49 protein-coding genes, 1 tRNA gene and 1 rRNA gene (1 of these 51 running past the window's edge) are annotated in these 57,671 nt (G+C 49.8%); 40 read left to right on the plus strand and 11 right to left on the minus strand.

Annotated features, from left to right (window positions below; translation table 11 throughout):
- The first annotated feature begins 55 nt into the window (after nucleotides 1-55).
- Nucleotides 56-171, plus strand: a 5S ribosomal RNA gene (gene rrf / locus BZG76_RS03965).
- 202 nt (nucleotides 172-373) lie between these two features.
- Nucleotides 374-450 (plus strand) — tRNA-Asp (locus BZG76_RS03970).
- A gap of 228 nt (nucleotides 451-678) precedes the next feature.
- Here the strand turns inward: BZG76_RS03970 and BZG76_RS03975 are convergent.
- From BZG76_RS03975 to rdgC, 3 genes are all read right to left on the minus strand, one after another.
- On the minus strand, nucleotides 679-933 hold the full coding sequence (locus tag BZG76_RS03975) for a YfhL family 4Fe-4S dicluster ferredoxin (RefSeq protein ID WP_021022889.1): 255 nt from the start codon (nucleotides 931-933) through the stop codon (nucleotides 679-681).
- A 1-nt stretch (nucleotide 934) separates the two neighbouring features.
- Complete coding sequence (gene trhP / locus BZG76_RS03980) at nucleotides 935-2,281, minus strand: prephenate-dependent tRNA uridine(34) hydroxylase TrhP (protein ID WP_021022890.1); 1,347 nt, start codon at nucleotides 2,279-2,281, stop codon at nucleotides 935-937.
- A 135-nt stretch (nucleotides 2,282-2,416) separates the two neighbouring features.
- On the minus strand, nucleotides 2,417-3,325 hold the full coding sequence (gene rdgC / locus BZG76_RS03985; RefSeq protein WP_025744607.1) for a recombination-associated protein RdgC: 909 nt from the start codon (nucleotides 3,323-3,325) through the stop codon (nucleotides 2,417-2,419).
- 40 nt (nucleotides 3,326-3,365) lie between these two features.
- On the opposite strand from rdgC, the gene BZG76_RS03990 reads away from it, so the two are divergent.
- From BZG76_RS03990 to BZG76_RS04010, 5 genes are all read left to right on the plus strand, one after another.
- Nucleotides 3,366-4,721, plus strand: coding sequence for an exonuclease SbcCD subunit D C-terminal domain-containing protein (locus BZG76_RS03990; RefSeq protein WP_241824045.1), 1,356 nt, complete (start codon nucleotides 3,366-3,368; stop codon nucleotides 4,719-4,721).
- 3 nt (nucleotides 4,722-4,724) lie between these two features.
- The gene (locus tag BZG76_RS03995; protein ID WP_077460250.1) at nucleotides 4,725-8,492 is read left to right on the plus strand and encodes an AAA family ATPase; all 3,768 of its coding nucleotides are present in this window, start codon (nucleotides 4,725-4,727) and stop codon (nucleotides 8,490-8,492) included.
- 107 nt (nucleotides 8,493-8,599) lie between these two features.
- The gene (gene phoB, locus BZG76_RS04000) at nucleotides 8,600-9,289 is read left to right on the plus strand and encodes a phosphate regulon transcriptional regulator PhoB (protein WP_021022894.1); all 690 of its coding nucleotides are present in this window, start codon (nucleotides 8,600-8,602) and stop codon (nucleotides 9,287-9,289) included.
- Nucleotides 9,290-9,327: 38 nt separating this feature from the next.
- Nucleotides 9,328-10,623 carry a phosphate regulon sensor histidine kinase PhoR gene (gene phoR / locus BZG76_RS04005; protein WP_021022895.1) on the plus strand — a complete coding sequence of 432 codons (1,296 nt, stop codon included), beginning with the start codon at nucleotides 9,328-9,330 and terminating at the stop codon, nucleotides 10,621-10,623.
- The gene (locus tag BZG76_RS04010; protein ID WP_077460251.1) at nucleotides 10,617-11,570 is read left to right on the plus strand and encodes a PstS family phosphate ABC transporter substrate-binding protein; all 954 of its coding nucleotides are present in this window, start codon (nucleotides 10,617-10,619) and stop codon (nucleotides 11,568-11,570) included. The genes phoR and BZG76_RS04010 overlap by 7 nt, the downstream gene beginning before the upstream one ends.
- On the opposite strand, the gene ppx is transcribed toward BZG76_RS04010, so the two are convergent.
- Both ppx and ppk1 read right to left on the minus strand, forming a co-directional pair.
- Nucleotides 11,567-13,078 carry an exopolyphosphatase gene (ppx, locus tag BZG76_RS04015; RefSeq protein ID WP_077460252.1) on the minus strand — a complete coding sequence of 504 codons (1,512 nt, stop codon included), beginning with the start codon at nucleotides 13,076-13,078 and terminating at the stop codon, nucleotides 11,567-11,569. The genes BZG76_RS04010 and ppx overlap by 4 nt on opposite strands.
- Nucleotides 13,053-15,167, minus strand: coding sequence for a polyphosphate kinase 1 (gene ppk1, locus BZG76_RS04020; protein WP_077460253.1), 2,115 nt, complete (start codon nucleotides 15,165-15,167; stop codon nucleotides 13,053-13,055). The genes ppx and ppk1 overlap by 26 nt, the downstream gene beginning before the upstream one ends.
- A 469-nt stretch (nucleotides 15,168-15,636) precedes the next feature.
- Between ppk1 and BZG76_RS04025 the strand changes: the two genes are divergently transcribed.
- Genes BZG76_RS04025 through phoU form a run of 4 tightly spaced genes read left to right on the plus strand, consistent with a single transcriptional unit; the run spans nucleotide 15,637 to nucleotide 21,132 of the window.
- A complete protein-coding gene (locus BZG76_RS04025) occupies nucleotides 15,637-17,913 on the plus strand; it encodes an ABC transporter permease subunit (RefSeq protein WP_077460254.1) in 2,277 nt (758 codons plus the stop codon).
- A gap of 17 nt (nucleotides 17,914-17,930) precedes the next feature.
- Nucleotides 17,931-19,577, plus strand: coding sequence for a phosphate ABC transporter permease PstA (gene pstA / locus BZG76_RS04030; protein WP_077460255.1), 1,647 nt, complete (start codon nucleotides 17,931-17,933; stop codon nucleotides 19,575-19,577).
- Between the two features lie 18 nt (nucleotides 19,578-19,595).
- Nucleotides 19,596-20,414, plus strand: coding sequence for a phosphate ABC transporter ATP-binding protein PstB (gene pstB / locus BZG76_RS04035; RefSeq protein ID WP_021022901.1), 819 nt, complete (start codon nucleotides 19,596-19,598; stop codon nucleotides 20,412-20,414).
- Nucleotides 20,415-20,424: 10 nt separating this feature from the next.
- On the plus strand, nucleotides 20,425-21,132 hold the full coding sequence (gene phoU, locus BZG76_RS04040) for a phosphate signaling complex protein PhoU (protein ID WP_021022902.1): 708 nt from the start codon (nucleotides 20,425-20,427) through the stop codon (nucleotides 21,130-21,132).
- A gap of 4 nt (nucleotides 21,133-21,136) precedes the next feature.
- Here the strand turns inward: phoU and ppk2 are convergent, their stop codons facing one another.
- The 3 genes from ppk2 to BZG76_RS04055 form a co-directional block, all read right to left on the minus strand.
- Complete coding sequence (gene ppk2 / locus BZG76_RS04045; RefSeq protein WP_077460256.1) at nucleotides 21,137-21,949, minus strand: polyphosphate kinase 2; 813 nt, start codon at nucleotides 21,947-21,949, stop codon at nucleotides 21,137-21,139.
- 143 nt (nucleotides 21,950-22,092) lie between these two features.
- Nucleotides 22,093-22,836, minus strand: coding sequence for a copper homeostasis protein CutC (locus tag BZG76_RS04050; RefSeq protein WP_077460257.1), 744 nt, complete (start codon nucleotides 22,834-22,836; stop codon nucleotides 22,093-22,095).
- 187 nt (nucleotides 22,837-23,023) lie between these two features.
- Nucleotides 23,024-23,626 carry a peroxiredoxin C gene (locus tag BZG76_RS04055; RefSeq protein WP_021022905.1) on the minus strand — a complete coding sequence of 201 codons (603 nt, stop codon included), beginning with the start codon at nucleotides 23,624-23,626 and terminating at the stop codon, nucleotides 23,024-23,026.
- 142 nt (nucleotides 23,627-23,768) lie between these two features.
- Between BZG76_RS04055 and BZG76_RS04060 the strand changes: the two genes are divergently transcribed.
- From BZG76_RS04060 to aceA, 3 genes are all read left to right on the plus strand, one after another.
- A complete protein-coding gene (locus BZG76_RS04060) occupies nucleotides 23,769-24,701 on the plus strand; it encodes a hydrogen peroxide-inducible genes activator (protein ID WP_077460258.1) in 933 nt (310 codons plus the stop codon).
- Nucleotides 24,702-25,197: 496 nt separating this feature from the next.
- The gene (aceB, locus tag BZG76_RS04065) at nucleotides 25,198-26,805 is read left to right on the plus strand and encodes a malate synthase A (RefSeq protein ID WP_077460259.1); all 1,608 of its coding nucleotides are present in this window, start codon (nucleotides 25,198-25,200) and stop codon (nucleotides 26,803-26,805) included.
- Nucleotides 26,806-26,882: 77 nt separating this feature from the next.
- Entirely contained in the window at nucleotides 26,883-28,187 is a 1,305-nt protein-coding gene (gene aceA, locus BZG76_RS04070; protein WP_021022908.1) for an isocitrate lyase, read from the plus strand.
- Between the two features lie 57 nt (nucleotides 28,188-28,244).
- Here aceA and BZG76_RS04075 read toward each other — a convergent pair whose 3' ends face one another.
- Nucleotides 28,245-28,685 (minus strand): CBS domain-containing protein, encoded by a 441-nt coding sequence (locus BZG76_RS04075; RefSeq protein WP_077460260.1) that lies wholly within the window; start codon nucleotides 28,683-28,685, stop codon nucleotides 28,245-28,247.
- A gap of 314 nt (nucleotides 28,686-28,999) precedes the next feature.
- Between BZG76_RS04075 and queA the strand changes: the two genes are divergently transcribed.
- The 5 genes from queA to secF all read left to right on the plus strand — a co-directional run bounded on the left by queA (nucleotide 29,000) and on the right by secF (nucleotide 34,494).
- The gene (gene queA, locus BZG76_RS04080) at nucleotides 29,000-30,058 is read left to right on the plus strand and encodes a tRNA preQ1(34) S-adenosylmethionine ribosyltransferase-isomerase QueA (RefSeq protein WP_021022910.1); all 1,059 of its coding nucleotides are present in this window, start codon (nucleotides 29,000-29,002) and stop codon (nucleotides 30,056-30,058) included.
- Between the two features lie 107 nt (nucleotides 30,059-30,165).
- Entirely contained in the window at nucleotides 30,166-31,287 is a 1,122-nt protein-coding gene (gene tgt / locus BZG76_RS04085) for a tRNA guanosine(34) transglycosylase Tgt (RefSeq protein ID WP_077460261.1), read from the plus strand.
- Nucleotides 31,288-31,323: 36 nt separating this feature from the next.
- Nucleotides 31,324-31,653, plus strand: coding sequence for a preprotein translocase subunit YajC (gene yajC, locus BZG76_RS04090; RefSeq protein ID WP_021022912.1), 330 nt, complete (start codon nucleotides 31,324-31,326; stop codon nucleotides 31,651-31,653).
- 27 nt (nucleotides 31,654-31,680) lie between these two features.
- On the plus strand, nucleotides 31,681-33,534 hold the full coding sequence (gene secD, locus BZG76_RS04095) for a protein translocase subunit SecD (RefSeq protein WP_077460262.1): 1,854 nt from the start codon (nucleotides 31,681-31,683) through the stop codon (nucleotides 33,532-33,534).
- A 12-nt stretch (nucleotides 33,535-33,546) separates the two neighbouring features.
- A complete protein-coding gene (gene secF / locus BZG76_RS04100) occupies nucleotides 33,547-34,494 on the plus strand; it encodes a protein translocase subunit SecF (protein WP_021022914.1) in 948 nt (315 codons plus the stop codon).
- Nucleotides 34,495-34,629: 135 nt separating this feature from the next.
- Here secF and suhB read toward each other — a convergent pair whose 3' ends face one another.
- Nucleotides 34,630-35,433 (minus strand): inositol-1-monophosphatase, encoded by an 804-nt coding sequence (gene suhB, locus BZG76_RS04105; RefSeq protein WP_077460263.1) that lies wholly within the window; start codon nucleotides 35,431-35,433, stop codon nucleotides 34,630-34,632.
- Between the two features lie 237 nt (nucleotides 35,434-35,670).
- Here suhB and trmJ point away from each other — a divergent pair, with 237 nt between their 5' ends.
- The 19 genes from trmJ to der all read left to right on the plus strand — a co-directional run bounded on the left by trmJ (nucleotide 35,671) and on the right by der (nucleotide 53,155).
- Nucleotides 35,671-36,435 carry a tRNA (cytosine(32)/uridine(32)-2'-O)-methyltransferase TrmJ gene (gene trmJ / locus BZG76_RS04110; RefSeq protein WP_021022916.1) on the plus strand — a complete coding sequence of 255 codons (765 nt, stop codon included), beginning with the start codon at nucleotides 35,671-35,673 and terminating at the stop codon, nucleotides 36,433-36,435.
- Nucleotides 36,436-36,557: 122 nt separating this feature from the next.
- Entirely contained in the window at nucleotides 36,558-37,079 is a 522-nt protein-coding gene (iscR, locus tag BZG76_RS04115; protein ID WP_021022917.1) for a Fe-S cluster assembly transcriptional regulator IscR, read from the plus strand.
- Between the two features lie 30 nt (nucleotides 37,080-37,109).
- Nucleotides 37,110-38,324 carry an IscS subfamily cysteine desulfurase gene (locus tag BZG76_RS04120; RefSeq protein ID WP_077460264.1) on the plus strand — a complete coding sequence of 405 codons (1,215 nt, stop codon included), beginning with the start codon at nucleotides 37,110-37,112 and terminating at the stop codon, nucleotides 38,322-38,324.
- A gap of 53 nt (nucleotides 38,325-38,377) precedes the next feature.
- Nucleotides 38,378-38,761, plus strand: coding sequence for a Fe-S cluster assembly scaffold IscU (iscU, locus tag BZG76_RS04125; RefSeq protein WP_025744586.1), 384 nt, complete (start codon nucleotides 38,378-38,380; stop codon nucleotides 38,759-38,761).
- 21 nt (nucleotides 38,762-38,782) lie between these two features.
- Nucleotides 38,783-39,106, plus strand: coding sequence for an iron-sulfur cluster assembly protein IscA (gene iscA / locus BZG76_RS04130; protein ID WP_021022920.1), 324 nt, complete (start codon nucleotides 38,783-38,785; stop codon nucleotides 39,104-39,106).
- Nucleotides 39,107-39,119: 13 nt separating this feature from the next.
- On the plus strand, nucleotides 39,120-39,632 hold the full coding sequence (gene hscB / locus BZG76_RS04135) for a co-chaperone HscB (RefSeq protein WP_077460265.1): 513 nt from the start codon (nucleotides 39,120-39,122) through the stop codon (nucleotides 39,630-39,632).
- 45 nt (nucleotides 39,633-39,677) lie between these two features.
- Complete coding sequence (hscA, locus tag BZG76_RS04140) at nucleotides 39,678-41,528, plus strand: Fe-S protein assembly chaperone HscA (protein ID WP_077460266.1); 1,851 nt, start codon at nucleotides 39,678-39,680, stop codon at nucleotides 41,526-41,528.
- Between the two features lie 2 nt (nucleotides 41,529-41,530).
- Nucleotides 41,531-41,869, plus strand: a complete 339-nt coding sequence (fdx, locus tag BZG76_RS04145) for an ISC system 2Fe-2S type ferredoxin (protein ID WP_077460267.1) — start codon at nucleotides 41,531-41,533, stop codon at nucleotides 41,867-41,869.
- Nucleotides 41,870-41,898: 29 nt separating this feature from the next.
- Nucleotides 41,899-42,099 carry a Fe-S cluster assembly protein IscX gene (iscX, locus tag BZG76_RS04150; protein ID WP_077460268.1) on the plus strand — a complete coding sequence of 67 codons (201 nt, stop codon included), beginning with the start codon at nucleotides 41,899-41,901 and terminating at the stop codon, nucleotides 42,097-42,099.
- 204 nt (nucleotides 42,100-42,303) lie between these two features.
- Complete coding sequence (gene pepB / locus BZG76_RS04155; protein WP_077460269.1) at nucleotides 42,304-43,605, plus strand: aminopeptidase PepB; 1,302 nt, start codon at nucleotides 42,304-42,306, stop codon at nucleotides 43,603-43,605.
- 150 nt (nucleotides 43,606-43,755) lie between these two features.
- Nucleotides 43,756-44,184 carry a nucleoside-diphosphate kinase gene (gene ndk, locus BZG76_RS04160; RefSeq protein WP_021022926.1) on the plus strand — a complete coding sequence of 143 codons (429 nt, stop codon included), beginning with the start codon at nucleotides 43,756-43,758 and terminating at the stop codon, nucleotides 44,182-44,184.
- 246 nt (nucleotides 44,185-44,430) lie between these two features.
- On the plus strand, nucleotides 44,431-45,552 hold the full coding sequence (locus BZG76_RS04165; RefSeq protein WP_021022927.1) for a bifunctional tRNA (adenosine(37)-C2)-methyltransferase TrmG/ribosomal RNA large subunit methyltransferase RlmN: 1,122 nt from the start codon (nucleotides 44,431-44,433) through the stop codon (nucleotides 45,550-45,552).
- A gap of 27 nt (nucleotides 45,553-45,579) precedes the next feature.
- Nucleotides 45,580-46,335 carry a type IV pilus biogenesis/stability protein PilW gene (gene pilW / locus BZG76_RS04170; RefSeq protein ID WP_021022928.1) on the plus strand — a complete coding sequence of 252 codons (756 nt, stop codon included), beginning with the start codon at nucleotides 45,580-45,582 and terminating at the stop codon, nucleotides 46,333-46,335.
- A complete protein-coding gene (gene rodZ, locus BZG76_RS04175; protein ID WP_077460270.1) occupies nucleotides 46,325-47,317 on the plus strand; it encodes a cytoskeleton protein RodZ in 993 nt (330 codons plus the stop codon). The genes pilW and rodZ overlap by 11 nt, the downstream gene beginning before the upstream one ends.
- A 15-nt stretch (nucleotides 47,318-47,332) precedes the next feature.
- The gene (ispG, locus tag BZG76_RS04180; RefSeq protein WP_077460271.1) at nucleotides 47,333-48,460 is read left to right on the plus strand and encodes a flavodoxin-dependent (E)-4-hydroxy-3-methylbut-2-enyl-diphosphate synthase; all 1,128 of its coding nucleotides are present in this window, start codon (nucleotides 47,333-47,335) and stop codon (nucleotides 48,458-48,460) included.
- A 54-nt stretch (nucleotides 48,461-48,514) separates the two neighbouring features.
- Nucleotides 48,515-49,783, plus strand: a complete 1,269-nt coding sequence (gene hisS / locus BZG76_RS04185; RefSeq protein ID WP_077460272.1) for a histidine--tRNA ligase — start codon at nucleotides 48,515-48,517, stop codon at nucleotides 49,781-49,783.
- Nucleotides 49,784-49,795: 12 nt separating this feature from the next.
- Nucleotides 49,796-50,389: a YfgM family protein gene (locus BZG76_RS04190; protein WP_077460273.1), complete on the plus strand. Its 594-nt coding sequence runs from the start codon at nucleotides 49,796-49,798 to the stop codon at nucleotides 50,387-50,389.
- A 9-nt stretch (nucleotides 50,390-50,398) separates the two neighbouring features.
- Nucleotides 50,399-51,556 (plus strand): outer membrane protein assembly factor BamB, encoded by a 1,158-nt coding sequence (gene bamB, locus BZG76_RS04195; RefSeq protein ID WP_077460274.1) that lies wholly within the window; start codon nucleotides 50,399-50,401, stop codon nucleotides 51,554-51,556.
- Between the two features lie 93 nt (nucleotides 51,557-51,649).
- The gene (der, locus tag BZG76_RS04200) at nucleotides 51,650-53,155 is read left to right on the plus strand and encodes a ribosome biogenesis GTPase Der (protein ID WP_077460275.1); all 1,506 of its coding nucleotides are present in this window, start codon (nucleotides 51,650-51,652) and stop codon (nucleotides 53,153-53,155) included.
- Nucleotides 53,156-53,555: 400 nt separating this feature from the next.
- Here the strand turns inward: der and xseA are convergent, their stop codons facing one another.
- Nucleotides 53,556-54,944, minus strand: a complete 1,389-nt coding sequence (gene xseA, locus BZG76_RS04205; RefSeq protein ID WP_108742917.1) for an exodeoxyribonuclease VII large subunit — start codon at nucleotides 54,942-54,944, stop codon at nucleotides 53,556-53,558.
- 214 nt (nucleotides 54,945-55,158) lie between these two features.
- On the opposite strand from xseA, the gene guaB reads away from it, so the two are divergent.
- Nucleotides 55,159-56,622 carry an IMP dehydrogenase gene (gene guaB, locus BZG76_RS04210; RefSeq protein ID WP_021022936.1) on the plus strand — a complete coding sequence of 488 codons (1,464 nt, stop codon included), beginning with the start codon at nucleotides 55,159-55,161 and terminating at the stop codon, nucleotides 56,620-56,622.
- A 75-nt stretch (nucleotides 56,623-56,697) separates the two neighbouring features.
- A protein-coding gene (gene guaA / locus BZG76_RS04215; RefSeq protein WP_077460276.1) for a glutamine-hydrolyzing GMP synthase crosses the window boundary here: on the plus strand, nucleotides 56,698-57,671 show its 5' portion. It continues 604 nt past the right edge of the window; the window shows 974 of its 1,578 coding nt (coding positions 1-974); the start codon lies at nucleotides 56,698-56,700; its stop codon lies off the right edge, out of view.

The raw sequence follows: 57,671 nt of genomic DNA on the forward strand, positions 1-57,671 counted from the left end.
AAACAGCTTTCTAGATTTGTGTTTTGACTGAAAAGTGAAGACACACCAAATTTTGCTTGGCGACCATAGCGCTTTGGACCCACCTGACTCCATGCCGAACTCAGTAGTGAAACGAAGCAGCGCCGATGGTAGTGTGGGGTCTCCCCATGTGAGAGTAGGACATCGCCAGGCTCTCATTGCTTATCTTGTTGATAGCTCGATGCTTTTGATATCTGMGATGCTCATGTATTGGCATACACTGCGCGTCTCGATTCAAAATCCTCATCGCATCAAACAAGATAATCTAATTAGAGCTTAATATTGGGCTTTAGTTAGCAAATATTTAAGCATCAAAGCAATTAAGTGTAAGACTTTGATGAAAAAGAATTGGTGCGGAGTGGTAGTTCAGTTGGTTAGAATACCGGCCTGTCACGCCGGGGGTCGCGGGTTCGAGTCCCGTCCACTCCGCCACTACTTAGAAGCCCTAGCTGAAAAGCTGGGGTTTTTTGCGTTTAAGCCCTGAGTAAATAGCTGCTTATGTTAACCCCTAGGGTACCAATTGCGACATGTGCGAGCCTGAGTGCCTGAACGCAACCCCTTCATATTAGACTGTCATCTATTACTGTTAAGCACTTAGCGTTAGCTAATCGTTGTAGATGATGCAGACATAAAAAAGCGCCTTGCGGCGCTTTTAATGGTTTATGCCATGCCTTGGATGACCACAAACTTTTCTAGGAGCTGATCCTCGGTCTCGACATTATCGGGATCGGTGATAATGCACTTGGAGATCGGGCAAACCGACTGGCACGTCGGTTTGTCGTAATGGCCTTTACACTCGGTGCATAAATCGGGCTCGATCTCAAAGATCTCGGAACCCATCGAGATGGCCCCGTTGGGACACTCGGGCTCACACATATCGCAGTTTATGCATTTATCGGTGATGAGTAGTGCCATATTACTTACCCGATGGGTTACGCGTATCTTGGCCTGATTGTAGGTTACGCATCAGTAGCGCGTACTCTAGATCCATATCAGCGGGCACGGGAATAAACACGAAATGGCCGCTGCCTTTGGCATCGTCGATCGCTTCTGATTTGCGGTTTTCCATCGCCTCTAAGGTGAAATGCACATTGCCGCGTGGCGTCATTAGCTCCATGCTGTCACCGAGCATAAATTTATTCTTCACTTCCACTTCGGCCAGATCGCCTCGACGCTTGCCAGTGAATTCGCCGACAAATTGCTGCTGCTCAGAAATCGAGTAACCATAGTCGTAGTTTTGATAGCTATCGTGGGTATGACGGCGCAAAAAGCCTTCGGTGTAGCCTCGGTGTGCAAGGTTCTCGAGGGTATTCATCAGGCTCTCATCGAATGGTTTACCGGCCACGGCATCATCAATGGCTTGGCGATACACCTGTGCTGTGCGTGCGCAGTAATAGAACGACTTAGTACGGCCTTCGATTTTGAGCGAATGAACGCCCATTTGCGTAAGCCGTTCAACGTGCTGAATGGCGCGCAAGTCTTTTGAGTTCATGATGTAGGTGCCGTGCTCATCTTCGTATGCCGCCATTAACTCACCGGGACGTCCACCTTCTTCGAGCAATACTACGTCATCAACCGGCTCGCCTTTACCAAGTGTGGGAGTCACTTCTTGAACTTGTACCACCTGGCCAGCATCGTCTTCTTTGCCTTGATGGACTTTGTAATCCCAGCGGCAAGCATTGGTGCAGGTACCTTGGTTTGGATCGCGCTTATTAATATAGCCTGATAGCAAACAACGACCAGAATACGCCATACAGAGCGCACCGTGAACAAACACCTCAAGCTCCATTTCAGGGCAGTGTTGGCGGATGTCTTCGATCTCTTCCAGTGATAATTCACGCGATAAGATCACACGCTCAATGCCTTGTTGTTGCCAAAACTTAACCGTGGCCCAGTTAATCGCATTAGCTTGCACGGAAAGATGAATCGGCATATCAGGAAAATGTTCGCGGACCATCATGATAAGGCCAGGATCCGACATGATCAGCGCATCAGGACCCATATCAATGATAGGTTTAAGATCACGAATAAAGGTTTTAAGCTTTGCGTTGTGCGGCTGAATGTTGCAAACCACGTAGAATCTTTTTCCCTGCGCATGGGCTTCGTCGATCCCAATTTTTAGGTTGTCGTGGTTAAATTCATTGTTGCGCACACGCAGGCTATAGCGTGGTTGACCGGCGTAAACAGCGTCAGCCCCGTAGGCAAACGCGTAGCGCATGTTCTTTAGGCTACCGGCGGGAGAGAGTAATTCTGGCGTCAACATAATTCCAAGCTTGAGTCTGAGTGTAAGTCAGGCACCTTCACGTTGAAGGTGAGTGTGGGCGCCATTTTACTGTGACATTGCCCACACTACCAGCCGAATTTACCTAATCTTTGTAAGGGTTAATGCGGTAAAGGATTAGTCGGTTTTCAGTCCGCCTAGCGCGGTAAATATGCCATCGAGCAAGGTGTCGAGCTCACCACACATGAGTGATAAATCTGCATCAAGGCGAGCAGCGACATCTTCGCGGTCAATATCGGCGTTTTGATCGCGGATTTCCTCTGAGAATTTGAGCCGCTTTAGGCTAAGATCGTCGCCAAGAACGAAGTGAACTTGCTCTTGCCAATCCATCGATAACTTAGTGACTTGTTTGTCTGCCTCAAGGTGCGCTTGGATCTCATCACTGGTGAGATCTTGCTGCTTACATTTGATCACCCCACCTTCTTCGAGTAGCGCTTTAAGCTCGGCCTCATCACCGAGGTGGAAGCCTTGTGGGGCTTGGCCTTGCTTGACCCATTCTGTCATCGCTTGCTCGGTTGGTGTTTCCGTTTCAACCGGCACCACGGGCAAACTGCCAATCGATTTACGTAATAGGGCGAGCAGCTCTTCCCCTTTTTTAATGCTTGCCGCATCAACGAGGATCAAGCCTTTATCGGCCATAATCAGCGCACACATCTGGCTTTGGCGAGTAAACGCGCGTGGTAATAGCTCCATGACCACATCGTCTTTTAAGCTGTCTTTCTCGCGCTTTTTCAAGCGTTGACCCTGCGCTTGCTCCATGGCGTCCACTTTTTCTTCCAAGGCATCTTTAATGACCGAGGCAGGTAAGAGCTTTTCTTCTTTGCGAGCGCGGATCAGAATATTGTTACCGCTGATATGGGTGAGCATATCGCCGTGTTTACCCAACGCATGATCCCAGCCAAATTTTTGCATGTCTTGGCTGCCACACGGGGTAAAATCGAATTCTTTCAGCTGGCTTTCCAACTGAGCGGGATCGAGAGGAATATCACGGGTGAGACGATAGACGAGTAAATTCTTAAACCAAATCATGGCGAGGCTTTATCCATCCTGTTGTGAGAAAGGCAACATGGTATTGCATTCACTCTCGAATGTCGCTGCAATTAGCGTAGAATTTAACCCTACTCGCGTGTTGTGCGAGATGCACTTGCCGAACGCTCAAATAAAATGGATTACCCCAGCTGTGTTAAAAATCATTCATACCTCCGACTGGCACCTTGGTCATCAGCTTCACGGTTACGATCGTCAATATGAACATCAAGTCTTTCTCGATTGGCTCAAGCAATGTCTCATTGATGAGCAAGCCGATGCATTGTTAGTGGCCGGTGATGTGTTTGATACGGCGAATCCACCGGCAAGCGCATGGCGGATGCTGTATCGCTTTTTAGCCGACATAGCAAAAGCATTGCCCCATTTAAATGTGGTGATCACCGGGGGAAATCATGATTCACCTAGCAAACTCGACGCCCCACATGAGCTTCTAAAAGCCTTTGATTTACACTTAATTGGTGCCATTGCCCGCGATAATGATGGGCGTTTAGACACCGAACGCATGATGGTACCGATCATTGATAACAGTGGCGAGACGGCAGCATGGATACTCGCGGTGCCTTTTTTACGCAGTGGTGATTTGCGTACTGAAGGGTTGGGAGAAGAGGATGATCGTCTCATCGAAGGGGTTCGACAGGTTTATCAGCAAACCGAACAAGCGGCGCGCGCTAAGTGCAAAGGGATGCAAGCATTGATCGCGATGGGGCATGTGTATATGGCCAGTGGTGAATTATCAGAGATGTCAGAGCGGCGTATTCTAGGTGGTAACCAGCATGCGCTGCCCGCTGATATTTTCAGTGACGATGTGGCCTATGTCGCGCTTGGGCATTTGCATTTAGCTCAGCAAGTCGCCAAACAAACACGGATTCGTTATTGCGGCTCACCGCTTCCCCTATCACTGTCAGAGCGCCATTATCGGCATCAAGTGTTGGCCGTTACATTAGAAGGTAACCAACTGCAGAGTGTGACGCCTCACATTGTCCCGCGTGCCGTGGATCTCTGGCGGGTGCCAGAAAAAGCTTCGCCACTTGACACTGTGTTAGCGAGCTTGGCAGCGTTGGCGCCGCAAGATTTGCCGCTCGCTCAGCAACCCTTACTCGATGTGCCTGTGCTGTTAGATAAACCACAGCCGATGTTACGCGAGAAGATTTTAGCCGTGCTTGAGGACAAACCTGTGCGTCTGGCAAAGATTACGCCGCATTATCGCGAGACATCCCAAGATACGGGCTTTCGCCAGCAACACCTTTCCGACGTAGAACCGTTTCAGGTATTACGTCATGGCTGGCAACAAAAATATCAAGGTGAGCCGGATGAGGCGTTATCGGCGACGTTTTCTCACTTATTGGAGCAATTGGAACAGGACGAGGACCAATAAATCATGAAAATTCTGGCATTGCGTGGCGAGAATTTAGCCAGTATCCAATACCCGTTTGCGTTGGACTTCTCCCAAGGCCCACTCGGTGATAGCGGTTTGTTTGCCATCACGGGGAAAACGGGCGCAGGAAAATCGACGCTTTTGGATGCGATTTGTTTGGCGCTATACGATAAGATCCCGCGTTTTCAATCCAATAAAAAACACGATGCCGATATTGGTTTGGGCGACCCGGCAACCCGAGTTAAAGCCAATGACGTTCGGAGTATTTTGTCTCGAGGCAAAGGCGAAGGTTATGCCGAAGTCGACTTTCTTGCTCATGATGGCAGCCGCTGGCGTGCACATTGGTCGGTGCGTCGTGCGCGAGGAAAAGCAGACGGTCGGATCCAAGCCAGTGAGCACTGGTTACAAAACCTGACCACAGACCAGCGTATTGCGGGCAAAAAACAAGAAGTGCTGAGCGAGATAGAGCGTCTAGTGGGGCTCAGTTATGAGCAATTCCGCCGTGCGGTAATGTTACCGCAGGGGGATTTTGCTGCGTTTCTAAAAGCCTCGGCAGATGACAGAGCGGCGTTGCTTGAACGTATGACAGGCACGGAAATCTACAGCCGTTTGTCGCAAATGGCGCATGAGCGTGCGCGTGAAGAAAAAAACGCGCTGGATCAGCTCACCCAACAGCTTGGGGATATTAACATACTCAGTGATGACGAAGAGCAACAACTGCACCAAGCGCAACAAACGTGTCAGCAGCAGATTCAAACGCAGCAACGGCAATTAAAAAAACTGAATGATTATCGCCAGCAGCACACGCATTTGGCGCAGGCGGAACAAGGGCTCGCCGCTGCCCAAAAAGCCTTGGATGAAGCCAGTGACGCGCGAAAAGGGGTGGCGGCGCGGCGGCAAAAACTGGATGACATTGCGCGCGTGCAAGTGGCCAGAGACGATTGGCAGGCTGTGCAAACGCGTCAATGGCAGCAGCAGGCATTAACGCAGGATCTTATTCACTTGGCGCGCGAAGAGCGAGCGATAGCCGACGATTATGAGGTGCAAGCCGCGCACTGGCAAGACGCTAACCGAGGGGTCACGGAAGCGGAGCAAGCTTGGGCTGATATCGAACCTAAAATACGTGAGGCGCAGCAGCTAGATACGCAGTTGGCAGGATTAGACAGCCAAATGCATGAGCAAAATATGGCGCTGAATGCACAACAGCAAAAGTACCGGCATGCCCAGCAAACACTCACGCAAACGCGTGAAAAATCTCAACAACAGGCGCAGCGAGCGCACGCATTAGAGCAGGAGATTGCGCGTTACGGGGACTTTTCACATATTGCTGAGCATTATCAGCCAGTATTCGACAATCTTCGCCAATACTTAGACTGCCAAGACACCCTGACCGCGTTACAAGAAGAATATCAAACGCGTTACCGCCAACGTCAGCAGTGGGCACCACAACGAGAGAAAATCGACCAAGATATTGCGCAGGTCGATGACAGCAGCGTGCAATTGAAAACCAAGCGTCAGGCGGCAAACCCTGAATCCTTGTTCGCGGCACAAGAAGCCGACCAAGCACGTTATGCCAAGCTTCAGCAGCAAAAACGGCAACAAGAGTCACTGCTCCATGAGGCGCAAAATTGGCAATATTGGCAAGAACGCTGCCAGCATAACCATGTAGAGTTTGAAAAGCATGAAGCGATTTATCGCGACAGCCAAACGCATTTAGACCGACTTAAAGAGACGCTGACCCGTGAACAGGCCCAGGTTGATGAAGCGCAACATAGCTTGCAACAAGCAATGGCTGTTGTCGAGTTAGACGATCTTCGTCAAGCGCTGAAAGAGGGCGATCCGTGTCCGTTATGTGGGGCAACTGAGCATCCTTACTTGCATCACGCACCGGCAATTGAAGGCATGATCGCGCAGCAACAGTCGCGTGTCGATGCGTTGCAAGCCTCTTATAATCAACACAACGCCGAATACTATTACTGGCAAAAACAGCATCAACACAGCCAGCATGTCTGTGCCGAACTACGGGAGCAGGGCTTAGAGTGGCAGGCTGAGCGTCAGCAGTATGAGAACGGGCTACGCGACGCAATGGTAGAGCTTGGGTGGCAGTTGGCGCCTGAACAACCCCTCGATGAGACGTTGAGCGAGATAGAAGCGCACGCAAAACAAACCGACAGCGACTATCACGCTTGTTATCAGGCGATCACTGCACGTCAACACCAGTTAGCGCAAATTCAGCAAATGGATGCCGCGTTGAGTGATTTACAACACGCACGAGAACAGCTTGTTGCGCGCCGACATCAACTGGATCAGTCATTGACCGAGTGTGAGACGCGGCTGAGCGCCATTGATGAGCAGTGGCAGCAACAACACGAACAGCTGACGCGCGTGAGCCAAGCGCTTGATCAGCAACTCGGTGCAGGACAGTGGCTCACAAGCCTGCAACAGGTGGGCGCCGCACGTTATATTCGCCAGATGGAGCAAAAAATTCAGGGCTATCGTGCGCTGCAGGACGAAAAAACATCGCTTGCCACGCAAAAACAACAGATAGAGACCGAGCTAGCGTCATTAACCCAGCAGTGTCAGAGCCTGTCAGAGGACACGCAGGCACGGCAAGCGCAATTAGTGAATCTGGCGCAAGCGCATCAACAGCGCAGCGCGGCGCGTCAGGCGTTGATCCCCGATTCAGACTTGGCGGCGCTTGAACAGGCGTATAAATCAGCAATCGAGGCGCAAAAGACTAAGCGTGCGCAGGCTGAGCAAGCCTATAGCCAAGCCAGTGAAAAGCGGGCAGGGGTACAGGCACGTCAGCAAACCTTGCGCCAACAACAGCAAGAGGCTGCGCAACAGTATCGCGCCAGTGTTCGACGTTGGGTCCAATGGCAGCCGACACTAGCCATGCATCAATACGACATCCTCCAAGCTTTATCTTACTCTGAAACCTGGCGAGCCAGTGAGCGGGAAGCGATCAGTGAAGTAGAAGCGGCTTACCAAGAAGCTAACACGCGCTTAGACGAACGTCAGCAACAATTAAGCCATTGCCAGCAGGCGATGGCCGCGGCGCAAGTGTGGTTTGATGAGCAGCAGCTACCGGATGATGATGCCGCGTTGACCGCCCAGCACGATGCCTGGCAACACGCGTTAGAAGACGCCGAGCAGCAGCTGTTTACCTTGCGTCACCAATTAACCGAATCAGAGAAGGCCAAACAGCAGGCCGGATCGCTGACCGAGAAAATTGACGCGCAGCGTAGCCAAACGGAACAGTGGTTAAAACTGGCCGATTTAATTGGCTCGGCCAGCGGAGCTAAATTCCGTAATCTCGCACAATCGCTGACGCTGGCGCAGCTGGTCGAGATTGCCAATGAGCATTTGGCCTCATTATCACCTCGTTATGCGTTACAAACCGTGCCCGATAGCTTACTGGCGTTGCAAGTCGTTGATCATGATATGGGCGATGAAGTACGCAGTGTTGAGTCCTTATCTGGCGGTGAAAGCTTTCTGGTCTCTTTGTCACTGGCGCTTGCGCTGGCATCATTAGCGGCGGATACACGGCAACTTGGCTCCTTATTCATAGACGAGGGCTTTGGCACACTGGATCCGGAAAGCCTGGAAATGGCGTTGGCCTGTTTAGACACCTTGCAAGCCGACGGGCGGCAAATTGGGGTCATTTCCCATGTAGGCACACTGGTTGAGCGCATTGGTGCGCAAGTGCGCGTCGATAGTCAAGGTGGGGGCGCTAGCCGCGTCCTGGTCACACAGCAAGGTGTTGGCTAGGTCACAGCCTGTTCACACAACGCGAAATTTGCTCGCGCCGGGTCACAAAAATGTCATAATAAATGCACATAATGGCGCCAGTTAAATGATAACACTAGGTAATTATCATGGTTAGACGGATTCTCGTTGTTGAAGACGAAGCCCCCATTCGCGAGATGCTTTGTTTTGTCTTAGAGCAAAAAGGCTATCAAACGGTTGAGGCAGAAGACTACGACTCAGCGCTGGCGCAAATATGCGAGCCTTACCCAGAAATGATCCTCATGGATTGGATGTTACCTGGTGGATCTGGACTCAACTTGATTAAACATTTGAAGCGTGAAGAGCTTACGCGTCAAATCCCAGTGGTGATGCTGACCGCTCGGGGCGAAGAAGAAGATAAAGTTCGAGGCCTTGAAGTGGGTGCCGATGATTACATCACCAAGCCTTTCTCACCGAAAGAGTTAATCGCACGACTGAAAGCGGTCATGCGGCGTGTCTCACCGACCACGTTGGAAGATGTGATTGAAGTGCAAGGTTTAAAACTCGACCCGGTTTCACACCGTGTTACAGCGAATGATGATCCCCTTGATATGGGGCCAACCGAGTTCAAACTTCTACATTTTTTTATGACTCACCAAGAGCGTGTCTATAGCCGTGAACAGCTGCTTAACAATGTTTGGGGCACCAATGTTTACGTTGAAGATAGAACGGTTGATGTGCATATTCGTCGCCTGAGAAAGGTGTTAGAGGCGGGTGGACATGCTAAGTTAGTACAAACCGTACGTGGGGCGGGGTATCGCTTCTCAACACGTAGCTAGAACATCCCTTTAAAGGGGTGAGGCGATATGGAGATATAATGGTCGAACGACTGTCTTGGAAGAAGCTAGCCTGGGAGCTGGCTTTTTTTTATTTACCTTGGCTCGTAGTAGGTGGATTGTTTGGCGGCCTACCTTGGTTATTACTCGGCGCCACCGTAGCGATGCTATTGTGGCACTTGCACCAGCAAATAAAGCTGTCTGACTGGTTATGGAAAGACAAAAGCTTAACGCCCCCATCCGGTACGGGATCGTGGGAGCCTTTATTTAATGGTATTTATCGCTTACAAAAGCGTAACCGTCGGCGTCGTAAAGAGCTTGCTAACTTAATTCGCCGTTTTCGTAACGGCGCGGAGTCTTTGCCCGATGCGGTGGTGGTATTTGAGCGCGATGGCGCCATTGTTTGGTGTAACAAACTCGCTCAGGAGCTACTTGGCTTGCGCATGCCGGATGATAACGGCCAGCATATTAGTAACTTGATCCGCGCACCGGAATTTGTCAGTTATATCGCCAATGCCAATTACGATACGGCGCTGGAAATGCGTTCTCATCTGAATAGCGCTCGCACACTCGAATTTCGGACCATGCCCTACGCGGAAGGCGAATATTTGATGGTGGTGCGTGACATCACACAGTTAAAGCAACTGGAAGGTATGCGACGTAATTTTTTCGCCAACGTTTCGCACGAGCTGCGCACACCAATGACGGTATTGCGTGGGTACTTAGAAATGACTGAAGATCCGGATATGGTTGTTGGACCCATGTGGCCAAAAGCACATGGTGTGATGACAGAGCAATTATCTCGGATGGAATCCTTGGTTGAGCAACTGCTTACGCTGTCTAAAATTGAAGCTGCAGCCAAGCCCGATCTCGATCATCATGTTGATGTTCCCGCGATGCTCGATGTGCTGCAAAAAGAGGCTCAGGCATTAAGTGGTAACAGTGAGCATGTACTTACCTTTGACGTCGACACGGCGTTGAAAGTCCGCGGCAATGATGATCAGCTGCGCAGTGCGATCTCAAACCTTGTTTATAATGCGGTGAAACACACCCCCGCCCAGGCAGAGATCCAGGTGCGTTGGTATCGTTCTAAAAAAGGCCCGCGCTTAGAGGTTATCGACAGTGGTGAGGGCATTCCGCCACAACATTTAGACCGATTGACTGAGCGATTTTATCGTGTCGACAAAGCGCGATCGCGAGAAACCGGTGGCAGTGGGCTAGGGCTTGCGATAGTTAAACACGCGCTAAGCCACCATGATGCTGAACTGGATATTAAAAGCGAAGTCGGGATAGGTAGCACGTTTGCATTCACGTTGCCGGAGCGGCTCGCATGTTAAAACGCGTTATCTTGTTTGTTTGTCTCGTATGGAGTCTGGATGCGTTAAGCCAAACCCATCCTTTACCGGATTACCAACGTACCAGCGGCATATCCGGCAACTTAAGCTCTGTGGGCTCTGATACACTCGGTAATCTTATGGCGGCGTGGACAGGCGGATTTAAGCGCTTGCATCCGGGCGTCAWTGTGCAGTTGCAGACCCCTGGCTCGGCATCGGCGGCGCCCGCGCTGGTGGAGGGCACTGCGCAACTTGGGCCAATGAGCCGCGCGATGCGTGTCAGTGAGGAAAACGCCTTTCAAGCGCGGTTCGGTTACCCCCCAACCGCAGTCCCAGTTGCGATTGACGCGATGGCCGTCTATGTCCATCAAGACAATCCACTTCGTACTATCAGTTTTCAACAGCTTGACGCGCTCTTTTCCAGAACGCTGTGGTGCGGTGCGAGTGACCCTATTACAACCTGGGGGCAGCTGGGCTTAACCGGCCGCTGGCAGCATCGTGATTTACAGTTGTTTGGCCGAAATTCGGTCTCTGGCACCTATGGTTATTTTAAGCAATCAGCCCTGTGTCGCGGCGATTTTCGAGCCGATGTGAATGAGCAGCCCGGTTCGGCGTCGGTGGTACAGTCGGTGGCTTCCTCACTCCATGCTATCGGTTATGCAGGGATCGGTCATCAAGCCTCGGGCGCCCGTATGCTTGCGATTTCTCGTCATGGCGACAAAGCCGTTATCCCTAGTGACAGGGCGATTCGAGAAGGTAAGTACCCACTTACTCGACATCTCTATTTATATATCAACAAAGCGCCGCATCAACCGCTTGCGCCTTTAGATGCCGCATTTATGCGATATATTCTCTCTAAGCAAGGACAAAAAGCCGTCAGCCAGCAAGGATATATTCCATTGCCGGCAGAAACGGTACACGCACAGCGACAGGCGCTGGGATTGGATTAGTCGTTACAGGTCAACGCCCAGTTTACGGATTGCCAGTATTGTTTTTCGGCTTCAAGATCGGCGGCTAATAAGCGGTTATCTTGGAGCCACCTTGCAGGGAAACCGAGCTGCCATGTTCCTTTTTTATCCACATTCAGTGCGATATCAGGTAGTGGCTGGTCGTTACGTTGGGAGTGCAACACACAGGCTAACCGTAATGCGCAAATGAGGGTTTCAATCAGTTTCGGCTTAAACAAAGTAAACTTGGGCATCTCATTGAGCTTTAGCGCCTTTCGATGAAAGCGTGCCAATGTCGCGAGCACCGTCTGCTGCTCTTGATTAAAACCCGGCAAATTGGTGTGGTGTAAAATATAGGCTGAATGTTTGTGATACCCCGGATAGCCAATGCTCAGGCCAACTTCATGGAGCAGTGCTGCCCAGTTGAGCAATCCGGCGAGCTCGGACTTTTTACTGCCTTTATCCGGTTCTGCTTGCGCATAAAAGTGTGCCGCCGTTTGCTGTACACGTCGAGCATGACTCAGATCGATATTGTAGCGAGCCGCCATGTCATCTGTGGTGCGGCCGCGGATATCCGTACGCTGAAAACGATCTTCCATCTCATAGAGTAAACCTTCACGCAGTGCCCCGTCGGAAAAGCGCAGTGACTCGATGGCTAACGCATCAAATATCCCCGACAAGATAGCCACACCCGCAGCAAACACAGGTTGCCTATCGGCTGATAAGCCTGGCAAATTGATGCTCTCACTGGTTTTAAATGTCAGTAGCGTTTCAATCAAACTATCCAGGCGTTTGCGGGTGATTATGCCATCGTCGTCACCCAAGCCGATGATGACCTCACGAATCGCTTTCACCGTTCCTGAAGCCCCTAAAGCCACTTGCCAGCCTGCTTGGCGGTATTGGCTTGCGAGACTCTCTAGTTTTTGCCGAGTGGCGAGCTGAGCGGCCGCAAATTGCTTTGAGCTAATGGCCCCTTTGGGGAAAAACCGTTCATTATAGCTCACACAGCCCATGCGTTTGCTATTAACCAGCAGGGGGTCAAAGTTATCACCAATGACTAATTCTGTGCTGCCGCCACCAATATCGATGACGAGTTTGCGGCCGATATTTTGTTGGGTGTGTGACACGCCCATGTAAATCAAACGCGCTTCTTCCTCACCCGAAATAACTTCTATTGGGTAAGGGAAAACTTGATTCGCTCGCTGGATAAACGTCTCGATATTACGAGATTGGCGTAACGTGTGGGTCGCGGCAATGCGGATGTTATCCACGTCAATACCGTTGAGGCGCTCAGCGAACATGGCTAAACATTCCACGCCTCGATCAATCGCTTCATCGCTAAGACAATGGTGGCTGTCTAGCCCCGCAGCGAGACGAACGCGCTGTTTATGGCGGCTGACGATTTGAAGCCCTTCACCGACGACGCGTGCGACGACCATGTGGAAACTGTTGGAGCCGAGATCAACCGCAGCAATCTCGCGCGGTTTATCCTTTGACTGGGGGTGTGTCATGTTGCAACTTTTCCGCGTGTTTGAGTGCTTGGCGTTCTATGTGTTTGAGGTAATCATAGATCTCGACTTGTGAGCGGATCTTTTTCTTGTTACCGCGTTTAACATAGGCGTTAGACATGGCTTTGTCGATGACTCGTGCTTTGGCGCGATCGGCAAATTGAATTTCCAAGATTGCCATGATGCGATCTTTGAGTCTTGGATCGCGAATGGGTGCCCCCACTTCAATACGATTATCAATATTTCGGGTCATCCAATCGGCAGATGAAATATAGATATCACGTTCACCGCCATTTTCAAAGGCAAACACACGTGGATGCTCGAGAAAGCGGTCCACAATACTGATCGCCTTGATGTTTTGACTCACTCCTTTTACACCCGGCACGAGCGAGCACATGCCGCGGACGATAATTCGAATTTTGACCCCTTCATTGCTGGCTTTGTATAAGAGATTAACTAAGCCTCTATCAACGAGGTTATTGACTTTAAGCGTAATGCCAGCTTTGCGTTTGGCGCGCGCATGTTCAATCTCGCGCTCGATCAATTTACACATTCGGCGGCGTGAGTTACGCGGCGACACAATCAGGTGGTTAAACTTTACTGGGCGATAAGGGTTCTCGATAAAGTCGAAAACTTTTCGGATCTCTGAGGTGAGTTGTTGATCGGCAGTAAAAAGCGCAAAGTCAGTATAGATTCGTGCCGTTTTTTCATGAAAATTGCCGGTACCAATATGGCCATAATCGCGAAGTTCGCCATCTTCGCGGCGAGATATCAAGCACAGCTTGGAGTGAATTTTTAGCCCTGGCGTGCCGAATACCACTTTGACTCCTGCGTCGGTCAGTACCCGTGACCACTCGATATTGGCCTCTTCATCAAATCGTGCCTGAAGTTCAACCACCACAGTGACGCGCTTACCGTTATTGGCAGCATCAATCATTGAATTGATAATCCGCGAGTTCTTTGCCACGCGATACACGTTGATCCGAATGCTACGCACTTTAGGGTCAAACGATGCTTGTCGCACCAGCTCGGTCATATGCCGAAAGGTATGATAGGGGTAGTACAACAGTATGTCGCGTTCACGTATGGCCCGAAACGCATTGTTTTGCAATTGAAAATCGGCACTCTCGAAAGGCGGCAGCGGTGCGTTTTCTAGATACTGGCGTCCCACATTGGGAAAGCCGATAAAATCACGAAAGTTATGATAGCGCGCCCCGGGTAGCACACTGTCATAATCAGAAATCTTTAAAACTTGGATGAGTTTGTTCACCATTTCAGGTGGCATATCACGCTGATACACAAACCGAACAGGCAGGGCGGTTAAGCGTTGGTCCAAGCTTTCTGACATATTTTCGAGCAGGCTATGTTCGACTTCGTTGGTCAAATCGTATTCGGCGTCACGCGTCATTTTCATCGCATAAGCGTCGACGGTATCGTAATCGAACAAACCACTGAAAATCTGATCAACACAGAGTCGAATAATATTGTCCAATAAGATAATGGTTTTGCGCTGCCGCTTTCCTTTAGGCTCAGGCACTTTGACGAACCGGTCCAGATCGTCGGTTGGGATCTCAATTAAGGCATATTTTGGCTCTTCACCGGCTTTTTTTAGCTCGACTGCTAAATAGGAATAAGCGTCTTTTAAAAAGCTTAAAACATCGACATCTTTATTGAGCATGATCGGTGTAATGTAAGGCAAGATATTGCTACGAAAATAGCGTTTGAGCCATTGGGCTTGATGCTCCGACAGTTGTCGTTCATTCACCAAAAAGATATTGCGGCGTGCCATTTCAAGCAAAATATCATTATATAGATGATCGAAATCTTGATTGAGCTTGACCACTTTCGCTTGAATTTTACTGAGTAACTCCTTGGCGTGACTATCCACTCCGCGCTCTTCATCAATAATGATACGGCGTTTCACATCGGCAAATCGTACTTGATAAAATTCATCAAGATTGGATGAAAAAATACCTAAAAAGCGAACCCGTTCGATAATCGGCACGCTTTTGTCCGCAGCTTCCTGCAGTACGCGCTCGTTAAAGGAGAGCCAGCTCAGTTCTTTGTCGACATGATGGGAGTCTAAAGTCATAGCGTGTGAGAAAATCCTGTTCTACTGAATAAGATGGCTGTCAGCAAGACCGCTAAAGCGTCAGACAGCCTTTCAAGGGCTTTGTACAATACGCTGATGTTGGCTGCACTTTGTAGGAACGTATCCAGTGTGTTGATACGTGAAAACAAAATGCATCATGCGTGATCCTTAAGACGATTGTTTAAACAATTATTGAGGTCGTTCAAGGTGTTGTCTATGCTTCACGGCAGTAAACTCACGAAAGTGTGCCCAATATCAACTTGGGCCAGCCTAAAGTCCGTTTGTTGCATATTTATTGCGTACCGCTCAGCAACGCACCGTCCCAGTGTCGAGGCGTTAGCCCGCAAGCGGCAGTATGATTAGCCATCATCCACTTTTTTTATATGGATAATCATAGCGGGCCGATTTGTCACAAAATTGTCATTGTAATGAAATACAATCAAGAGCTTGATTAAAATAAGAGGCGCAAATGACCCACTCCTCACCATCACTTTCTGACACCAAACGTGCGCGACGTTTAAAAGATAAACTGACGCGTCAAACAGTGCGCTTTGGTGGTGTGATGGTATTAGTGACCTTGTTGCTGCTGTTTTTTTATCTTTTAACTGTCGTGATTCCGCTGTTTCATCAAGCCAGTGTGACGTTAAGTGAACGCTTTTCTGTCTCTTCACCTGGAGCGCCACGGTTTGTTGGCGCTGATAATCGTAATCAACTCGTTTATAGCTTGGATGAGACAGGCGTCTTGACGGTAGCGCGTCGTCCTCGTCAGTCATCGATGCCTCAACAGCCTCAACAGCCTCAACAGCCTCAACAGCCTCAACAGCCTCAAGAGAAGACAACTTTCCCGCAGGCTGAAACTGTCTTACAACGCGCGCTATCGACCCTCAGTGATCCTGCGATGAGTTGGGCTCAAGCAACGGCGCCTTTTATCGCAGTGGAAAATGCTCCCGGTGAAGTGGGCGTTTGGCAATTACGCTTTGGCAACGATGACCAAGCCGGTGATGCGGTGATCCCGCAGTTATCGCGTATATCTGCGTTTGGTGGACCCGTAACGGTGGATGCGAATAGACAGCCGCTGGATAAGATTGCCCTGGCGATACCGGATAGCTTGCATGGCCAGCCGATAGCGCCTGTGTTGGCGGCTGTGACTGCCGATAATCAATTGATGATCTACCGCGGCCAGCATAAAACATCATTCCCTTTGAGCGCGCCAGTCAATCAGTTGGCATTGTCGGGCGATGGACAACGGTTATTTATCCGTCAGCATCATACTTTATCGGTTTGGCAGGTTAATAATGACATGCCCATTAAGCGCGAACGCCTAGATCTCACTCATGTGAACGATAGCTCGGTGGTTAATATGACGCTGCTAGCGGGGGGACGCTCGTTAATATTGCAGCATCAAAATGGTGACTTGACGCAATGGTTTGATGTCCTCAAGAGCGGTGAGCCGTCATTGACCAACGTGCGTACGTTTTCGCCCGGTGCTGGGGCAAAAATAATAGCGCCAGAGTTACATCGTAAAAGCGTGGCCACCGTGGATGATACTGGGCAGCTGAGCTTGGTACATGTGACCAGTGAAAAACAGCGGCATTTTGATAAACGGTTTACCTCGGTCCCGGAGGCGCTGGCATTTGCTCCTCGCGCCAACGCCTTGATGGCGGTGACACAAAATCAGTGGCAGTGGTTGGCGGTGGATAATCCTCATCCTGAAGTCAGTCTCCATTCTTTATGGCAAAAAGTGTGGTACGAGGGATACTCATCGCCGCAATATGTGTGGCAGTCGACATCGGCCGACGATAGCTTTGAAGCAAAGTTGAGTGTGGTGCCGGTGATCTTTGGCACACTAAAAGTGGCCGTGGTTGCCTTACTGTTCGCGGTGCCAATGGCCATTGGTGCGGCTATTTATACGGCTTACTTTATGTCATCAGGGTTGAGGCGATGGGTCAAACCGACGGTTGAGACGATTGAAGCATTACCTACGGTGATCATTGGCTTTTTAGCCGGCTTATGGCTTGCCCCTTGGGTTGAAGCACATATTGCTAGCGTCTTTATGTTGTTGATCCTGGTCCCGTTTGTGTTGCTGGGGTTGAGCGCCTGTTGGCGAATGATCCCCCGCTATGCTCGCCGTCGCTTGCCGGATAATGCCCAAATACTGGTGATTATCCCGGTGTTGCTGTTAGTGGGGACAATGGCCGTGTCTTTAGGGCCTTGGATTGAGCAGATTTGGCTGGGAGGCGATGCTCGTCAATTCATTACCCACGAGCTAGGCATTGGTTATGATCAACGTAATGCCTTAGTGGTTGGGATCGCGATGGGCTTTGCTGTGGTTCCCACCATATTTTCGATTGCTGAAGATGCGATTTTTTCGGTTCCGCCACATCTAAAGCAAGGTGCGTTAGCACTGGGGGCAACGCATTGGCAAACATTGATGCGGGTTGTGTTGCTCACCGCTAGCCCAGGGATATTCTCGGCGGTGATGATGGGATTAGGTCGCGCGGTGGGTGAAACCATGATTGTGTTGATGGCCACAGGGAATACACCGATTATGGATTGGAACCTGCTCGAAGGGCTTCGGACCTTGTCGGCCAATATTGCGATCGAAATGCCAGAGTCCGAAGTGGGGAGCTCGCATTATCGTGTGTTGTTTTTAACCGCGTTTATTTTGTTTGTTTTCACCTTTGTCTTTAATACGTTGGCTGAACTTGTTCGTCAGCGTTTACGCGACAAATACAGTCACCTTTAATTGAGATGAGAGTGCGCATGCGTCCATGGATAAAATCTGGCACGCCTTGGGTCTGGATGACGGCAGGGATGGTTAGCGTCAGTCTTATTGCCATTCTCGGTGTCTTACTCTTGCTCGGTGTTCGTGGCTTAGGCTATTTTTGGCCCACACCGGTGACCAGTTTTGAGTTACAGACGGAACAGGGCGTAGAAACTGTCGTTGGCCAGATTTATCGAACCGATGAGGTTGATGCGACTCAGCTTATCGACGCCGGTGTTCGCTTACCCGCATACCGGCAATCCGCGTATCAGCGCTTGGTGGTTAAAATTGGCAACCGTGAACGAGAAGGGCTCGACTTTCGTCAGTTACTTGCGTTTCAGATAAAAAGCCAACACACGCCGATTGAGATGGCGATGATTGAGCGCAGCGAGAACGGTGTCTTTTATGGCAAGCCAACAGCGTATATTGATCAAAGCGGTACACGTCATGGATTAGTGATTTCTGCGCTGCGTCAGCAACTGGCGGATTTGGCGGCACGTCGTGATGCAATCAATAAAATTGAACAAGTCCATCTGTCAGGGGTGAATTATCAGCTCGAACAGTTGCGATTAGAGGAAAAATCTCGCGAACTTGAGGGGACGTTGGACAAGCGCGCCCAATCGCAGATTGCATCCCGCCGCACGCAGTTGCTCACTCAGTATCAACAACTGGAGCAAAAGCTCGCACAGTTGCGGGATAAACAGAAAACAGGGCAACTGGTTGTCGAAGATAGCCATGGTGATGAGGTCGCATTGCCGCTCGAGAATGTGCTAAATATTTGGTACCCCAACGCGATGAGCGGCGTCGATAAGCTGACATTTTGGGGGCACCAAGTGGCGGCTTTTCTATCTGAATCACCGCGTGACAGTAATGCCGCAGGTGGGGTTTTTCCGGCGATTTTTGGCACCGTTTTTCTGGTCTTATTAATGGCAGTAATTGTTACCCCTTTGGGCGTGGTCGCGGCGATTTATCTGCATGAATATGCGCCTAAAACGGCGTTCACTCGGTTGATTCGGATTGCGGTAGTTAACCTCGCTGGGGTGCCATCCATTGTTTATGGTGTGTTTGGTTTAGGCTTTTTTGTCTACTTCATTGGTGGCACCATTGACGATATCTTTTATCAAGCGGCGCAACCCGCGCCGGTGTTTGGTACGCCAGGTATTCTGTGGTCAGCGTTAACGTTGGCGATCTTAACCTTACCGGTCGTGATAGTCTCAACAGAAGAAGGGCTAGCGCGTATTCCTACAAGCGTCCGTCATGGTGCCTTTGCCTTGGGCGCGACCCAATCTGAAATGCTATGGCGAGTCGTCTTACCGATGGCAAGCCCGGCGATGATGACGGGGTTAATTTTAGCGGTTGCCCGTGCCGCCGGTGAAGTGGCGCCTTTAATGTTGGTTGGGGTGGTGAAAGTGGCGCCTTCTCTGCCGGTTGATGGCAACTTTCCTTTCTTACACTTAGAACGGAAGTTTATGCATCTCGGCTACCATATTTATGATGTGGGCTTTCAAAGTGCGCATATCGAGACTGCGCGACCTTTGGTGTATGCGACGTCGTTTTTACTCGTGTCTGTGATCGTGGCACTGAACTTATCCGCGATCGGTATCCGTCATTATTTGCGTGAAAAATATCGCGCATTAGAACTGTAACGATAAGGATCCTGCTCGATGTTTTCGATAAACCCGCCTATAGGTGCCACGCCGAGCTTAGATTTGGGAAACTTACCGAACGAGCAAACGGCGTTAGCTATTCGGGATTTGAATCTTTATTACGGGGCGACTCAAGCACTGTTTGATATCAGTATGCGTATCCCGAAGGGCAAGGTCACAGCGTTTATTGGCCCTTCTGGGTGTGGGAAGTCGACCTTACTGCGTTGCATTAACCGCATGAATGATTTGGTGGATGGGTGTCGCGTGCGGGGCGAAGTCACCTTACATGGGCAAAACATCTATCACCGCGAAGTTGATGTGCCTGCGTTACGTCGTCAAGTCGGTATGGTATTTCAGCGTCCTAATCCGTTTCCGAAATCCGTTTATGAAAATGTCGTTTTTGGATTGCGGCTGCAAGGCATTCATGATCCCCGAACCTTAGATGATGCGGTGGAGCGTTCACTGCGAGGTGCGGCGCTGTGGGGAGAGGTAAAAGATCGTCTTAACGATAATGCGTTTGGTCTTTCAAGTGGACAGCAGCAGCGGTTGGTGATCGCCCGAGCAATCGCGATTGAGCCAGAAGTGTTATTGCTGGATGAGCCCTCTTCGGCGCTGGATCCTATCTCAACACTGACGATTGAAGAGTTGATCAACGATCTTAAAAAACAATACACAGTGGTGATTGTTACCCATAATATGCAGCAGGCGGCACGGGTGTCAGACCAAACTGCCTTTATTAATATGGGCCGCTTGGTAGAGTACGCGGATACTGACACCTTGTTTACCACACCAAAAAATAAACAGACGGAAGATTACATCACCGGTCGCTACGGATAAGGAGCAGGCCTTGGATAATTACAATATTAGCCGCCATATTTCTGGCCAATTTAATGCTGAGTTAGAAGCGATTCGCACTCACGTCCTAGCGATGGGGGGGCTGGTGGAGCGTCAGCTCACCGATGCTCTTCGTGCCATGCACAATCAAGATGAAGAGCTAGCGCGCCATGTGATTCGTGAAGATCACAAAGTCAATGGCATGGAAGTCGCCATTGACGAGGCCTGCACACGGATTATTGCTAAGCGCCAACCGACGGCAAGCGATCTGCGCCTGGTGATGGCAATCATTAAAACCATCACGGATCTAGAGCGTATTGGCGATGTGGCTGATAGCATCGCGAAAATGGCATTGGACAATGCCAGTCATTCTCAGCAACCTTTTTTGGTTTCTCTAGAGGCATTGGGTCAGCGTGCTGCCAAAATGCTGCATGACGTACTGGATGCGTTTGCGCGGATGGATATTGATGCGGCCATGAAAGTCTACCGTAAAGACGATTCTCTCGATCGTGAGTATGAGGGAATTTTGCGTCAGTTGATGACCTATATGATGGAAGATCCTCGTTCTATCCCTAATGTGCTAAAAGTGATGTGGTCAGCGCGTGCGATCGAGCGCGTGGGCGATCGCTGCCAGAATATTTGTGAGTACATCATCTACTTTGTAAAAGGGAAAGATGTTCGTCACATTCAAAAAGAGGAGCTCGAAAAGCTCCTCAAATAGGCGTTTAGTCGTTATCGATCCACTCACTGACCTTATCAGGGACAAAACTTTGGTCATGAAGCGGCATGCGCACATAGCCCTCTTTGCTGATCTCGGGAAGAATAACGTCTGGGTATTCAATCTCTTGATAGGGGATCTGGGAGAGAAGATGCGCGATACAATTAAGTCGCGCATGCTTTTTATTATCAGCTTCCACTACCCACCATGGACTTTCCTTGGTGTCGGTATAAGCAAACATGCGATCTTTCGCCTCACTGTATTGCACCCAGCGGCTGCGTGATTCCAAATCCATGGGACTAAATTTCCAGCGTTTTATTGGCGTGTTTATTCGCTCGGCAAAACGCTTTTCTTGTTCTTCGTCGGAGACGGAAAACCAGTATTTGAGCAAAATAATCCCCGAGCGGATCAGCATTCGCTCAAATTCAGGGCAAGTGCGGAAAAACTCTTCATATTCTTCCTCGGTACAAAACCCCATGACACGTTCTACACCGGCTCGGTTGTACCAACTGCGGTCGAATAAAACTATCTCTCCGCTCGCTGGAAGGTGTTCGATATAGCGTTGAAAATACCACTGTGTGCGCTCGCGTTCCGTCGGTTTATCTAGTGCAACCACACGGCACACGCGTGGGTTGAGTTTTTCGGTAATCCGTTTTATCACCCCACCTTTACCGGCAGCATCTCGCCCTTCAAAGATCACCACGACTTTCAGCTGTTTGTGTTTTACCCACTCTTGTAATTTGACTAGCTCGGCTTGCAACTCAAGCAATTTTTTTTCGTAGTGTTTTTTACTGATTTTAGGGGGCTTTTTATCCGACAAAGCAGCACTCCTTTTGTGAAAAACATCATTTCAAGTTAGGAAACTCAACGGTGAGATGCAATATCCTTATCTCTAGGACACAAGCTTCTCGACAAAAAGGTTTGGTCAATCACAGTATGATGAGAGCGGCTGGCGTATTGCATTTAACTGAATCGAGCGACTGCCTGCTTTACCGCCCTGACTTGCATGGGATCAGTGATGGGGTAACCGATCTTTTCACCTTCACCCATCGTCGCCATCGCATGAGTGTGGGCGGCGCTTGCTTGTGTGGTACGCGCGGACAGGTGGATATCTCGTGCGCCGGTATGAGCGATGATTTCTGCGGCATTATGCGCTGTGATCCCGGCACCTGGCATGATCCGAAGCGGCGTATGACGGACGTAATCGACCCAGGCTTTTAGTGTTTCTTTGCCTTGCTCGGCATGGTTGGCACCACCTGAGGTCAGAATACGTTCCACGGCAGGTCGCGCGATGAGGGCGTCTAACGCTGCCATTGGCTCGGTGCAATGATCAAACGCCCGATGGAACGTCACCCCCATACCTCGGGCTTCGGCCAGCATGGCATCGAGTAACGTTAAGTCTACTGTCCCATCTGGGCGTAAGGCGCCAATCACCACGCCATGACAGCCAGTTTTGCGGGCAGTGGCAATATCTTTAAGCATCACTTCAGCTTCATCATGGCTATAAACAAAGTCCCCTTCTCGTGGACGTATAATCGCGTAAATAGGCACGCGAGCTTGTTGCATCGCTTGATTCAGGGTGCCCATACTTGGCGTGAGGCCACCGAGCTTGAGTGAAGCACAAAGCTCGATACGGTCTGCGCCCGCTTGCTGAGCAATCGATAAAGATTGGATACTATCAATACATACTTCGACGGTGACGGTCATAGGTGCTCCTTGTTTGAACGGTCTAGCATAACCGTGACCAGAGCAAGCGTCATGAACAAATCAGACAAGGTGTGACATGTAGAGAAACGGGAGGGAAGGAAGGCGTTGAGAGACAATAAAAAAAGGGCCCGGTTTAACCGGGCCTCATTATACTGTTACATTGCTCAGTGCGGGGCACGTAACCTTATTACAGGTCGTCAGTGTGCTCAGACAGATACGCGGCAACACCTTCAGGTGACTCAGCCATACCTGCTTTACCTTCTTCCCACTGTGCAGGACAAACTTCGCCATTTTTCTGGTGGAAGTTCAATGCATCAACCATACGTAGCATCTCGTCAATGTTACGGCCTAGTGGCAGGTCGTTAACGACTTGATGGCGAACAACACCGTCTTCGTCGATCAAGAATGAACCACGGAATGCAACGCCCGCTTCTGGGTGTTCAACATCGTATGCTTTACAAATTTCGTGCTTCACATCAGCAACCAGTGGATATTTTACTGCGCCGATACCGCCATCATCGATAGCTGTCTTACGCCATGCGTTGTGTGAGAACTGAGAGTCGATAGACACACCGATTACCTCAACACCTTTAGCTTGGAAATCGCTCAGGCGCTTATCGAATGCGATCAGCTCTGATGGGCACACGAAAGTGAAGTCGAGTGGGTAGAAAAAGACAACTGCTTTTTTGCCTTTGGTGAACTCTTTCAGGTTGAAGTTATCAACGATTTCGCCATTACCTAGTACGGCAGCGGCAGTAAAATCTGGTGCTTGACGACCTACGAGTACCATATCTCAGCTCCTATTTAATTGTTGTCCTGATAATCAGGTTCCTATATAAGCGAGACAAACTATAGCTAACTTGTTAGATTGAAAAAAGTGGAATTAATAGATTGTTATAATCGGAAAATACGATTGTTTAAAATATGACGTTATGAACAAATATCCTTCATTAAAGCAGCTACACTATCTGGTTACCCTGTCAGAAACGCGTCACTTTGGTGAGGCGGCGAAATTATGCTTTGTCAGCCAGTCGACACTGAGCGCAGGGATTCAAAATCTAGAAGAGTTGATTGGAGCACAGCTGATTGAGCGTGACAATAAAACCTTAGTCCTCACCGGCATGGGTGAAGAGGTGGTACGCCGAAGCCGGGAGATTCTCGCCCGTAGCCAAGATCTTATGGAGCTAACGCAAGTTAAGTCTGATCCTATGCATGGTAAGGTGCGTTTAGGGTGTATTCCGACCATTGCACCTTTTTTACTCTGTGATGTGGTCAAGCAAGTCAATCAACACTATCCAAATTTAGATTTACTGCTGCGCGAGGATACTACCGCCAATTTACTCACGGCGCTTAAACATGGCGAAATGGACATATTGATCCTTGCACTCCCCATGGATATTGGCACCATGACGCGTCGAATTGTTGGCCGCGATCCCTTTAAAATGGTCATGAGCGGCAAACAAGCAGCACAGCTTACATTGCCCGTTGATTATGAATCCCTCCCCGATGAGTCTGTCTTTTTATTAGAGCGTGAACACTGTCTCACCGACCATGCTGTCTCTGCCTGTCAGATGACTGCCTCGCAGAAGATTAATCCTTTTATGGCGACCAGTTTACATACCTTGGTGCAAATGGTGGCCAACGGCAATGGTGTGACCTTTATACCGCAAATGGCGATTGATCATGGTTTAATTGCTAATTTAGATGTGCATCTAGAAACCCCACCAGGAAAAGCAGCCTATCGTGATATCGGCATGGTATGGCGGCCATCTTCCAGTCGATTAGAGACCTTTAATAATCTCGCTGATCTGGTGACAGGACTGCTTTCCCCAACAGGTAAAGACACATTGACCGAAAATCAGTGATAAATTCTACATTAAAGGTAAAAAATTAGTTTTATATTCTGTTTGAGTGTCATAAAAACCGCGATGCCGACGTTGGATTATTATCACGAAAAAAAGCAGCACGCCTGAGTGCTGCTTTTATTTTTACAGCTAATATTATGATTTTAAATAAAAAAACAACTTTTTTGTTCAGTTGCTAGTGGCTTGTCTTGTAACTTAATTACGTAAGTGGTTACACTTAAGTGACAAAAATATGATCTTGGTAGCAGTGTTACATCATTCTGCTAATCCATTCAAAAAAGCATATTCGAGCTTATACTCTAAACTATTTAAATGTCTGATTTTAAGTGTTTATTGCTGGTTTTTGATTGATAGGTGTGAGGTGTTAGGTTGATTTTTATCCGAGGTTGAGTCAACGTAAGATAACTAGCGTGGCGTTGAGTGAGTGAGATGCCACTTGATGTCCGTAAACAACTTTTGTTGTGATTGGATTACAAATGACAGCCAGGGAGGCGATATGACAGAAGCATGCTCAACCTTACGCGAATCACTGGTAATTAACGAGACCGTTACCCCAGCGCAGGCAGAAATCCTAACCGATGATGCCTTGTGTTTTTTAGCCAGTTTGGCTAATCGATTTGCGGATCGTATACCTGGGCTTCTGGCCACTCGCGAGCAGCGCCAACAGCGTATTGATGCGGGAGAGCTGCCCGATTTCCTTCCTGAGACGCGATCGATTCGCCACGATGATTGGACCATTCGAGGCATCCCCAAAGACTTACAAGATCGACGGCTAGAAATTACTGGCCCAGTGGATCGGAAAATGGTGATCAACGCCCTGAACGCCAATGTGAAAGTGTTTATGGCGGACTTTGAAGACTCGTTCGCACCAGCTTGGCCACAAGTGGTCGAGGGGCAGCGCAACTTGCGCGATGCTATTAACGGCACCATCAGTTACGAACAACCAGAGACAGGAAAGCGTTATCAACTTAACGATGATCCCGCGCGCCTGATCTGCCGGGTTAGGGGCCTTCATCTGACAGAAAAACATGTCATGTGGCAAGGTAAACCGCTGCCTGGGGCTTTATTTGATTTCGCGCTCTACTTTTTCCATAACTATCGTCGGTTGCTTGAGACAGGATCCGGTCCTTACTTCTACTTGCCCAAACTACAAGCCTATCAAGAAGCGGCGTGGTGGAGCGATGTGTTCTCATTTACAGAAGATGAATTTGGGCTAAGCCGAGGCACGATCAAAGCAACCGTATTGATCGAAACCCTACCGGCCGTGTTTGAAATGGATGAGATTTTATATCACTTACGCGATCACATCGTCGCGCTGAACTGCGGTCGCTGGGATTATATTTTCAGTTATATCAAAACACTTCGTAATCATCCTGATCGGGTGCTACCTGACCGTCAGGTGGTCACCATGGACAAACCTTTTCTCAATGCTTACTCGCGACTGTTGGTGAGAACCTGTCATAAGCGCGGTGCATTGGCCATGGGAGGGATGGCGGCATTTATCCCGAGCAAAGACCCAACCGAAAACCAACAAGTGCTCGAGAAAATCGAAAAAGATAAAACGCTAGAGGCAAATAATGGCCATGATGGAACCTGGATTGCCCACCCCGGATTAGCAGACACGGCGAAAGCCATTTTTGATAAAGCGCTCGGCGATAAGCCGAATCAGCTAACGGTTTCTCGTGAGCAAGATGCGCCAATTACCGCGGCGGATTTGCTTGCGCCTTGCGATGGAGAACGCACCGAAGCGGGCATGCGCCACAATATCCGGGTTGCGGTCCAATATATCGAGGCATGGATTTCGGGTAATGGCTGTGTGCCGATTTACGGCTTGATGGAAGATGCGGCGACCGCCGAAATTTCGCGTGCGTCGATCTGGCAATGGATCAAGCATCAAAAGCCGCTCAGCAATGGCAACGTGGTAACCAAAGAGCTATTTACGCAGTACCTCGAAGAAGAAATGGCTGTGCTTGAAAACGAACTGGGCACTGAACGTTTTGCTCAAGGGCGATACCGCCAAGCGGCAACGTTAATGGCCGAGCTGACAACCAGTGATGAGCTAGTTAACTTCTTAACCCTGCCAGGGTACGAGTATTTGCCTTAATGGGCATGGAAGCAAAACAACAACATGGAATGAAAGCGAAGGGCTGACAAGGCTCTGCTAACAAAGAGGAATGGAACATGACTTTGACTCGCCAACAACAAATCGCGCAACTGGAAAAGGATTGGGCTGAAAATCCACGCTGGAAAAACGTAAAGCGAACGTACACCGCTGAAGAAGTGGTCAGTATGCGCGGCTCTTTTGTCCCCGAGAATACCATTGCTAAACGCGGCGCAGCTAAGCTGTGGGACCTTGTTAACGGCAGTGCGAAAAAAGGCTATGTTAACTGCTTGGGCGCGTTAACGGGTGGCCAAGCTGTGCAGCAAGCAAAAGCCGGCATTGAAGCTATTTACTTGTCAGGCTGGCAAGTGGCAGCCGACAATAACACAGCGTCCAGTATGTATCCGGACCAGTCACTGTATCCAGTTGACTCAGTCCCCTCGGTTGTTAAACGTATCAACAATGCTTTTCGCCGCGCGGATCAAATACAGTGGTCAAAAGGTGGAACCCCAGAAGAGGGGACTGATTATTTTCTCCCTATTGTTGCCGATGCCGAAGCTGGCTTTGGTGGTGTACTCAACGCCTATGAGTTGATGCGCAATATGATTGAGGCAGGCGCAGCAGGCGTCCACTTTGAAGATCAATTGGCGTCAGTGAAAAAGTGTGGTCACATGGGTGGAAAGGTATTGGTGCCAACCCAAGAAGCCGTGCAAAAGCTGGTTGCAGCGCGTTTGGCGGCGGATGTTGCAGGGACTGACACGCTCGTGATTGCCCGTACCGATGCTAATGCGGCTGATCTGCTTACCTCAGACTGCGACCCTTATGATAAAGACTTTATTGCAGGTGAGCGCACCGCAGAAGGTTTTTATCGCGTGCGTCCAGGGATTGAACAAGCGATTTCCCGTGGTCTCGCTTATGCACCGTATGCTGATTTGATTTGGTGTGAAACCGCGACACCGGATCTGGAAGAAGCACGTCAATTTGCCGAGGCGATTCATGCGCAATATCCGGATCAATTATTGGCATATAACTGCTCGCCATCCTTTAACTGGGAAAAGAACTTGGATGCCGACACCATCGCTCGTTTCCAGCAAGCGCTGTCCGACATGGGTTACAAGTATCAGTTCATCACCTTAGCGGGCATTCACAACATGTGGTACAACATGTTCGATCTTGCCCACGCTTATGCGCAAGGTGAGGGAATGCGCCACTATGTAGAGAAGGTACAGCGACCTGAATTTTCTGCGGCGGAGCGTGGTTACACGTTTGTGGCTCACCAGCAGGAGGTCGGCACTGGCTATTTTGACCAGATGACTAATATTATCCAAGGCGGTCAATCTTCGGTAACCGCACTGACGGGCTCAACGGAAGAAGATCAGTTTTAATTAAAACCGTTATCATGGAAATGAAGCCAGAAAGGGAGTGGAAACACTCCCTTTTATTTATTCACCGTCTTCCATCGGCTCGCTTTCTTCTTGAATTTCGAGCAAGGTCGACGCAATGGCGACAAAGTCACTATCAGTAATGATCCCAACAAGGCGTTGATTTCTAATCACGGGTAAACACCCTATTTTACGCGCTAACATTGATAATGCTGCGGCACGTAACGACGCCTCTGGCGCGACGGTGACAAGTTGCTTATCGGTAAATTGTGCGAGTGGAGTATGGATTTGATGATCGCCATTGGTTGCTCTTCCTAAAGACGATGCCTGGGCTGAAAGCACATCGCGCTGGGTAACTAGCCCAAGCAAGCGTTCATTATCATCGACGATGGGTAAGTGACGGAAGCGTTCCGCGCGCATTAAGCGGTGGGCATCATCAAGCGTATGATCCGGACTCAGTGTATGTGGATGGCGAGTCATCATATCATCAACGGTAAACATGGCACCTCCTTGTTATCAGTGCACAGGATTAATTTAACTGTAGTGCACTTGGCACGGGGTGGACGTGATACACATCAATTATCTGCGCGAGGCTATTATCCGCAAAAGGCTATTATTCGCAAAAGGCAATGATCTGCAAAAGGACATCATCCACGAAAGTTAATCATCCGCCAAAGTTAATCATCCGGCAAAGGCTTCAAACGTAAATATCGCCATGCTATTAATGCGCACTGAAACGATTGCCTGCTTCGCTCGCTTGATATTCACGGTGGGCTACCTATACTAGCGGCCTGCTTTTTATCTAGGCAAACGTCATGCAATTATCCGATTTTCACTTTGAACTCCCTGATGAGTTGATTGCGCGCTATCCACAGCCGGATCGCAGTGCAAGTCGCTTATTGTCCCTTGATGGCACCAGCGGTGAGGTAGCGCATCGTCAGTTTAAAGATATCCTCGAACTGGTTGAACCTGGGGATTTGATGGTGTTCAACAACACACGTGTGATCCCTGCACGCGTGTATGGCCGCAAAGCCTCGGGTGGAAAAATAGAGGTGCTGGTGGAGCGTGTGCTCGACGAACGTCGTTTCCTTGCCCACGTGCGCGCGTCTAAAGCGCCAAAACCCGGTGCTGAATTATTCCTCGGTGATGACGGACAGATCCCGGCAGAAATGGTGGCACGCCATGACGCCCTGTTCGAAATCCAGCTAAACAGCGATAAAGGCGTAGTGGATACACTCAACGACATCGGCCATATGCCGTTGCCGCCGTATATCGACCGTCCTGATGAAGAAAGCGATAAAGAGCGTTATCAAACCGTGTATAACCAAAAACCTGGGGCGGTGGCTGCACCAACGGCGGGATTACACTTTGATGATGCCATTATGGCAACGCTCAAAGAAAAAGGCGTCAATATTGCCTTTGTTACTTTGCATGTGGGCGCCGGAACATTCCAACCGGTTCGGGTCGACAACATTGAAGAGCACATCATGCATGCCGAGTATGCTGAAGTGCCTCAAGAGGTGGTCGATGCGGTCAATCAAACGCGTGCACAAGGTAAACGCGTGATTGCGGTGGGGACCACGTCAGTACGGTCATTGGAAAGTGCAGCACAAGCGGCGAAGCAAAAAGGTGAACCACTGGCGCCATTTTTTAATGACACCCAGATTTTTATCTATCCCGGTTACCAGTGGCAGCTAGTGGATGTGCTTGTCACCAATTTCCACTTGCCGGAATCAACCTTGATCATGCTGGTGAGTTCTTTTGCCGGCTACGAACATACCATGGCCGCTTATCGCGCGGCAGTTGAAGAACGCTATCGCTTTTTCAGCTATGGCGATGCCATGTTTATAACCCGTCAGCAACAACCTGATTAATTAAGTTCACGCGAAGCCTGGCTTCGTGTGATCTAAGCTTGCGGCAGGGTAAACCTTGTTAGCATAAGACACACGCCAGACTGTTTCTCTGGCACTGAGGAGGATTCGTGGAATACGAACTAAAGAAAACCGATGGACGCGCCCGCCGTGGCCGTTTGATTTTTGAGCGCGGCACGGTCGAAACCCCGGCATTTATGCCCGTGGGGACCTATGGCACCGTAAAAGGCATGACCCCTGAAGAAGTGAAAGGCACCGGGGCTGAGATCTTACTCGGTAATACCTTTCACCTATGGTTACGTCCGGGGCAAGAAGTTATGCGACTGCATGGGGACTTGCATGACTTTATGCAGTGGCATGGCCCTATTTTAACCGACTCTGGTGGCTTCCAAGTTTTCAGCTTAGGAGATATCCGTAAAATCACTGAAGAAGGGGTGCATTTTCGTAACCCGGTTAACGGTGATCGGATTTTTATGGATGCGGAAAAATCCATGGAGATCCAATACGACCTTGGCTCAGACATCGTGATGATCTTTGATGAGTGCACCCCGTATCCTGCGACGCACGCTGAAGCGAAAAAGTCGATGGAGATGTCACTGCGCTGGGCCAAGCGTAGCCGCAATCATTTTGACAAACTTGGTAACAAAAATGCGCTGTTCGGCATTGTGCAAGGTGGTGTATACGAAGACTTACGCGATGTGTCGATAGAAGGCCTAACTGAGATTGGCTTTGATGGTTACGCCGTTGGCGGGCTTGCCGTCGGTGAGCCAAAAGAAGATATGCATCGCATTTTGGAGCATACCTGCCCGCAGTTGCCGGAAGACAAACCCCGTTATCTAATGGGAGTGGGTAAACCGGAAGACCTCGTGGAAGGGGTGCGTCGTGGCGTTGATATGTTCGATTGCGTGATGCCGACCCGAAATGCCCGAAATGGTCACCTATTTATTACCGGCGGTGTGATCAAGATCCGTAATGCGAAACATAAAAGTGATACCTCGCCTTTGGATCCAGAGTGTGACTGTTACACTTGCCGCCATTATAGCCGTGCCTATCTTTACCACTTAGACCGTTGTAATGAAATCCTCGGTGCGCGACTCAATACTATCCATAACTTGCGTTATTATCAGCGCGTCATGGAAGGTTTGCGTAACGCGATTGACGAAGGTAGATTAGATGCCTTTGTAGCGGATTTCTACGCGCGTCGTGGCAAGGAAGTGCCACCGCTCGATTGATTTCGAATTCAACAACTAAAACGAGGACGTGATTGAATGTTTATCTCACAAGCTCACGCAGCGGCTGAAGCCGGCCCACAAGGTGGCGGTATGCAGCTTTTTATTATGCTTGGTCTCTTTGCGGTTATTTTCTATTTTATGATTTATCGCCCGCAATCTAAGCGTGTTAAAGAGCATAAAAACCTAATGGCATCCATGAGCAAAGGAGACGAAGTACTGACCGGTGGTGGTTTGGTGGGTAAAATCACCCAAATTGCTGAAGACAATGACTTTATTGTTATTGCTCTTAACGACAATAACGAAGTGACCATTAAAAAAGACTTCGTGACGGCAGTACTGCCCAAAGGTACTATCCAGTCTCTCTAATTCTCGCAACCATAAAGGATGCATGCTGTGCTAAACCGTTATCCTTTGTGGAAGTACATCATGGTGCTAATAGCCTTGGTTATTGGCATCGTGTATGCGCTTCCCAATTTATACGGTGAAGATCCAGCAGTACAAATTTCCGGGGCGCGTGGCGCCTCGGTAGATATGACTGCGCTGGACTCCATCAAACAAACCCTCGAATCCAACGATCTCTCCTACCAATCCATTGCACTTGAAGACGGCACTGTCTTGGCTCGCTTTAAAGACACTGAATCGCAAATCAGTGCTCGTGATGCGTTGATGTCTCGCTTTGATAGCAATAACTATGTGGTCGCATTAAACCTGGCGCCAGCGACCCCTTCTTGGTTGGACGCCCTTGGCGCAACACCAATGAAATTGGGACTCGATTTACGTGGCGGGGTACACTTCTTAATGGAAGTGGACATGGACGCTGCGCTAGAAAAGTTGATTACCCAGCAAGAAGACAGCTTTCGTACCGATTTACGTGAAGCGCGCATTCGCTATCGTGGTTTACGTGTCGAAGATAACACGCGCGTAATGGTTAACTTGCGTAACGCAGAAGACACCAATAAAGCGCTCGAGCTACTGTCGAACAATTATCGGGATATGAACTTCTCGATTGATGAAGACGACGGTACCTTAACCGCGGTGTACAAAGAAGAGCGATTAAAAGAAATCCGTAACTACGCGGTGGCGCAAAACATCACTATTTTGCGTAATCGTGTCAATGAGCTCGGGGTCGCAGAGCCTTTGGTCCAACGTCAAGGTGCGAGTCGCATCGTGGTTGAGTTGCCAGGTGTGCAAGATACGGCCCGAGCAAAAGAAATTCTTGGCGCGACCGCGACCTTGGAATTTCGTGAAGTCGACCAAGATGCCGATTTATCTGCAGCGATGGCAGGGCGTGTTCCGCCCGGTAGTGAGCTAATGAGCTCGCGTGACGGGCGTCCTGCAGTATTGAAAAAGCGGGTCATCTTAACCGGTTCACACATCACAGACGCCAGTTCATCACGTGATGAGTACAGTCGCCCACAGGTAAATATCTCGCTCGACAGCGAGGGCGGTGACAAAATGTCTGACTTCAGTAAGCGTAACATTGGCGAGCTGATGGCAACGGTGTTTGCTGAATACAAAGACAGTGGTGAGCGTGACGAAAATGGCAAAGTGATCTTGGAAAAACACGAAGAAGTGATTAACCAAGCGACCATTCAATCGGCATTAGGCCGTGACTTCCGAATTACCGGGATCGACTCAGCAGCTGAAGCTCACAACCTTGCGTTATTGCTACGTGCCGGTGCGTTGATTGCGCCCATTTCGATTGTTGAAGAACGCACCATAGGTCCATCCATGGGGCAGCAAAACATCAATATGGGTATACAAGCCTGTTTATGGGGCCTCGTTGCAGTCATGCTGTTTACACTGGTGTATTACCGCCGCTTCGGCTTGTTTGCTAACTGTGCTTTGTTCGCGAATATCATCTTGATTATTGGGATTATGTCGCTTATTCCAGGCGCCACCATGACGCTACCGGGCATTGCCGGTATTGTCTTAACCGTGGGGATGGCGGTGGATGCTAACGTGCTTATTTTTGAACGTATTCGAGAAGAGCTGCACGAAGGGCGTAGTCCACAACATGCGATTGATCGGGGTTATTCCAACGCCTTTAGTACCATTGCCGATGCTAACATTACCACGCTGATTACGGCGATCATCTTGTTTGCTGTGGGTACTGGCGCAATTAAAGGTTTCGCGGTGACACTATCGATTGGTATTTTGACCTCCATGTTTACCGCTATCGTGGGAACGCGTGCACTGGTAAATCTTGTGTATGGCGGCAAGCGCGTCGAAAAACTGTCGATTTAAGGGAGCCCAAGCATGTTTCAAATATTTAAACCGGACATGTCGATCAACTTTATGCGTTGGTCTAAAGTGGCCTTCGTGTTCTCGATCTTCATGATTGCGGCGTCTGTGGTCACCTTATCAACCAAATGGTTGAATTGGGGGCTCGATTTTACCGGCGGTACCTTGATTGAAGTCGGTTTTGAACAACCGGCTGATCTTGCCCTAATCCGTGATTCGTTATCCGCTGAAGGCTTTGGCGATGCGGTGGTGCAAAACTTTGGTAGCGCCACGGACGTGATGGTTCGGCTGCGCCCACGTGATGACATGGAAGGTGAAAACCTCGGTAATGAGGTACTGAATGCCATCAAAGCCGGTACCGGTGATAACGTCGAGATGCGCCGCATCGAATTTGTCGGCCCCAATGTCGGGGACGAGCTGACCGAAGCGGGTGGCTTGGCAATCATCATTGCATTGGTTTGTATCCTGATCTATGTCTCGTTCCGTTTCGAATGGCGTCTAGCTTCCGGTGCCGTCATGGCGCTGGCTCACGATGTGATTATTACGCTGGGGATTTTCTCTCTGTTCGACGTGGAGGTGGATCTCACTATCGTCGCTGCTTTGCTGACAGTCGTGGGCTACTCGCTTAACGATACCATTGTGGTGTTTGACCGTATTCGTGAGAATTTCCGCAAGCTTCGTAAAGGCGAGTCAGACGAAATCATCAATGCGTCTGTTTCACAAACCCTAAGTCGGACAACCATTACTTCAGGCACTACCTTGTTTGTGGTGATTTCGCTCTTTACCTTGGGTGGGTCGATGATCCATGGGTTTGCCATGGCACTGTTGATTGGTATTACCGTCGGGACATACTCATCGATTTATGTCGCTTCGGCGCTGGCCTTGAAACTCGGTATTGCGCGCGAGCACCTCTTGATCCCTGAAGTGGAAAAAGAAGGGGAAGAGTTCGACGCGATGCCTTAACCACGCTTGCCCTGCGCTTAGAGTGGGGCTATGCAGTGACCAAGTGGCGAATTGTTTACAAGCCGTCATCTTCTTCAGGCACAAAAAAGCGGCGCTCATTGAGCGCCGCTTTTTATTAATATCTTATCGGTGTCTTTATTTTTTCATCGACTCAGGCGCGTGTTCGCGAACTTTGGCGAGCATACCTTTCACCACACGTGCGCCACCGCTGACAATATTGCCAGAGCGCATGTAGTCGGTACCGCCGTTAAAGTCAGTGCAAATGGCACCCGCTTCGCGCGCAATTAACTCACCCGCAGCCAGATCCCAAGGCTTAAGGCCCAGCTCAAAGAAACCGTCAACACGGCCCGCGGCAACGTAGCAAAGATCGAGCGCTGCCGATCCAGTACGACGGAAGTCAGCACAATCGACAAACAACGCCCCAACAACGGCGATAAAGCCTTCAGCGTGCTGTTTAGCTTTAAACGGGAAGCCGGTCGCTAAGAGGGTGCCGTCAAGCTCTTTGGCGCTGCCAGTACGGATACGTTTGTTATTGAGTTGTGCGCCAGAACCACGTTGAGCGGTAAATAGCTCATTGCGGATAGGATCGTAAACGCAACCAATTTCTGTACGGCCTTTAATGCGTACAGCAATGGAAACGCAGAAATGCGGGAAGTCGTTAATGAAGTTAGTGGTGCCATCCAGTGGGTCGATGATCCATTGATAATCGCTATCTTTGCCTTCCGCCACGCCTGACTCTTCGCCAACGATGGTGTGGTCCGGATATGACTTTTTAATAATATCGATAATGATTTGTTCCGCCGCTTTGTCGACATTAGTGACGAAGTCATTACTGCCTTTTTGTGCGGTTTCGATGTTGTCTTTGTTTTCTGCAGATTTAGCGATAAAATCGCCAGCCTTCCGTGCAGCACGGACGGCGATGTTTAGCATCGGATGCATACGGTTTTCCCAACGGATGTTAAAGAACGAAAGCGGGGCGGAGTATAACAGAGCCAGAGCAAAAGGAAAGTGGGTATTTTTTAACCGTCAATAAGCGCGTGTTCTCTGCTAAATATGACGCCAGCCGCAGGCTTAGCTGAGAAGTATTATCGATTGCACTGTGATAAACTGCGCAGATCTGACAGACCGCTGCCCATCCCATCCAAGATGGACAGAGCAAGAGACGAAAACAACATCATGCTAGATCAAATTCGCGTTGTATTAGTAGGCACGTCCCACTCCGGAAACATTGGCTCAGCCGCCCGAGCGATGAAAGTCATGGGACTGACCAACATGACATTAGTGGCGCCTGGCTGTGAAGTAGACGGTCAAGCCATTGCCTTAGCCGCAGGGGCCAGTGATATTGCCAATAACGCGAGAGTGGTGAATACGCTTGAAGAAGCGGTGGCCGATTGTGGCCTAGTGATAGGCACCAGCGCAAGAAGCCGAACATTAGAATGGCCGATGCTGGATGCGCGAGCGTGCGGCCAAAAAGCCATTCAAGAAGCCGCAACACATCCGGTTGCCATCGTTTTTGGCCGAGAGCGAACTGGCTTAACCAATGAAGAGCTGCAAACATGTCACTATCATGTTTCGATTCCATCCAATCCAGACTACAGCTCTTTGAATTTGGCCATGGCTGTGCAAACGCTGTGTTATGAAATGCGTGTCGCCTGGTTGGACAGTCAAGCCTATCAAGGCCCAACCCTTGAACAAGACTATCCGCTGAACCAAGATTTGGCGCGTTTTTATACGCACCTCGAAACGGTTCTTACTAAAACAGGGTTTATCCGTACTCAGCACCCTGGCATGGTCATGACAAAACTACGTCGCTTATTTAATCGCGCGCGCTTAGAGAGTCAGGAACTCAATATTTTACGAGGCGTGCTGTCTTCGGTGGAAAAGGTGACCAAACAGGCGGCATCGAGCGAGCAAAATACCGATAATCACTCCCCACGTTGATCCTTTCAAATGAGGCGTCGTACACCTTGGTGAAAACTTGACAAAAATACTCAGGTAAATACTTGACCAAAACACTCGGGTATGTAACCATTTGAGCATCTATTCACCACAGGTAGCGTGTTATGAGATTGACTTCGAAAGGCCGTTATGCGGTTACCGCCATGCTCGACGTGGCGCTTCATGCCGAGCAGGGCCCTGTGCCCCTGGCGGACATCTCTGAGCGTCAAGGCATTTCCTTGTCTTATCTTGAGCAACTTTTTTCACGGCTCCGTAAGTCGGGACTGGTCAGCAGTGTTCGTGGTCCAGGCGGTGGTTATCGTCTCGGGATAGCAGCCAACGAGATTGCCGTTGGCGCGGTGATTGCCGCGGTTGACGAATCGGTGGATGCGACAAAATGCCAAGGTAAAGCAGATTGCCAAGGCGGAACCCGTTGTTTGACACACACCTTGTGGCACGACTTAAGTGCCCGTATTAGCGGTTTTCTAAACGACATCACGCTCGGTGAGCTGATGCATGATAACGAAGTGAAGCAAGTAGCAGATCGTCAGGATGCTAAACTGGACGCCTCATTGGCGCCAAGAAACACGTTTAGCTCGAAGGTCAAACAAGATAGCGCCACCATAGGCGTGAACGTTCGCTCCTGATGACCAATGTCGGTGTAATTGGAGAAAAACATGAAATTGCCCATATATTTTGATTATTCAGCCACGTGTCCGGTTGATCCGCGCGTTGCTGAAAAAATGAGTCAGCATCTGACCATGGACGGGGTCTTCGGTAACCCAGCCTCTCGCTCGCACCGTTTTGGTTGGCAAGCAGAAGAAGCCGTTGATACCGCACGCGAAAACATTGCCGACTATTGCAATGCCGATCCGCGTGAGATCGTGTTCACCTCTGGCGCGACGGAATCAGACAACTTAGCCATTAAAGGCATTGCCAATTTCTACTCGAAAAAAGGCAAGCACATCATTACCTGCAAGACCGAGCACAAAGCGGTACTTGATCCATGCCGGCAGCTAGAGCGAGAAGGCTTTGAAGTCACCTACCTCGACCTAGAAGAAAACGGCTTAGTTGATCTGAAAAAGCTAGAAGCGGCGATGCGTGATGACACCATTTTGGTTTCTATCATGCACGTGAATAACGAAATCGGCGTGATTCAAGACGTTTCGGCTATCGGCGAATTATGCCGCGAGCGCAAAATTATGTTCCATGTGGATGCTGCACAATCTGTGGGCAAAGTGCCTTTAGATGTGAAAGAAATGAAAATTGATCTGATTTCTTTCAGCGCGCACAAAGCTTACGGACCAAAAGGCATCGGCGCTTTGTATGTTCGCCGTAAGCCACGGGTGCGTATTGAGGCGCAAATGCACGGTGGTGGTCACGAGCGTGGTATGCGCTCAGGCACCTTACCGACCCACCAAATTGTGGGTATGGGTGAAGCCTTCCGTATCGCTAAAGAAGAGCGTGAAAAAGATTTTGAACATGCACTTGCGTTACGTAATCGCTTTTATGACGGCGTCAAAGATTTAGAAGAAGTTTACGTTAATGGTGATTTGGAGCAGCGCGTTCCACACAACTTGAACGTGAGCTTTGCCTTTGTTGAAGGTGAGTCTTTGTTGATGGCGCTAAAAGATCTGGCGGTATCGTCTGGGTCGGCGTGTACATCAGCAAGCCTTGAGCCTTCTTATGTTCTTCGTGCGCTAGGACGCGACGATGAGCTAGCACACAGCTCACTACGTTTTTCATTTGGTCGTTTTACTACTGAAGAAGAAGTGGATTACGCGATTGAAAAAGTCCGTGAGGCCGTGAACAAGCTGCGAGAAATGTCACCACTTTGGGACATGTACAAAGACGGTATTGATTTAAGTACCGTTGAATGGGCGCACCACTAATACGAAAAACGCGCCAACTGGCAACAGTGAGCAATCATATTGAGGAAACAATTATGGCTTACAGCGAAAAAGTAATTGACCACTACGAAAACCCACGTAACGTTGGCTCGTTTGAAAAAGGCGATCCATCCGTCGGTAACGGCATGGTCGGTGCCCCTGCATGTGGCGACGTCATGAAGCTACAAATCAAGGTGAATGACGAAGGCATCATCGAAGACGCTAAATTTAAAACCTATGGCTGCGGGTCAGCGATCGCATCGAGCTCGTTGGTCACCGAATGGGTAAAAGGCCGTTCGATTGACGATGCCGCTGCAATCAAAAACTCTGAGATTGCGGAAGAGCTTGAGCTGCCACCGGTTAAAGTCCACTGCTCTATCTTAGCGGAAGACGCCATTAAAGCAGCAGTTAGCGACTACAAGAAAAAACACCAGCAGTAAAACGAAGGGGTTGTTGATACTATGGCTATTACCATGACACAAGCGGCATCAGATCGCGTAAGAGCGTTTCTAGACAACCGTGGAAAGGGCATTGGCTTGCGTCTTGGCGTACGGACGTCAGGATGTTCTGGCATGGCCTATGTCATTGAATTTGCTGATGAGCTTCAAGAAGGTGATCAGGTATTCGAATACGATGACGTCAAGGTAATCGTCGATGGCAAGAGCTTGCTCTATCTCGAAGGGACAGAGTTAGATTTTGTCAAAGAAGGCCTAAATGAAGGTTTTCAGTTCAACAACCCTAACGTCAGTAGCGAATGTGGTTGTGGCGAAAGCTTCAACGTGTAATACGTGAGAGCACATGAATCATTTTGAACTCTTCGGGCTACCGTATCAGTTTGAGCTGGACGGTAGCTCGCTTTCTTCAACGTTTCGGGAACTGCAACGCCAGTATCACCCAGATAACGTTGCTAGCCAAGACGATAAAACGCGTCTTCAGGCGGTGCAGAAAGCCTCGCAAATTAACGATGCGTTTCAGACGTTGAAAGATCCCGTTCGACGCGCTGAATATATGCTGACGTTACAAAGCATTGATATAAAAGACGAACAGCAAACGATGCAGGATCCTGAGTTCTTAATGCAGCAAATGACACTGCGTGAAGAACTGGAGTCGATCACTGATAGCCAAGACGATGCTGCGTTATTTGATTTTGGCGCAAAAGCACAAGCGCTTTATGATGCCTTGATCAAAGAGGTTAAGCAGGCACTCGCTGCTTCTCAATGGCAAGAGGCGGCAGTGATTGTGCGCAAGCTTAAGTTTGCAGAGAAGCTTTGCTCCGAAGTGGAGCGCGTCGAAGATCAGCTGATGAGCTGATCGGCACTATTCGCCTGTCAACGCAGTAAAGTTTAAGGATTAGACATGGCACTGTTACAGATTTCAGAGCCCGGTCAAAGTGCCGCGCCGCATGAACACAAGCATGCAGTCGGCATCGATTTGGGTACGACCAACACTTTGGTTGCCACGGTACGAAGCGGTGTCGCAACCACCTTGAACGATGAACACGATCGATCACTGATCCCGTCGGTGGTCCACTATGGTGGTGATGCCATTTCAGTGGGTTATGATGCCCTTCCTCATGTGCAAACGGATAGTGCCAACACCTTGGTATCGGTCAAGCGCATGATGGGACGCTCTTTGGATGACGTCCAGACACGTTATCCGCAACTTCCTTATCGGTTTTCACAAACTGAAAATGGCCTGCCACAAGTCGAGACACGACGTGGTGCCATCAACCCAGTTCAAGGCTCGTCCGATATTTTGCGGGCGGTACGTGAACGTGCAGAAGTCAGCTTGGGTGATGCGCTTGAAGGCGTGGTGATCACTGTTCCAGCTTATTTTGATGATGCGCAGCGAGCAGGCACCAAAGATGCCGCGACACTCGCGGGCCTGAATGTACTCCGTTTACTCAATGAGCCAACCGCAGCGGCCATTGCTTATGGGCTCGACTCGGGCCAAGAGGGCGTGATTGCTGTGTATGATCTCGGGGGCGGGACCTTCGATATATCGATTCTCCGTCTCTCCCAAGGCGTGTTTGAAGTCATGGCCACCGGGGGCGATTCAGCACTAGGTGGGGATGATTTTGACCACCTGCTCGAGCAATGGATCTGTGATCAAGCCGGGTTTGAAACCCTCAGTGGTGATGAGCGCCGTACGGTGCTCCACGCAGCGACACAGGCTAAAATCGCATTGTCTTCCTCCGCCACTACCGACATTGACGTACTCGGTTGGCAGGGTACGCTGACACGTGACACCTTTGATGCCTTGGTCGCCCCTTTGGTTAAAAAGACCTTGATGTCGTGCCGTCGTGCGCTTAAAGACGCCGGCGTCAGTGCCGATGAAATCCTAGAAGTCGTGATGGTCGGCGGGTCAACCCGGGTACCGGCCGTTCGCCATCAAGTCGGCGACTTCTTTGGTCGTGAACCGTTAACCAGTATCGACCCAGATAAAGTGGTCGCGATAGGTGCCGCAACACAAGCGGATATTTTGGTCGGCAATAAGCCCGACTCTGACATGTTGTTGCTGGATGTGATCCCGCTTTCGCTCGGTATTGAAACCATGGGCGGCCTGGTAGAAAAAATCATTCCACGCAATACCACCATTCCTGTGGCGAAAGCCCAAGAGTTCACCACGTTTAAAGACGGTCAAACCGGCATGAAAGTGCACGTGGTACAAGGTGAACGTGAAATGGTGGATGATTGCCGCTCGTTGGCGCGTTTCTCCTTAAAAGGCATTCCACCGATGACCGCGGGGGCAGCCCATGTCCGCGTGACCTACCAAGTGGATGCCGACGGTTTGCTGTCTGTGTCGGCCATGGAAAAGTCGACTGGTGTGGCCTCGTCGATCCAGGTTAAACCGTCTTACGGGCTCAATGATGACGAAATCGCCAACATGATCAAATCATCATTTACCCATGCGGAAGAAGACAAAGATGCCCGCTATTTGGCGGAGCAACGCGTTGAAGCCGATCGGGTGATCGAAGGCCTACTGGTCGCCATGCAACAAGACGGTGACACCTTGCTCGATCATAATGAGCAACAAGCGCTCGTGAACGAAATTGAAACATTGATCGCGCTGCGTAACGGCGATGATGGCGCTGCCATTGAAGCGGGAATCAAAGCACTAGATAAAGCCAGCCAGACCTTTGCGGCACGTCGTATGGACAAATCGATTCGTAATGCGTTGGCCGGTCAATCCATTSATGAGGTGTAATCATGCCTAAGATTATTGTTCTGCCGCACCACGAGTTATGCCCAGAAGGTGCGGAACTGGAAGGGAAAGAAGGGGAGACCGTCCTCGATGTGGCGCTAAAAAATGGCATTGGCATCGAGCACGCGTGTGAAAAGTCTTGCGCGTGTACTACCTGTCACATTGTGGTTCGCGAAGGCTTTGACTCGCTCGACGAAAGTGATGAGCTTGAAGATGACATGCTCGATAAAGCATGGGGACTTGAGCCAGAGTCCCGCTTGGGCTGTCAGGCGAAAATTACCGATGAAGATCTGGTGGTCGAAATTCCACGCTACACCCTAAACCATGCAGCGGAAAATCATTAATCTAATGCTGTAACGGACGGAGAAGCAAAATGAGTTTAAAATGGACGGATTCACTCGATATTGCGATTGAGCTGTGTGACGCTTACCCAGATGTCGATCCTAAAACAGTACGTTTTACCGACTTGCATCAATGGATCACTGAACTGGATGACTTTGACGATGATCCTGAGCGCTCGAATGAACGGATTTTGGAAGCGATCATTATGTGCTGGATGGATGAGCAAGACTGAGGGCTAGCTCTCGTGAGTGATTGATAATACTTGTGTTATTGTCACCGGCTCGGCACAGTATCGACGGCCAAATAGATTTATTACCAAAAGCGGGCCCATCGGTTCGCTTTTTTTTATTCCACTGGGTGCCATGTACTCAACGTACGCTGCCCAGTCAAACACGCTGTACAGTAAAAAACAGCGCGACAGTACAAGGAGTACAAAATGTCAGAAACATTAAAAGTAACCCTGTCGCATCAGCCGGCAGCCGCGCAATGGGGCGATAATGCGCTGGTCTCTTTTGACGCCGATAAAGCGCTTATCCATGCACCGAGCGACACCAATCAACGAGATAAGGTGCAACAAGCCGCGCGTAAACTCGAGGGACAAGGTGTCCCTGCACTGACGCTGACCGGCGAGCATTGGGATCTTGAATTAGTGTGGGCCTTTTACCAAGGGCTTCGCGGTCCTAAAAATAAAGTGGCTTTTGCGCAAGCGGTCTTAAATGACACAGACACCAAGGAGTTCGAACTTCGGCAAACTGTTGGTGACTGGGTGCGCGATATTATCAACCAACCGGCAGAAGAAGTCGGTCCGCATCAGTTGGTGGCCCGCGCAGGGGAATTTGTAAAATCGATGGCACCGGAGCCGGAGCATGTCACTTACAAGATTATTTCAGGCACGGATCTGTTAGAAAAAGGCTGGCACGGCATCTATACCGTTGGACGAGGCTCTGCCCGTAAACCGACCATGTTGCAATTGGACTACAACCCGACCGGCGATCCGGATGCACCGGTTTATGCATGCTTAGTCGGAAAAGGGATCACCTTTGATTCGGGCGGCTATAGCATCAAAGGCTCAGATTTTATGACCACCATGAAAGCCGATATGGGTGGCTCGGCAACCGCGACAGGCGCATTGGCGATGGCAGTGGCGAAGGGCCTAAATAAGCGCGTGAAATTAGTGCTTTGCTGTGCAGAGAACATGATCTCAAGCAGTGCCTACAAGCTAGGTGATATTATCACTTACAAAAACGGCGTGACGGTTGAAGTATTGAATACCGACGCCGAAGGACGCTTGGTGCTCGCGGATGGTTTAATGTATGCCAGTGAGCAAAAGCCTGAACTCTTAATTGATTGCGCCACCCTGACGGGCTCAGCAAAAGCCGCATTGGGTAACGATTATCACGCATTGTTTAGCTTTGATGATAAGCTCGCCCATCGTACCCTTGAGGCGGCACAGCAAGAGGGTGAAGGAATGTGGTCTCTCCCTGTGGCTGAATTCCATCGTAAGTTACTGCCTTCTTCATTTGCTGATATTGCCAACGTATCGACAGGCGCGTACATGCCAGGTGCGAGCACGGCCGCCGCGTTTTTATCGTATTTTGTCGAAGATTACCAAAAAGGCTGGATGCACATCGACTGTTCGGGGACTTATCGTAAAGCCGCCAGTGACAAATGGGCGGTCGGTGCCACCGGGATGGGCGTGAAAACCTTGGCGCGTGTGTTATTGGATGAAGCCAAATAACCTCATCAATGAATCGGTGAGGTGTTAACGAATTTTTTGTGTGAGTTAACGCTTCACCGCATTGGTGATAGGGGCAGACAATAAAGTTTGCTAGGGTAAGCGCGTTGTTGCTCCTAGTGAGCCTGATTTAGACAGTAAAAGGACAAGCGAATGACCATTGAACGCACTTTTTCTATCGTCAAACCTGATGCCGTAGAGCGTAACTTGATTGGTACGCTTTATCAGCGTATCGAAAGTGCTGGCTTACGCATCGTGGCAGCGAAAATGTTACACCTTAGCAAAGAACAGGCTGAGGGGTTTTATGCTGAGCACCAAGGTAAACCTTTCTTTGCGTCCTTAGTCGAGTTTATGACCTCTGGACCGATTATGGTGCAGGTGTTGGAAGGTGAGGGTGCCATTAACCGTTATCGTGAGTTGATGGGCAAAACTAACCCTGAAGAAGCGGCTTGCGGGACATTGCGCGCTGACTACGCGGAAAGTATGCAATATAACTCCGTACATGGCTCGGATAGCCCAGGCTCGGCTGAACGTGAAATTGCGTATTTTTTCACCGCGGATGAGATTCATCCTCGTTGTTAACGCAAAGACGGATATAAAAGGTTTATAAAGAGGCGCGAGCCTCTTTTTTGTTTTGTTCTTCTCCTGCCTCTTACCTGAATAACCACGCTCATAGAGAGTGGAAAGTGTGATCTAAAGCCTGTACAATTTCGCGCCTTAAGCGCGTTCCGAACAGGGATCTTGACTAGATTCAAGGTGTATTCACTCGAGAACGCCAGGCCAATACCCGTGTCTTACCATATAGCTAGTTTTTACGAGGCAACCCCAATGACGACAGAGAAAGTTAATCTGCTTGATTTTGACAGGCAAGGATTGCGTGCCTATTTCGCCGATGAACTCGGTGAAAAAGCCTTCCGCGCTGACCAAGTCATGAAGTGGATGTATCATTTTGGTTGCGATGACTTCGATGAAATGAACAACATCAACAAGAAGTTACGTGAAAAACTCAAGCTTGTCGCCGAGGTTAAAGCCCCTGAGGTGAGTGAAGCGCATTACTCAAAAGATGGCACCATTAAATGGGCGATGCGAGTGGGCGGTCAAGATGTGGAAACCGTGTATATCCCTGAAGATGACCGGGCGACATTGTGTGTTTCCTCTCAGGTTGGTTGTGCGCTCGACTGCAAATTTTGCTCGACCGGTGCGCAGGGTTTTAACCGTAATTTGCGGGTTTCTGAAATTATTGGCCAGGTTTGGCGTGCCGCAAAAGAAATTGGTATCGAAAAAGAAACCGGACGCCGTCCTATTACCAATGTGGTGATGATGGGGATGGGCGAGCCGTTGCTGAACATGAAAAACCTGCTGCCATCACTCAACTTGATGCTCGATGATAATGCCTATGGCTTGTCGAAGCGTCGTGTCACGGTATCGACTTCCGGTGTGGTGTCTGGCTTGGAGCAGATGATTGGTAAAATTGATGTTGCGCTAGCGATTTCACTGCACGCGCCGAATGATGAACTGCGTAGCCAAATTATGCCGATTAACGATCGCTGGGATATCGACGCTTTCTTAGATGTGGTACATCGTTATATTGAAACCTCGAATGCCAACCGTGGCCGTGTCACGGTTGAATATATTTTGCTCGATCATGTGAATGACTACATGGAGCATGCGCGCCAACTCGCAGAGCTGTTAAAAGATACACCGGCGAAGATTAACCTGATCCCATTTAACCCGTATCCTGGATCGCCATTCAATAAACCAAGTAACTCTCGTATTGATAGGTTTATGAAAACCTTAATGGAATACGATTTTACGGTCACGGTGCGTAAAACGCGCGGCGATGATATTGATGCGGCGTGTGGCCAATTAGCCGGAGACATTGTCGACCGGACAAAACGCGCCGAAAAGCGACTGGGTGCGCAGGAGGTGATCCCTGTTCGACCCGTCTAGCATTATAGGTCTTTATAAGGGAAGAACATGGTAAAAACTGGCTGGGTATGGGTGTTGATTATCACGTTGGCAGGTTGTGCCTCGCCAGTTTCACAGCAAAACGACGCTAAGTTTGATAAGATTCAAGCGGCCGAGGCACGAATTTCGTTGGGGTTAGGTTACTTAAACAGTGATCGCTATCAACAAGCGCAGCAAAACTTGCAGCAAGCACACCAATATGCGCCTAATTACTATCGTACCTCGCTGTCTATGGCGTATTATCAACAACGTGTCGGTGAAACCGACCAAGCGGACCGTTTATATCAAAAAGCGTTATCGCAAGCGTCTAAAAAAGGCGATGTGTATAATAACTACGGTGTGTTTTTGTGCGAACAACAGCGTTTTGCTGAGGCAAAAGAAGCATTTTTGCAAGCCGTCGCACAACCGTATTATCATCGCGTGTCAGACAGTTATGAAAATGCCGCGTTCTGCCAGCTAAAAGCGGGCGAAACCAAGAGCGCGAAGGCCTTGTTGGAAAAAGCGACTGAGCATGACCCGCTGAATGTCCGCGCAGGATTACAACTTGCCAAGTTAGAGATAGAACGAGGGCAAGAGGCAGGTGCCATTACGCGTATCAAACGACTCCATAAACGCGTTGGTGCCCATCCCAGCGGATTATTATTGTTGGTCAAAGCTTATCAGCAACAAGGTAACACGGAGCGAGCTGCCCATGATGCTCAGCGATTGGCGCACCAGTTTCCAGAATCCAAAGAATATCAATTGTACTTAGCGAATGAATACTGAACAGACGGAAGAACACGCGCAAAAAGATACGCAACCTGCGCCCGGGGAAGTATTAAAGCAAGCGCGAGAAAAAATGGGCTGGAGTGTTCGCGATGTGGCTGACCGACTGCGATTGCGCGTCAGTGTCATCGAGGACCTCGAAAGCAATAATCCAGATATGGATCAACTGGCCACGTTTACGCGTGGCTATTTGCGATCCTATGCCAAGTTAATGCAAATCGACGCCGACCAGCTTCTCGGTGACAGCAATATGGAAGCAAGCAGTGCGGCAACGGTCCAGAAGATGCAAAGCTTTTCGCGCAAGACACGACGGCAAAGGAGTGAAAGCCGTTTGATGTGGTTGTCTTGGGTGATCATTGCTATTGCGGTGGGTATTACTGGCGTGTGGTATTGGCAAAATCAACAAGCCATGACATCGTTACCCACGCAGCTGGATAGCGAACAAGCCGATGAGTTAGTGACGACCCCTTCTGACCAAGACAGTGCTGTGATTGCGGCCGAGCCCCAACCGACCACCGATGAACTCGACACTGAGCCTGCTAAAGCTGTCGATGCGCCGCAGCCGGTAGAATCCGCGGCCAAAGCCAGTGACGAGGGGCAATCGAATCCTGTGTCTACCTCTGATGAGGCAACAGCCGCTAAGACACAAATGGAGGCGCAAACGACTGACGCAGCGAGTCGTCAGGAAACAGCACAAGCGCCAGTGACGGATCCGGCAGCAAAAACAACCGCAAGCGCCAACGAAAACCGCCTGGTCATGACCTTTACTGGCGATTGCTGGATTGATGTGCGTGATGCCAATGGCGAACGCTTGGCGACAGGAATAAAAGCTGAAGGTGAGCAAATTACCTTAACTGGCGAAACGCCGTACCAATTGGTACTTGGGGCGCCAAGTGTGGTGAACATTACCTTTAATGGCGACAATATTGATCTTGATGGCTACCCAACCGGGCAAGTGGCTCGGTTGCGCCTTCCGCAGTAATCAGAGAACGTCAATATGCACAACGAAAATCCGATTAAACGTCGTCCGTCCAAACGTATCAATGTGGGCAATGTGCCGATTGGTGATGGTGCGCCCATTGCAGTGCAATCAATGACCAATACGCGCACCACGGATGTTGAGGCGACCGTGGCGCAAATAAAAGCGCTCGAAAATGTGGGTGCAGACATTGTTCGCGTGTCGGTCCCCACTATGGATGCCGCTGAAGCCTTCAAAACAATTAAAGCGCAAACGTCGATCCCGCTAGTGGCAGATATTCATTTTGACTATCGTATCGCGCTTAAAGTCGCTGAATACGGTGTCGATTGTTTGCGGATCAACCCTGGGAATATCGGTAAAGAAGAGCGCATCCGTGCGGTGGTCGATGCTGCTCGCGATAAAAATATCCCGATTCGAATTGGTGTTAACGGTGGCTCGCTAGAACGTGATCTCCAGGAAAAATACGGTGAGCCAACGCCAGACGCGCTGGTAGAATCCGCGATGCGTCATGTTGATATTCTCGATCGACTCAACTTCGACCAATTTAAAGTCAGTGTGAAAGCATCAGACGTTTTTTTAGCGGTGGAATCCTACCGCAAATTAGCACAACAGATTGAGCAACCTCTTCACCTCGGGATCACCGAAGCAGGTGGTGCGCGCGCAGGGGCGGTAAAATCATCGGTTGGGCTAGGCATGTTACTCGCTGAAGGTATTGGCGATACGTTGCGTGTGTCGTTAGCGGCCGATCCTGTTGAAGAAATTAAAGTTGGGTTTGATATTCTTAAATCCCTCCGAATTCGCTCACGCGGGGTGAATTTTATCGCCTGCCCAAGCTGCTCTCGTCAGGAATTTGACGTCATCGGCACCGTGAATGCGCTTGAACAGCGCGTAGAAGATATTCTGACGCCAATGGACGTTTCAATCATTGGTTGCGTTGTCAATGGCCCAGGCGAAGCCGAAGCGTCACATCTTGGCCTTGCTGGTGGCAACAAGCGCAGTGCTTATTATCTCGACGGCAAACGTCAAAAAGAGCGCTTTACCAATGACAACTTGGTGGATGAGTTAGAAGCAAAAATCCGCGCCAAAGCGGCGATGATGGATGATCGCAACCGCATCAAGGTGTCTCAAATCGATCAAGAAGGCTAAGCCATCAGGCTGCCTTTTCCCCTTTTATATATGATATCGGTAACGGAAGTTAACGTGGCTAAAACAATTCAAGCAATCCGAGGCATGAATGACTGCCTCCCTTCTCAATCTCCTTTGTGGCAGAAGCTCGAAAATACGATTAAACAGGTCGTCAGTGCCTATGGCTACAGTGAAGTACGTATGCCTATCGTCGAAGCAACACATCTGTTTAGCCGTGCGATTGGTGAAGTGACCGACGTTGTCGAAAAAGAAATGTACACCTTTGATGATCGAAACGGTGACAGCCTAACGCTACGACCTGAAGGCACGGCGGGTTGTGTCCGCGCAGGGATCGAAAACGGCTTGCTCTATAACCAGGAACACCGTTTGTGGTATACCGGGCCAATGTTCCGTCATGAGCGTCCACAAAAAGGCCGCTATCGTCAATTTCATCAATTTGGAGTGGAAGTGTTTGGCTTGAATGGCCCTGACGTTGATGCCGAATTGATCATGATGACGGCCCGGATGTGGCGTGAGCTGGGAATTGCTGAACACGTACGTTTAGAACTTAACTCCATTGGTTCGCCGCAAGCGCGTGCAGATTATCGCCAAGCTCTGGTCGATTTTCTGATGCAGCACGAATCGGTGTTGGATGAGGACAGTAAACGTCGCATGCAGACCAATCCGCTACGTGTATTAGATACCAAAAACGCGGATATTCAGGCGATTCTTGTTGACGCGCCAAAGCTCAGTGATTATCTGGATGACGAGTCAAAACAACATTTTGCTGGATTGTGTGAACTCTTGGACGCGGCAGGTATCGAATACCAAGTGAATCACCGTCTAGTACGTGGACTTGATTATTACAACCGCACGGTCTTTGAGTGGATTACCGATAGCTTAGGCGCGCAGGGCACGGTGTGTGGCGGCGGCCGCTACGATGGTTTGGTCGAACAACTCGGTGGTAAGGCAACACCGGCGGTCGGGTTTGCAATGGGCCTTGAGCGCTTAGTCTTGATGCTCGAAAACCTGAGCCAAGATGATATCCGCCCAGTGGTGGATGTATACATGGTGACGGCAGGCGAGGGCGCCTTAGCCGCTGGGATGAAACTAGCCGAAAACCTGCGTGAGCAAGTGCCGGGGTTACGCGTTATGTCGCACTTTGGTGGTGGCAGTTTTAAAAAGCAATTTAAACGTGCAGATAAAGTCGGCGCATCCGTCGCATTGGTTTTGGGCGAAGACGAAGTCGCTAATCAAACGGTAGCGCTAAAAGATTTAAAAGGCGGCGAGCAACAAACTCTGAAGCAGGATCAGATCGCTGCGACATTAAAAGCATTGATTTAGAGAGGACAGATCGTGGACGTCTACACCACAGAAGAGCAGCAAGTTGAAGCCATTAAAAAGTGGTGGCGAGATAACGGGAAAGCGGTTGTAATCGGCGCCGTTGTCGGCTTAGGTGCCTTGTACGGCTGGCGTTATTTCCAGTCGCAACAGGTCGAAAGTAAGGAACAAGCCTCTCAACAATACGAACAAACTTTGAACAGCATCGAGCGCGGTGATGGCACGGCACTGAGCCAGCTCGAGGGGCATGAAGGTTATCAAGCGCTGGCGGCACTTAACCTGGCAAAGAAACAGGTTGAACAGGGAGAGCTAGACAGTGCACGTAAACAGCTGCAAACGGCCCAGCAAGCGGTAAATGATGATGCGCTCTATGGGTTAGTAACCACGCGTTTAGCGCGTGTGAACGCGGAGCTGGGTCACTATGACGCGGCACTGAGTGAACTGGATAAAGTGACCGCTTCAAGTTGGACAGCCAAAGTACAGGAAATTCGCGGTGATATTTTGCTTCGCCAAGGGGACAGTGAGGCCGCTCGTGATGCCTATACCGCCTCGCTTGAGGCAGGAGCGAGTCCAACCGTCACGATGAAGCTTGATAACCTCAGTCAATAAGGGCGTGGTATGAAAAAAGGATTATGGCGCATAGCCGCTGTGGCCACGACTTTGGCGATACTGACCGGTTGTGCGGGTGAAGAAGATGTTGTGCAAATGGCACCATTACCCACGGTAACGGATAAAATTGCATCATCACAGATTTGGCAAGCCCAAGTCGGTGATGGTGTCGGGCAATATTATTCGGCCCTTCAACCGACGGTCGCGTACGACAAGGTATTCGCCGCTGACCGCCAGGGAGCAGTGGCTGCGTTTGATCTTGAAAGCGGCGAGCGTATTTGGCAGCAGTCGGTGCAAACTGAGACGCCAGCGTTGTTATCTGGTGGGCTGAGTGCGTCCTACGGTAAGGTGTATGTTGGCGGAGAAACCGGCGAACTGTATGCCTTGGATGCTGAAACAGGCGAGCGCCTTTGGCAGCAAAATGTGAACGGTGAAATCCTGGCCAAGCCTTTGGTCGACGATGGTATGGTGATCGTTAATACCAGCCGCGGTGAGTTGGTTGCGCTTGATGCGGAATCCGGTGAACCTCAGTGGAGTAACGCCAATGATGTCCCTAATCTAAGTTTGCGCGGCGAGAGTGCCCCCGTTACCGTCTCAGGCGGTGTATTCTGGGGGATGGCGAATGGTCGTCTTGGCGCCGCGATGATCGAAACAGGTCGCTCTATTTGGCAAATTCCGATTTCGACACCCAAAGGGGCGACCGAAATTGATCGTCTTGTAGATGTGGATGCGACCCCTGTGATTGATGGCGACCGTTTGTATGCCGTGGGCTATAATGGGCAGTTAGTGTCGATTGATTTACGCTCGGGAAAAGCAGCATGGAAGCGTGATTTTTCATCGGCCAACGATTTTATTGCGGCGGGTAATAGCCTTTATTTAATTGATGATAAAGACAATATTGTCGCATTAGATGCACGTAATGGTTTAGAGAAATGGCGCAACAGTGAGTTAGCGTATCGCATATTAACTGCGCCAGCGGTAAGTGATGGCTATCTTGTGGTTGGAGATAGCCAAGGGTACTTGCATTGGCTCGATCCAGAAACCGGGGATTTTGTTGCCCAGCAATCGCTTGAAGGCGAGGGTATTGCGGTGGCGCCCGTGCAAACCGATAATGGCTATATCGTGATAACACGCGATGGCCAATTGAGAAAGCTGGCTATCGACTAGTATCAGCCACCCAGTTTTATATTTAGGCTCCTGGCTGTATAGACAGTTGGGAGCCTTGTTTATTGATAAGAGAATGAAAATTAAGAGGTCTACATGATTCCTGTTATAGCCCTAGTAGGGCGCCCGAATGTGGGAAAATCGACGCTCTTTAACCGTCTTACCCGCACGCGCGATGCATTAGTAGCGGATTTTCCGGGACTGACCAGGGATCGAAAATACGGCAAGGCATTGCTGGATGAGCACGAATTTATCGTGATCGACACCGGCGGGATTGATGGTACAGAAGAGGGTGTAGAAACCAAAATGGCCGAACAATCGCTTGCTGCGATTGAAGAAGCCGACGTGGTGCTATTTATGGTGGACGGGCGTGCAGGATTAACACCTGCTGATCGGGATATTGCTCAACATATCCGTGTCCGCGAAAAAACCAGCTTTTTGGTCGTCAACAAAGTAGACGGTATTGACCCAGATACCGCAACCGCAGACTTTTGGCAATTAGGCATGGACAACATGTATCAAATTGCTGCCGCACACGGTCGTGGGGTCAGCGGATTGATTAATCGTGCTCTGACGCCCTTTGCCGAACAAGCGCTACAGCAAGCGCAGGAAGAGACAGGTCTGGTTGACCTGACCGATGAGCAAGATGACATCGATGATCAAGACAACCCGACCGCGAACACAGAAGAGCAGGCAGAAAATGAGTACGCCTACCTTCAATCACTGCCGATTAAAATTGGTATTATAGGTCGCCCCAATGTGGGTAAATCGACCTTGACCAATCGCATGCTCGGTGAAGAACGCGTCGTCGTTTACGATATGCCGGGGACCACACGAGACTCCATTTATATCCCGATGGAGCGCGATGGACGCGAGTACGTGATGATTGATACGGCCGGTATACGTCGTCGTAAACATGTCAGTGAAAAAGTTGAAAAGTTTTCTGTTATTCAAACACTTAAGGCTATCGAAGACGCGAACGTCGTGCTGCTAGTGATTGATGCTCGAGAAAATATATCTGATCAAGACTTGAGCTTGTTAGGGTTTGCCTTGAATGCGGGCCGTTCGATCGTGTTGGCGGTCAACAAGTGGGATGGCTTAGATAGCGAGATTAAAACGCGGGTGAAATCCGAGCTGGATCGTCGCCTTGGTTTTGTCGACTTTGCACGCGTTCACTTTATTTCTGCGTTGCATGGTACCGGTGTCGGTCACTTGTTTGAGTCCATTCAAGAAGCCTATCAGTCGGCGACCAAACGTGTCGGCACCGCGATGCTAACCCGTATTTTGAAAATGGCGCAAGATGACCATCAGCCTCCAATGATACGTGGCCGCCGAGTGAAGCTAAAATATGCACACGCCGGTGGATATAACCCACCCATTGTGGTCGTCCATGGTAACTTGGTGAGTGAGTTGCCAGACTCCTATAAGCGCTATCTGATGAATTATTATCGTCGAACCTTAGACATTATGGGCACACCGATAAAGATTCAGTTCCAGAACAGTGAAAACCCGTATGAGGGTAAAAAAGAAAAGCTGACGTTATCTCAGTCACGTCAACGCAAACGCTTGATGGACATGGTTAAAAACCGCAATAAGAAGTAAACGAAAGCCCAGCCTTGATGCTGGGCTTTTTTGATCCCGCCTACTTTTAACGATCCAAACCTGGATCTTGAATTTATCATTGGTGATCATAATCACATTAAAGCCACGTCGTCTGTGATGTCGTGGATCTTAGCTTATCGCGTGACTGCGCAGGTTTTGAGCGGCGATAATTGCATCACCCCTTCACGCTACTCTCATTTCATTTATGCTGGATCTTTAATTTACAACGCTAGTCTTTAGTTTTTTATATCGATAAAAATCCAAATGCAGAACATGTAACTTATGCTTTCGGGAAGTGTATTGATAAATATTCTTTTCAGGGTAGGAAGCTGATCAAGGGGAATTAACCCCAAGATCGCTCGATCGCTTACTGATCGGTTAGATGTGTATTGTACAGAGTTTAATCAGCCGACTGACTTGGATGACGCTGTTGTACCACGCTGGTGATCTCGCCGTTACTGAGCTGGGTGCGCAGGATATCGCCTTCATGCAGTTGATTGATGTTATTAATAATTCGCCCATCACTGTCACGGCTAATCGAATAGCCACGAGAGAGCGTCGCTAATGGACTGACGGCATCCAAGGTCGCCACCAAGGTCAAAAGTCGCTGCTGCGCGTGTGACAATTGTGAGTTCATCGCGTGGACGAGACGTTGATGGTATTGCGCCAATTGAGCCTGATGTTGATGAATACGATGCTCAGGCGTCACGCGTTGTAACCGGCTATCCAGGGCATTAAGCTGGTGGTTATATCGTGAAAGCTGTTTCGTCAGTCCTTGGTGAATGCGCCTTTGCAGCTCATCAATATGCTGACTTTGCTGTTGCAGACGACGACGGGGGTGTTGGTGAGACAAACGGTGTTCGTGTTGCGTCAGTGCCCGTTGCTGGCGATAAAGTAGCGTGCCGATCGCGTTTTTAAGCGCTTGCTCGCGCTGCTGATATTGCTGCAAGCGATAACTAAGATCACGGCTAACAAGCTCTGCGGCAGCTGATGGGGTGGGGGCGCGAACATCGGCAACAAAGTCAGCAATGGTCACATCCACTTCATGGCCTACGGCACTGACGATGGGGATCTGACTCGCGGCGATAGTACGGGCGACGATTTCTTCATTAAAGCACCATAAATCCTCGAGTGACCCACCGCCACGACCAACAATCAGTACGTCACACTCATGACGGCTATTGGCGCGCCCGATCGCTTGCGCTATCGATACTGCCGCATCTTGCCCTTGCACCAGGGTCGGATAAATCACCACCGGCAGGCTAGGGTCCCGTCTTTTAAGTACATTCAGAATATCATGCAAGGCAGCGCCGGTTTTAGAGGTGATTATGCCAACGCGCTTCGGTTGGTCGGGCAAAGCTTGCTTAGCGGTTTGTGCGAATAACCCTTCTGCGGCTAACGCTTGTTTACGTTGCTCAAACGCCTGCTGCAGTCGTCCATCGCCTTCGGGCTGCATGCTTTCTAAGATTAGCTGATAGTCGCCGCGAGGCTCGTACATAGACACGCGTGCACGTACCAATACCTGATCGCCGTTTTTAGGTTTGAACATCACGCGGCGATTGTTACCACGGAACATCGCACATTTGACTTGGCTTTGGTTATCTTTCAACGATAAATACCAGTGACCAGATGTTGCGGCGGTAAAATTAGAGATTTCCCCCGTGAGCCAGACGATACCGATGTTTTTTTCCAAGCAAAGACGTACTTCGGCATTTAAGCGAGAGACGGAAAGAATATTTCGGTTGTTAGCGGTCACGATCTCGGTCCCTTTCAATAAGCTTGTCAGCATACTACCTGTCGCATTCCGGTATGCCAAATAGACCTAGAGCAATCGGTTGCGAAAAAGTCTCGCGGATATATGTTGATAAATCAACCGACTAAATCTGAGTTGCCCAACAAACAGACATTCTTAGTAAAAATCGATAGCCAAACGTTTGCGCTGCACGTATAATTCTGCGGCAATATTTTGTTCCCCTTCACAACTTTTAGTGTGAGATATTGCAATGCTGAGAATCGCAAAAGAAGCGTTAACCTTTGACGATGTACTCCTCGTCCCTGCCCACTCAAATGTACTCCCTAACCATGCGGATCTGCGGACCCAATTGACCCGTTCAATTAGCCTGAACATCCCTGTGCTCTCTGCAGCAATGGATACAGTGACCGAAGCCCGTTTGGCCATCGCATTGGCACAAGAAGGCGGCCTTGGCTTTATCCATAAAAATATGACCATCGAGCAGCAAGCCGAGCAAGTGCGCTTGGTGAAAATCTATGAAGCGGGCATGGTGTCTAACCCGGTTACGGTGACGCCTGAGATGACCATTGCCGATGTCAAAGCCTTGACCGAACGCAATGGCTTTGCCGGTTATCCAGTGGTGAATAAACAAAAAGAGCTAGTTGGCATTATTACAGGACGCGACGTACGTTTTGTCTCAGATCTTAGCAAACGTGTTGAAGATGTGATGACCCCTCAGTCTCGTCTCGCCACCGTGCGTGAGGGCGCTGAGCGTGAGCAAGTGCAACAGTTGATGCAGCAGCATCGTGTCGAAAAAATTCTGGTCGTCAACCAAGACCATCACCTCAGCGGCATGATCACCGCCAAAGATTTCCAGAAAGCGGAAAGCAAGCCTAACGCCTGTAAAGACGAACAAGGTCGTTTGCGTGTCGGTGGTGCCGTCGGCGCAGGGGCGGGCAATGAAGAGCGTATCGCGGCCTTGGTGGAAGCGGGAATCGATGTGTTACTTATTGACTCATCACACGGCCACTCTGAGGGCGTCCTACAACGTATTCGTGATGCCAGAGCCTCGTACCCGCACTTACAAATTGTGGGCGGTAACGTTGCCACTGCCGAGGGCGCACGTGCCTTGATTGACGCGGGTGTGGATGCCGTAAAAGTCGGTATTGGCCCAGGCTCTATTTGTACCACGCGTATCGTCACTGGCGTGGGTGTGCCGCAAATTACCGCGATCAGTGATGCCGCTGCCGTCGCGCAAGAGTATGGTATTCCGGTAATTGCCGATGGCGGTATTCGTTTCTCGGGTGACTTGTGTAAAGCCATTGCTGCCGGCGCATCCTGTGTGATGGTGGGCTCAATGCTCGCCGGTACCGAAGAGTCTCCGGGTGAAGTCGAGCTTTACCAAGGCCGCGCGTACAAATCTTATCGCGGTATGGGCTCAGTGGGCGCCATGTCAAAAGGCTCATCTGACCGTTACTTCCAAAGCGATAACGCCGCCGATAAGTTGGTGCCTGAAGGCATAGAAGGGCGCGTTGATTACAAAGGCATGATGAAAGAGATCATCCACCAACAAATGGGCGGGTTGCGTTCAAGCATGGGCTTAACGGGCTCTGCCACCATAGAAGAGATGCGCACTAACGCGCAGTTTGTTCGCGTGACCGGCGCGGGCATGAAAGAATCACACGCGCATGATGTCACCATTACTAAAGAAGCGCCGAACTATCGCCTCGGCTAAAGACATCACTACCGCGATGCATTTGAGAGGGGAGCACAGCTCCCCTTTGTTCCACTTAATTGAGAAAGCCAGATAATGACCCAGAACATTCATGCTCAACGTATTTTGATCCTTGATTTTGGCTCCCAGTACACCCAGTTGATTGCGCGCCGTGTCCGTGAAATTGGTGTGTATTGTGAGCTTTGGAGCTGGGATGTCGATGAGCAAGACATTCGTGACTTTGCTCCCAACGGCATCATCCTATCCGGTGGCCCAGAGAGCGTGGCAGAAGCCAACTCGCCACGTGCACCGCAATATGTCTTTGACGCAGGCGTGCCTGTGTTGGGCGTATGCTATGGCATGCAGACCATGGCTGAGCAGCTTGGTGGTAAGGTTGCGGGCTCTGAGCATCGCGAGTTTGGCTACGCGCAAGTAAAACGCGTTGGCCAGAGCGCACTGTTTGATGGCATTGAAGATGCTATTGCCGATGATGGTCACCCACTTTTAGATGTGTGGATGAGCCACGGCGATAAAGTGGTCGCGATTCCGGAAGATTTTGTCAAAATCGCTGAAACAGATACCTGTCCGTTTGCAGCAATGGCCAACGAAGATAAACGTTTTTATGGTGTTCAGTTTCACCCAGAAGTGACGCACACGCGCCAAGGCAAACGGATGCTTGAGCAGTTTGTGATGCAAATCTGCCAGTGCGAGCGTTTGTGGACACCGGCAACCATTATTGACGATGCGATTGAGCGTATTCGTGAGCAAGTGGGGGATGACGAGGTGATCCTTGGCTTGTCTGGCGGCGTCGATTCTTCTGTAGTGGCTATGCTGGTTCACCGTGCGATTGGCGATAAGCTCACGTGTGTGTTCGTTGATAACGGCCTGCTGCGCCTTAACGAAGGTGAGCAAGTGCTGGAAATGTTCGGTGATCACTTTGGGTTGAACATTATTCATGTCAATGCGGAAGACCGCTTCCTTAATGCCTTGAAAGGTGAAGCCGATCCCGAAGCGAAGCGTAAAATCATTGGCCGGGTGTTTGTCGAAGTGTTCGACGAGCAAGCGAGTAA

Origin of the sequence: Salinivibrio sp. AR647, from assembly GCF_001995415.1 — a bacterium.
GTDB classification, from domain to species: domain Bacteria; phylum Pseudomonadota; class Gammaproteobacteria; order Enterobacterales; family Vibrionaceae; genus Salinivibrio; species Salinivibrio costicola.

What these genes read in the sequence shown, in the direction of transcription:
- BZG76_RS03975 (WP_021022889.1), bottom strand. Translation starts at nt 933, where the DNA reads ATGGCACTACTCATCACCGATAAATGCATAAACTGCGATATGTGTGAG.
- trhP (WP_021022890.1), bottom strand. Translation starts at nt 2,281, where the DNA reads ATGTTGACGCCAGAATTACTCTCTCCCGCCGGTAGCCTAAAGAACATG.
- BZG76_RS03990 (WP_241824045.1), top strand. Translation starts at nt 3,366, where the DNA reads ATGGTATTGCATTCACTCTCGAATGTCGCTGCAATTAGCGTAGAATTT.
- BZG76_RS03995 (WP_077460250.1), top strand. Translation starts at nt 4,725, where the DNA reads ATGAAAATTCTGGCATTGCGTGGCGAGAATTTAGCCAGTATCCAATAC.
- phoB (WP_021022894.1), top strand. Translation starts at nt 8,600, where the DNA reads ATGGTTAGACGGATTCTCGTTGTTGAAGACGAAGCCCCCATTCGCGAG.
- phoR (WP_021022895.1), top strand. Translation starts at nt 9,328, where the DNA reads ATGGTCGAACGACTGTCTTGGAAGAAGCTAGCCTGGGAGCTGGCTTTT.
- ppx (WP_077460252.1), bottom strand. Translation starts at nt 13,078, where the DNA reads ATGACACACCCCCAGTCAAAGGATAAACCGCGCGAGATTGCTGCGGTT.
- ppk1 (WP_077460253.1), bottom strand. Translation starts at nt 15,167, where the DNA reads ATGACTTTAGACTCCCATCATGTCGACAAAGAACTGAGCTGGCTCTCC.
- BZG76_RS04025 (WP_077460254.1), top strand. Translation starts at nt 15,637, where the DNA reads ATGACCCACTCCTCACCATCACTTTCTGACACCAAACGTGCGCGACGT.
- pstA (WP_077460255.1), top strand. Translation starts at nt 17,931, where the DNA reads ATGCGTCCATGGATAAAATCTGGCACGCCTTGGGTCTGGATGACGGCA.
- pstB (WP_021022901.1), top strand. Translation starts at nt 19,596, where the DNA reads ATGTTTTCGATAAACCCGCCTATAGGTGCCACGCCGAGCTTAGATTTG.
- BZG76_RS04050 (WP_077460257.1), bottom strand. Translation starts at nt 22,836, where the DNA reads ATGACCGTCACCGTCGAAGTATGTATTGATAGTATCCAATCTTTATCG.
- BZG76_RS04055 (WP_021022905.1), bottom strand. Translation starts at nt 23,626, where the DNA reads ATGGTACTCGTAGGTCGTCAAGCACCAGATTTTACTGCCGCTGCCGTA.
- BZG76_RS04060 (WP_077460258.1), top strand. Translation starts at nt 23,769, where the DNA reads ATGAACAAATATCCTTCATTAAAGCAGCTACACTATCTGGTTACCCTG.
- aceB (WP_077460259.1), top strand. Translation starts at nt 25,198, where the DNA reads ATGACAGAAGCATGCTCAACCTTACGCGAATCACTGGTAATTAACGAG.
- aceA (WP_021022908.1), top strand. Translation starts at nt 26,883, where the DNA reads ATGACTTTGACTCGCCAACAACAAATCGCGCAACTGGAAAAGGATTGG.
- BZG76_RS04075 (WP_077460260.1), bottom strand. Translation starts at nt 28,685, where the DNA reads ATGTTTACCGTTGATGATATGATGACTCGCCATCCACATACACTGAGT.
- queA (WP_021022910.1), top strand. Translation starts at nt 29,000, where the DNA reads ATGCAATTATCCGATTTTCACTTTGAACTCCCTGATGAGTTGATTGCG.
- yajC (WP_021022912.1), top strand. Translation starts at nt 31,324, where the DNA reads ATGTTTATCTCACAAGCTCACGCAGCGGCTGAAGCCGGCCCACAAGGT.
- secF (WP_021022914.1), top strand. Translation starts at nt 33,547, where the DNA reads ATGTTTCAAATATTTAAACCGGACATGTCGATCAACTTTATGCGTTGG.
- suhB (WP_077460263.1), bottom strand. Translation starts at nt 35,433, where the DNA reads ATGCATCCGATGCTAAACATCGCCGTCCGTGCTGCACGGAAGGCTGGC.
- trmJ (WP_021022916.1), top strand. Translation starts at nt 35,671, where the DNA reads ATGCTAGATCAAATTCGCGTTGTATTAGTAGGCACGTCCCACTCCGGA.
- iscR (WP_021022917.1), top strand. Translation starts at nt 36,558, where the DNA reads ATGAGATTGACTTCGAAAGGCCGTTATGCGGTTACCGCCATGCTCGAC.
- BZG76_RS04120 (WP_077460264.1), top strand. Translation starts at nt 37,110, where the DNA reads ATGAAATTGCCCATATATTTTGATTATTCAGCCACGTGTCCGGTTGAT.
- iscU (WP_025744586.1), top strand. Translation starts at nt 38,378, where the DNA reads ATGGCTTACAGCGAAAAAGTAATTGACCACTACGAAAACCCACGTAAC.
- iscA (WP_021022920.1), top strand. Translation starts at nt 38,783, where the DNA reads ATGGCTATTACCATGACACAAGCGGCATCAGATCGCGTAAGAGCGTTT.
- hscB (WP_077460265.1), top strand. Translation starts at nt 39,120, where the DNA reads ATGAATCATTTTGAACTCTTCGGGCTACCGTATCAGTTTGAGCTGGAC.
- fdx (WP_077460267.1), top strand. Translation starts at nt 41,531, where the DNA reads ATGCCTAAGATTATTGTTCTGCCGCACCACGAGTTATGCCCAGAAGGT.
- iscX (WP_077460268.1), top strand. Translation starts at nt 41,899, where the DNA reads ATGAGTTTAAAATGGACGGATTCACTCGATATTGCGATTGAGCTGTGT.
- pepB (WP_077460269.1), top strand. Translation starts at nt 42,304, where the DNA reads ATGTCAGAAACATTAAAAGTAACCCTGTCGCATCAGCCGGCAGCCGCG.
- ndk (WP_021022926.1), top strand. Translation starts at nt 43,756, where the DNA reads ATGACCATTGAACGCACTTTTTCTATCGTCAAACCTGATGCCGTAGAG.
- BZG76_RS04165 (WP_021022927.1), top strand. Translation starts at nt 44,431, where the DNA reads ATGACGACAGAGAAAGTTAATCTGCTTGATTTTGACAGGCAAGGATTG.
- pilW (WP_021022928.1), top strand. Translation starts at nt 45,580, where the DNA reads ATGGTAAAAACTGGCTGGGTATGGGTGTTGATTATCACGTTGGCAGGT.
- rodZ (WP_077460270.1), top strand. Translation starts at nt 46,325, where the DNA reads ATGAATACTGAACAGACGGAAGAACACGCGCAAAAAGATACGCAACCT.
- ispG (WP_077460271.1), top strand. Translation starts at nt 47,333, where the DNA reads ATGCACAACGAAAATCCGATTAAACGTCGTCCGTCCAAACGTATCAAT.
- bamB (WP_077460274.1), top strand. Translation starts at nt 50,399, where the DNA reads ATGAAAAAAGGATTATGGCGCATAGCCGCTGTGGCCACGACTTTGGCG.
- der (WP_077460275.1), top strand. Translation starts at nt 51,650, where the DNA reads ATGATTCCTGTTATAGCCCTAGTAGGGCGCCCGAATGTGGGAAAATCG.
- xseA (WP_108742917.1), bottom strand. Translation starts at nt 54,944, where the DNA reads ATGCTGACAAGCTTATTGAAAGGGACCGAGATCGTGACCGCTAACAAC.
- guaB (WP_021022936.1), top strand. Translation starts at nt 55,159, where the DNA reads ATGCTGAGAATCGCAAAAGAAGCGTTAACCTTTGACGATGTACTCCTC.